This is a genomic window from uncultured Aggregatibacter sp., from assembly GCF_901873365.1.
Lineage (GTDB): Bacteria > Pseudomonadota > Gammaproteobacteria > Enterobacterales > Pasteurellaceae > Aggregatibacter.
The window spans coordinates 1-43,972 of record NZ_CABFLM010000045.1 but is presented as its reverse complement, the minus strand read 5'-3'; the positions used below and the strand labels follow the sequence as shown (position 1 = coordinate 43,972).

General features: G+C 42.7%; 40 protein-coding genes, 1 other RNA gene, 3 pseudogenes and 1 riboswitch. Of the genes and pseudogenes, 28 read left to right on the top strand and 16 right to left on the bottom strand.

The annotated features are described in order from the left end of the window. Positions 1 to 430 precede the first annotated feature (430 nt). The gene (locus QZ106_RS02190; RefSeq protein WP_049371216.1) at positions 431 to 1,303 is read right to left on the bottom strand and encodes an MBL fold metallo-hydrolase; all 873 of its coding nucleotides are present in this window, start codon (positions 1,301 to 1,303) and stop codon (positions 431 to 433) included. A gap of 140 nt (positions 1,304 to 1,443) precedes the next feature. Here QZ106_RS02190 and QZ106_RS02185 point away from each other — a divergent pair, with 140 nt between their 5' ends. After that, positions 1,444 to 2,397, top strand: a complete 954-nt coding sequence (locus QZ106_RS02185; protein WP_295973677.1) for a GlxA family transcriptional regulator — start codon at positions 1,444 to 1,446, stop codon at positions 2,395 to 2,397. Between the two features lie 162 nt (positions 2,398 to 2,559). On the opposite strand, the gene QZ106_RS02180 is transcribed toward QZ106_RS02185, so the two are convergent. Next, positions 2,560 to 3,138, bottom strand: coding sequence for an NAD(P)H-dependent oxidoreductase (locus QZ106_RS02180; protein WP_295973675.1), 579 nt, complete (start codon positions 3,136 to 3,138; stop codon positions 2,560 to 2,562). Between the two features lie 421 nt (positions 3,139 to 3,559). On the opposite strand from QZ106_RS02180, the gene QZ106_RS02175 reads away from it, so the two are divergent. From QZ106_RS02175 to cydC, 5 genes are all read left to right on the top strand, one after another. Next, positions 3,560 to 4,786, top strand: coding sequence for an ATP-binding protein (locus tag QZ106_RS02175; RefSeq protein ID WP_295973672.1), 1,227 nt, complete (start codon positions 3,560 to 3,562; stop codon positions 4,784 to 4,786). Positions 4,787 to 4,976: 190 nt separating this feature from the next. Further along, positions 4,977 to 5,834 carry a co-chaperone YbbN gene (locus QZ106_RS02170; protein WP_295973669.1) on the top strand — a complete coding sequence of 286 codons (858 nt, stop codon included), beginning with the start codon at positions 4,977 to 4,979 and terminating at the stop codon, positions 5,832 to 5,834. 53 nt (positions 5,835 to 5,887) lie between these two features. Continuing rightward, positions 5,888 to 6,844 carry a thioredoxin-disulfide reductase gene (gene trxB / locus QZ106_RS02165; RefSeq protein WP_295973666.1) on the top strand — a complete coding sequence of 319 codons (957 nt, stop codon included), beginning with the start codon at positions 5,888 to 5,890 and terminating at the stop codon, positions 6,842 to 6,844. Positions 6,845 to 6,939: 95 nt separating this feature from the next. Next, positions 6,940 to 8,703: a cysteine/glutathione ABC transporter permease/ATP-binding protein CydD gene (gene cydD / locus QZ106_RS02160; RefSeq protein ID WP_295973663.1), complete on the top strand. Its 1,764-nt coding sequence runs from the start codon at positions 6,940 to 6,942 to the stop codon at positions 8,701 to 8,703. Continuing rightward, the gene (gene cydC, locus QZ106_RS02155) at positions 8,703 to 10,436 is read left to right on the top strand and encodes a cysteine/glutathione ABC transporter ATP-binding protein/permease CydC (RefSeq protein ID WP_295973660.1); all 1,734 of its coding nucleotides are present in this window, start codon (positions 8,703 to 8,705) and stop codon (positions 10,434 to 10,436) included. The genes cydD and cydC overlap by 1 nt, the downstream gene beginning before the upstream one ends. A gap of 23 nt (positions 10,437 to 10,459) precedes the next feature. On the opposite strand, the gene ffs is transcribed toward cydC, so the two are convergent. Further along, positions 10,460 to 10,558, bottom strand: an RNA gene (ffs, locus tag QZ106_RS02150) — signal recognition particle sRNA small type. Between the two features lie 135 nt (positions 10,559 to 10,693). On the opposite strand from ffs, the gene tesB reads away from it, so the two are divergent. Beyond that, positions 10,694 to 11,560 carry an acyl-CoA thioesterase II gene (tesB, locus tag QZ106_RS02145; protein ID WP_295973659.1) on the top strand — a complete coding sequence of 289 codons (867 nt, stop codon included), beginning with the start codon at positions 10,694 to 10,696 and terminating at the stop codon, positions 11,558 to 11,560. A 15-nt stretch (positions 11,561 to 11,575) separates the two neighbouring features. Next, on the top strand, positions 11,576 to 12,448 hold the full coding sequence (locus QZ106_RS02140) for a ferritin-like domain-containing protein (RefSeq protein WP_295973656.1): 873 nt from the start codon (positions 11,576 to 11,578) through the stop codon (positions 12,446 to 12,448). A gap of 58 nt (positions 12,449 to 12,506) precedes the next feature. Here the strand turns inward: QZ106_RS02140 and pntB are convergent, their stop codons facing one another. Both pntB and pntA read right to left on the bottom strand, forming a co-directional pair. Then, complete coding sequence (gene pntB, locus QZ106_RS02135; protein WP_109103837.1) at positions 12,507 to 13,931, bottom strand: Re/Si-specific NAD(P)(+) transhydrogenase subunit beta; 1,425 nt, start codon at positions 13,929 to 13,931, stop codon at positions 12,507 to 12,509. Positions 13,932 to 13,941: 10 nt separating this feature from the next. Next, positions 13,942 to 15,477, bottom strand: a complete 1,536-nt coding sequence (gene pntA / locus QZ106_RS02130; RefSeq protein WP_295973651.1) for a Re/Si-specific NAD(P)(+) transhydrogenase subunit alpha — start codon at positions 15,475 to 15,477, stop codon at positions 13,942 to 13,944. Between the two features lie 299 nt (positions 15,478 to 15,776). Between pntA and sfsA the strand changes: the two genes are divergently transcribed. The 6 genes from sfsA to QZ106_RS02100 all read left to right on the top strand — a co-directional run bounded on the left by sfsA (position 15,777) and on the right by QZ106_RS02100 (position 21,019). After that, on the top strand, positions 15,777 to 16,508 hold the full coding sequence (gene sfsA, locus QZ106_RS02125) for a DNA/RNA nuclease SfsA (protein WP_295973649.1): 732 nt from the start codon (positions 15,777 to 15,779) through the stop codon (positions 16,506 to 16,508). Positions 16,509 to 16,741: 233 nt separating this feature from the next. Next, a complete protein-coding gene (gene tyrS / locus QZ106_RS02120; protein ID WP_295973646.1) occupies positions 16,742 to 17,929 on the top strand; it encodes a tyrosine--tRNA ligase in 1,188 nt (395 codons plus the stop codon). 89 nt (positions 17,930 to 18,018) lie between these two features. Continuing rightward, positions 18,019 to 18,954 carry an aminoimidazole riboside kinase gene (locus QZ106_RS02115; protein ID WP_295973645.1) on the top strand — a complete coding sequence of 312 codons (936 nt, stop codon included), beginning with the start codon at positions 18,019 to 18,021 and terminating at the stop codon, positions 18,952 to 18,954. A gap of 14 nt (positions 18,955 to 18,968) precedes the next feature. Beyond that, complete coding sequence (locus QZ106_RS02110; protein WP_295973642.1) at positions 18,969 to 19,439, top strand: thermonuclease family protein; 471 nt, start codon at positions 18,969 to 18,971, stop codon at positions 19,437 to 19,439. Between the two features lie 3 nt (positions 19,440 to 19,442). Continuing rightward, positions 19,443 to 20,642, top strand: a complete 1,200-nt coding sequence (locus QZ106_RS02105; protein ID WP_295973640.1) for a cysteine desulfurase — start codon at positions 19,443 to 19,445, stop codon at positions 20,640 to 20,642. Then, positions 20,639 to 21,019, top strand: coding sequence for a SufE family protein (locus QZ106_RS02100; RefSeq protein WP_295973638.1), 381 nt, complete (start codon positions 20,639 to 20,641; stop codon positions 21,017 to 21,019). The genes QZ106_RS02105 and QZ106_RS02100 overlap by 4 nt, the downstream gene beginning before the upstream one ends. A gap of 61 nt (positions 21,020 to 21,080) precedes the next feature. On the opposite strand, the gene pgsA is transcribed toward QZ106_RS02100, so the two are convergent. After that, positions 21,081 to 21,638, bottom strand: a complete 558-nt coding sequence (pgsA, locus tag QZ106_RS02095; protein WP_295973635.1) for a CDP-diacylglycerol--glycerol-3-phosphate 3-phosphatidyltransferase — start codon at positions 21,636 to 21,638, stop codon at positions 21,081 to 21,083. Positions 21,639 to 21,824: 186 nt separating this feature from the next. On the opposite strand from pgsA, the gene metC reads away from it, so the two are divergent. Then, positions 21,825 to 23,018 (top strand): cystathionine beta-lyase, encoded by a 1,194-nt coding sequence (gene metC, locus QZ106_RS02090; protein ID WP_295973632.1) that lies wholly within the window; start codon positions 21,825 to 21,827, stop codon positions 23,016 to 23,018. Positions 23,019 to 23,232: 214 nt separating this feature from the next. Beyond that, positions 23,233 to 24,288, top strand: coding sequence for a porin (locus tag QZ106_RS02085; RefSeq protein WP_295973631.1), 1,056 nt, complete (start codon positions 23,233 to 23,235; stop codon positions 24,286 to 24,288). A 168-nt stretch (positions 24,289 to 24,456) separates the two neighbouring features. Here the strand turns inward: QZ106_RS02085 and QZ106_RS02080 are convergent, their stop codons facing one another. Both QZ106_RS02080 and QZ106_RS10670 read right to left on the bottom strand, forming a co-directional pair. Further along, positions 24,457 to 24,897 carry a hypothetical protein gene (locus QZ106_RS02080; RefSeq protein WP_295973629.1) on the bottom strand — a complete coding sequence of 147 codons (441 nt, stop codon included), beginning with the start codon at positions 24,895 to 24,897 and terminating at the stop codon, positions 24,457 to 24,459. Between the two features lie 391 nt (positions 24,898 to 25,288). After that, a pseudogene (locus QZ106_RS10670) lies at positions 25,289 to 26,470 on the bottom strand (TonB-dependent receptor); the annotation flags it as partial. 700 nt (positions 26,471 to 27,170) lie between these two features. Between QZ106_RS10670 and QZ106_RS02060 the strand changes: the two are divergent. The 3 genes from QZ106_RS02060 to QZ106_RS02050 are packed head-to-tail and all read left to right on the top strand — an operon-like array spanning position 27,171 to position 31,320. Then, positions 27,171 to 28,199 (top strand): ABC transporter substrate-binding protein, encoded by a 1,029-nt coding sequence (locus QZ106_RS02060; RefSeq protein WP_295973619.1) that lies wholly within the window; start codon positions 27,171 to 27,173, stop codon positions 28,197 to 28,199. 57 nt (positions 28,200 to 28,256) lie between these two features. After that, a complete protein-coding gene (locus tag QZ106_RS02055; RefSeq protein WP_295973615.1) occupies positions 28,257 to 30,275 on the top strand; it encodes an iron ABC transporter permease in 2,019 nt (672 codons plus the stop codon). A 1-nt stretch (position 30,276) separates the two neighbouring features. Continuing rightward, positions 30,277 to 31,320, top strand: a complete 1,044-nt coding sequence (locus tag QZ106_RS02050) for an ATP-binding cassette domain-containing protein (RefSeq protein WP_295973612.1) — start codon at positions 30,277 to 30,279, stop codon at positions 31,318 to 31,320. 113 nt (positions 31,321 to 31,433) lie between these two features. On the opposite strand, the gene QZ106_RS02045 is transcribed toward QZ106_RS02050, so the two are convergent. From QZ106_RS02045 to moaA, 6 genes are all read right to left on the bottom strand, one after another. Beyond that, on the bottom strand, positions 31,434 to 31,877 hold the full coding sequence (locus QZ106_RS02045; RefSeq protein WP_295973609.1) for a ClpXP protease specificity-enhancing factor: 444 nt from the start codon (positions 31,875 to 31,877) through the stop codon (positions 31,434 to 31,436). Positions 31,878 to 31,888: 11 nt separating this feature from the next. Then, positions 31,889 to 32,530: a stringent starvation protein SspA gene (gene sspA / locus QZ106_RS02040; protein ID WP_295973606.1), complete on the bottom strand. Its 642-nt coding sequence runs from the start codon at positions 32,528 to 32,530 to the stop codon at positions 31,889 to 31,891. 200 nt (positions 32,531 to 32,730) lie between these two features. Beyond that, on the bottom strand, positions 32,731 to 33,186 hold the full coding sequence (gene moaE / locus QZ106_RS02035) for a molybdopterin synthase catalytic subunit MoaE (protein WP_109103816.1): 456 nt from the start codon (positions 33,184 to 33,186) through the stop codon (positions 32,731 to 32,733). Continuing rightward, a complete protein-coding gene (moaD, locus tag QZ106_RS02030) occupies positions 33,187 to 33,432 on the bottom strand; it encodes a molybdopterin synthase sulfur carrier subunit (protein ID WP_021615328.1) in 246 nt (81 codons plus the stop codon). Then, complete coding sequence (moaC, locus tag QZ106_RS02025) at positions 33,432 to 33,914, bottom strand: cyclic pyranopterin monophosphate synthase MoaC (RefSeq protein WP_295973601.1); 483 nt, start codon at positions 33,912 to 33,914, stop codon at positions 33,432 to 33,434. The genes moaD and moaC overlap by 1 nt, the downstream gene beginning before the upstream one ends. A 53-nt stretch (positions 33,915 to 33,967) precedes the next feature. Then, positions 33,968 to 34,981 (bottom strand): GTP 3',8-cyclase MoaA, encoded by a 1,014-nt coding sequence (gene moaA, locus QZ106_RS02020; protein WP_295973598.1) that lies wholly within the window; start codon positions 34,979 to 34,981, stop codon positions 33,968 to 33,970. Next, positions 34,970 to 35,131, bottom strand: a riboswitch (molybdenum cofactor riboswitch). It overlaps the preceding gene by 12 nt. 225 nt (positions 35,132 to 35,356) lie before the next feature. Between moaA and yvcK the strand changes: the two genes are divergently transcribed. From yvcK to QZ106_RS01980, 8 genes are all read left to right on the top strand, one after another. Beyond that, complete coding sequence (gene yvcK / locus QZ106_RS02015) at positions 35,357 to 36,325, top strand: uridine diphosphate-N-acetylglucosamine-binding protein YvcK (RefSeq protein ID WP_295973595.1); 969 nt, start codon at positions 35,357 to 35,359, stop codon at positions 36,323 to 36,325. A 14-nt stretch (positions 36,326 to 36,339) separates the two neighbouring features. Continuing rightward, positions 36,340 to 36,588 (top strand): class I ribonucleotide reductase maintenance protein YfaE, encoded by a 249-nt coding sequence (yfaE, locus tag QZ106_RS02010; protein WP_295973592.1) that lies wholly within the window; start codon positions 36,340 to 36,342, stop codon positions 36,586 to 36,588. Positions 36,589 to 36,760: 172 nt separating this feature from the next. After that, the gene (gene trpE / locus QZ106_RS02005) at positions 36,761 to 38,308 is read left to right on the top strand and encodes an anthranilate synthase component I (protein WP_295973588.1); all 1,548 of its coding nucleotides are present in this window, start codon (positions 36,761 to 36,763) and stop codon (positions 38,306 to 38,308) included. A 10-nt stretch (positions 38,309 to 38,318) separates the two neighbouring features. Continuing rightward, positions 38,319 to 38,903 carry an aminodeoxychorismate/anthranilate synthase component II gene (locus tag QZ106_RS02000; RefSeq protein ID WP_021615334.1) on the top strand — a complete coding sequence of 195 codons (585 nt, stop codon included), beginning with the start codon at positions 38,319 to 38,321 and terminating at the stop codon, positions 38,901 to 38,903. A gap of 170 nt (positions 38,904 to 39,073) precedes the next feature. After that, the gene (locus QZ106_RS01995; RefSeq protein ID WP_005700510.1) at positions 39,074 to 39,466 is read left to right on the top strand and encodes a tautomerase family protein; all 393 of its coding nucleotides are present in this window, start codon (positions 39,074 to 39,076) and stop codon (positions 39,464 to 39,466) included. Between the two features lie 11 nt (positions 39,467 to 39,477). Continuing rightward, positions 39,478 to 40,479 carry an anthranilate phosphoribosyltransferase gene (trpD, locus tag QZ106_RS01990; protein WP_295973577.1) on the top strand — a complete coding sequence of 334 codons (1,002 nt, stop codon included), beginning with the start codon at positions 39,478 to 39,480 and terminating at the stop codon, positions 40,477 to 40,479. 34 nt (positions 40,480 to 40,513) lie between these two features. Then, positions 40,514 to 41,944 carry a bifunctional indole-3-glycerol-phosphate synthase TrpC/phosphoribosylanthranilate isomerase TrpF gene (trpCF, locus tag QZ106_RS01985; RefSeq protein WP_295973573.1) on the top strand — a complete coding sequence of 477 codons (1,431 nt, stop codon included), beginning with the start codon at positions 40,514 to 40,516 and terminating at the stop codon, positions 41,942 to 41,944. Positions 41,945 to 42,009: 65 nt separating this feature from the next. Then, positions 42,010 to 42,540: a hypothetical protein gene (locus QZ106_RS01980; protein WP_295973571.1), complete on the top strand. Its 531-nt coding sequence runs from the start codon at positions 42,010 to 42,012 to the stop codon at positions 42,538 to 42,540. 103 nt (positions 42,541 to 42,643) lie between these two features. Here the strand turns inward: QZ106_RS01980 and QZ106_RS01975 are convergent. Then, positions 42,644 to 43,296 (bottom strand): annotated as a pseudogene (locus QZ106_RS01975) (IS1595 family transposase). A 39-nt stretch (positions 43,297 to 43,335) separates the two neighbouring features. On the opposite strand from QZ106_RS01975, the pseudogene QZ106_RS01970 reads away from it, so the two are divergent. Then, positions 43,336 to 43,494, top strand: a pseudogene (locus QZ106_RS01970) (bifunctional indole-3-glycerol phosphate synthase/phosphoribosylanthranilate isomerase); the annotation flags it as partial. 74 nt (positions 43,495 to 43,568) lie between these two features. On the opposite strand, the gene QZ106_RS01965 reads toward QZ106_RS01970, so the two are convergent. Continuing rightward, complete coding sequence (locus QZ106_RS01965; RefSeq protein ID WP_295973568.1) at positions 43,569 to 43,901, bottom strand: hypothetical protein; 333 nt, start codon at positions 43,899 to 43,901, stop codon at positions 43,569 to 43,571. Between the last annotated feature and the right edge of the window lie 71 nt (positions 43,902 to 43,972).

The following is a 43,972-nucleotide window of genomic DNA, read 5'->3' as shown; positions in this document are numbered from 1 at the left end:
CTTATATATAAACTTAAAAAAAACTTTCAAACTATACAAAATTAATTAGGTTTCGAATCTTATGCTTTTACAAGTGTAGCAAGAATTGTAGCGTGCAACTTGTTGCACGAAATCGTGAATGCCCGAAAGGGTTAAATAACGTTCCGTGCGTGATTCGGTCGTGCCTCAAGATGCACGCTACGAGGGGTAAATAATCCTCCTATATGTTGAATTTTGGTTGTCAGCCTTGTTCATTATATAGCGAGGATTTTTTTCTGTTCATCGCTTAAGCTATTTGTCTCCATACGCATAGCGTATGGTTTTTATAGCCTGACTTTGCCTGGCTATAATCAAAGGCCGTCTGAAAATTCAGACGGCTTTTATATAACGAAGTGCGGTTAAATTTTTAGGTATTTTTTGTGAATTATCTTAAGAACTCAACCGCTTATTTTTAAAACTTCACTGTTTCACCATCTTCTGGAATTGCTACATTTTCAAGCTTGTTTGCTTGGACAAATTGGCGTAAATCCTTACGGTAAACAGACATATGGTTTACCGCATCCATGTGCACTGTGATAAGTTTTGTATTCGGTAGCATGTTACGAGCATGAGCAACATCTTGTAACCCCATAATAATGCCGTCATTCGGAAAAGCTAAGGTACGCGCATCACCGGTGTTCATAATCATTACATCAGGTTTATAACGATTAATGGCTTTGTTTACTTCGGCAGTCCAAACTGTGTCACCAACCAAGTACACCGTTGGATGACCTTTCGCTTGGAATGTTACTCCCATCGCCTCATCTAAAATCTCAGCTAATTGTGGTACAGCGTACATTTCCGTTGTGCCGTGAGAACCGCCGGTTTTATTTAAAATAATACCTTCGAACTCCACCGGTTTTTCTAGCGATAAACTGGTTATGTTAGTAAAACCTTGCGCTTTGAGTAAGTCGCCATCCCGTTCATGTTGCACAAAAATTTTGATGGATTTAGGTAAAATTTTTTGTGCAACCTCATCCCAATGATCTTCATGTGTATGAGTTAAAATAATGGCATCAACATCTTTAAAAGTATCTTCTGCTTTCATCGGCAATTCCACAAGTGGATTACGCAAATGGCTATTTAATGTCCCTTCAAAACCTGCATAACGTCCTTTTTCAGCAAGCATCGGATCAATTAAAAAAGTTTTCCCTGCGTAGTTCAGGCGACCAGTGGCATTGCGGATATGTTGGTAGCTATCAGTGTTTTTAGAGGCAAGATCTACGGCGAAAGTATTTGCGCTAATAGCCAATGCTGTAGTGCTAATTAAGGTTTTTAAGTTCATTGTTTTTCCTTTTCTATACGTTATTGAATGAATAAACATATTATAGTGAGAACAAGATTGCGTAAAAATGAATAAAAAATCAATAAACGTAATAATCGGGTCATTTTTGTGTTATGCTCATATCAAAGTAGGAGAATAAAATGAATACACCCACAGTTGCTTTGATTGTGTATGAACAAATGATGCCCATTCATTTTGCGATGGCATATTCCGTTTTTTCTATGTCGGATTTAAACGGCAAGCCGTTATTTGACTGTAAAATCGTTAGCGATTCGAACAACCTGACAAACTCGCTATTTCACATACATTTAGATGGTGGTTTAGAATGGTTAGAGAATGCCGATATTGTTGTGATGACTGGATGGCATAATACTCAAGTGATGCCGTCTGAGGCTTTATTAACAGCGTTACGGCAAGCGTATCAACGTGGTGCGACAGTGGTGGGTTTATGTTATGGCGCCTATGTGTTAGCGTGCAGTGGCCTACTTAACGGCAAAAAAGCAACCACTCATTGGCTGGGAGATAGTGATTTTACGAATCGTTTTCCGCAGGTGAAATGGGATCTAAATCCTATTTATTTGGAACAAGATCGACTGATTACCTCCGCAGGAACGGCAGCTTCCATGGATTGTTGCCTTTCTATTGTCCGTAAATTATATGGTGTGAAAATTGCCAATCATATTGCCCGAATACTGGTTATCCCCCCTCATCGTGAAGGCGGACAAGCACAATTTATCGAACGTCCTATTTCTCGTTCCACACCTAATGATAATATCAATGCATTGCTTGCTTATTTAAATGAAAATCTGACCGCACTTCATTCGACTGATAGTCTTGCAGAACGTTTGTCAATGAGCCGTAGCACTTTCACCCGACATTTTCGCAAAGCAACCGGAATGTCATTAAATCAATGGTTAATTGAAGCAAGGCTACAGCGCGCAAGAGAACTTTTGGAAAGCACAGATTTATCTATTACTGATATTGCAGAACAAAGTGGATTTCATAGCGATACCGCCTTGCGTCAGCACTTCTTGAAGAAACATAAGATTTCACCGAATCGCTGGCGTAAGCAGTTTCAAATTGAGGATGTTTAGATCTTTTTATTTTAAAGTGCGGTCAGATTTTCAGAAATCATGAATGCCCGAAAGAGTCAAATAACGTTCCGTGCATAATTTGGTCGTGCATCAAGATGCACGCTACGAACGAAATAAAAAAGGTGAGCAAAAATGCTCACCTTCTAAACTAATATTTAGTAATTATCCGAATACTTTTTCCAAGTGTGCTTGGTAGTCTGCTAAGTATTGTTCTACTTGTGGATTTTTAATCACGTCGTTACATAAGAATGTTGGCAGACGGGTCAAGCCAATGAACTCGTTGAGTTTGTGGAAGTGCATGTATAACGCATCTACGCCTTTTCCTTCGAAGAAATCGCCTTCGCGAGTGAAGGCTTCAATCGGGGCATTCCAAGTAAGTGAGAGCATGTGTTTTTTGCCTTGCAACAAACCACCTGTGCCGTAGCCTTCGGTTGGATTGACACGATGACGGCCGTCACTGTGGTAAAGCTTGCCGTGCCCACCAGTTAATACTTCGTCTATGTATTTTTTCACTGTCCAAGGTTCGTGCATCCACCAACCCGGCATCTGCCAAATCACGGCATCCATCCAAACAAATTTTTCGACTTCGGCTTCAACATCATAGCCGGCATCAATCACAGTTTCTTTTACATTGTGTCCAAGTGCGGTCAAAACTTCTTTCGCTTTTTTGTGAAGCGTATGGTTCAACTCACCATGCGAATGACCAAACTCTTTTCCACCGTCTAGTAATAAAATATTCATCTTTTTGCTCCTAAATAAATAATTCAAAAAATGGGGCTGCAATTATGCCTTTTTACTCTATATTTTAAAAGTGCCTTTGCTTACCAGGCTATTTTCAGACCATAAGGGGAAATTTCTTGTACGCCATCGATTACAACTAATCGGTAGCATCAGCATTCACTATTCTTCTTCAACAAACAAAACCGACATTTTTTCATGATTTTCTCCTTGTTATTTGATGAAGCAAATAATGATTAAGCAATAAACCACGCTTTATGAACAACATTTTTTCCTAATAGGAAATGACATGAAAAGTGCGGTCAAATTTTTAGGAGATTTTTTAAGTCATACAAAAATAAAATATAAAAACATAAAAAAGTTTTAACCATACTAGAAACTTTTTAAGATTAATCCTATACTTTCCATTATAAATGGAGGAGATATGAAAAAAGACCTGATTTACCGCCAACGCTATCTTGACACCGTTCGCCCGTTCATCAGCAAACAACTGATTAAAGTATTTACAGGACAACGCCGTGTGGGCAAAAGCTATCTACTGTTCCAAATCATGCAGGAAATCCGTTCAGCTGACGAACACGCACCGATTATCTACATCAATAAAGAAGACTTAGCGTTTTCTCATTTGAAAACGGCTCAAGAGTTGGCTGATTTTGTGTTAAGCGAAAAAAAACACGGTCAAAAAAACTATGTTTTTATTGATGAAATTCAAGAGATTGCCAATTTTGAAAGCGCACTGCGTTCACTGCTACTGGATGACGAACTGGATTTATATTGCACCGGCAGCAACGCACATCTGCTTTCACGCGATATTGCCGGCGCATTGAGTGGGCGCGCAGTGGAAATCCACGTCCATTCCCTTTCTTACCCTGAGTTTCTACAATTCATGCGCCTTGAAGACAGCGATAAAGCCATGGCGCAATTCTTAAAATATGGCGGTTTGCCTTATTTGAAAGACCTGCCGTTGCAAGATAACATCATCTTTGAATACCTGCGCAACATCTATTCCACCATCGCCATCCGTGACATCATGAACCGTTATTCCTTGAGAAATCCGCAATTTTTAGAACAACTGACACTATTTCTCGCCGACAATATCGGCAATTTGTTCTCCGCTAAAAAAATTGCCGACTTTCTTAAATCGCAAAAAATTGCCACATCAGTAACACAGGTGCAAAACTACGCCGACTACCTCGCCAACGCCTTTCTCATCCACAAAGTGCCACGCTATGACATTGCCGGGAAACGGATTTTCGAAATCGGTGAAAAATACTATTTTGAAGACTTGGGGCTACGCAACGCCCTCATCGGCTATCGCGTGCAAGATCGTGGCAAACTACTTGAAAACACCATATTCAACCATCTACAAATTGCCGGTTTCGACGTCAAAATCGGCGGATTGAACAACCAAGAAATCGATTTTGTCGCTGAGAAAAATGGCGAACGAATTTACGTTCAAGCAACTCTCACCATCAACGAAGAAAAAACCTTAGAACGCGAATTCGGCAACCTGCTGAAAATTGGGGATAACTACCCCAAATATGTGGTCACCCTAGATGAATTTGACGGCAACACATTTGAAGGCGTGCGATGTTTGAGTTTGAGGGGATTTATTGGGGAGATACTGGAAACGCCTTTAAGTCATTTGTAGTGTCATAGATCACAAAAAGTGCGGTCAATTTTTCGAATATTTGGGGATTTTAAACCCTATCCGGTTCGCCTTTATGCGAGTCGCTAATATTACAATCCTTTAAGATGCTATCCCCTGAAAAACACTAAAAAATCCCACCGCACTTTGCTATAATACGCGGCATTCATTTCATTCAAAACAAGAGAAGAATATGGCGGATTTCCCTTCCATTCGTGACCTTAACGAGCAAAATCTCAACGAAATTTTACAGCTTTCACAACATCATCCTTTGGTGATCACGTTTTATGCGCCAAACCATGCAGATTCTGTGGCGTTTGTGAAAACCTTGGAAAATTATGCCAACCAATACCAAGGGCAATTTGTGTTAGCCAAAGTGAATTGTGAGAAAGAACAAATGGTGGCGGCGCAGTTTCGTATTCAAGCCTTGCCGACCACTTATTTATTTAGAGACGGGCAAGCGTTGGATGCCTTTCAAGGTGCGTTGGATAACACCACCTTGCAACAGCGTTTGAGTGTGATTTTGCCGAAAGAGGAAGAAATTAAATTTAATCAGGCATTGGATTTGCTTGCGGTGGAAAATTATGCGCAGGCATTGCCGTTGTTGAAAGAAGCGTGGGAGTTGTCTGATCAGAAAAACAGTGAGATCGCACTACTCTATGCGGAAACCTATATCGCGATGAAAAACACTGAGCCTGCGCAACAGATTTTGAACAAGATCCCATTGCAAGATCGCGACAGTCGCTGGCAAGGATTACAAGCGCAAATTGACTTGTTGATTAAAGCCGCCGATACGCCGGAAATACAACAATTACAGGAAGAATTTGCAAAACAGCCAACCCATGATCTTGCGTTGAAATTGGCCTTGCAATTACACCAAGCCAATCGCAACGAAGAAGCCTTGGAGTTGTTATTCACTATTTTACGTCAAGATTTAGGCGCGGAAGACGGCAAAATCAAGCAGGAATTTTTATCCATTTTAGCCGCCATCGGCAACAACGATCCGGTAACCAATAAATACCGCCGATTGCTCTATTCGTTGTTGTACTGATGGGAAATCTTCTATAATACCGCCCACAAATTTCAAGTTGATAAGGATTGATTATGTCAGATATTAAACACGCGCAATTACTCATTTTAGGTTCCGGCCCTGCCGGTTACACGGCTGCCATTTATGCGGCACGCGCTAATTTGAAACCGGTACTCGTCACAGGGTTACAACAAGGTGGACAACTCACTACCACCAGTGAAATTGAAAACTGGCCGGGTGATTTCGGTGAAACGACCGGCCCTGAATTAATGCAAAGAATGTTGCAACACGCAGAAAAATTCGAGACCGAGATTGTCTTCGATCATATTAACCGCGTAGATTTATCTTCTCGCCCGTTCAAATTATACGGCGATGCACAAACCTTTAGCTGCGATGCGTTAATTATCGCCACCGGTGCCTCTGCCCGTTATTTAGGTTTGCCTTCCGAAGAAAACTTCAAAGGCCGTGGCGTTTCCGCTTGCGCCACTTGTGACGGTTTCTTCTATCGCAACAAACCGGTTGCCGTCATCGGTGGCGGTAACACCGCCGTGGAAGAAGCACTCTATTTAGCCAACATTGCTTCTGAGGTGCATTTGATCCACCGTCGCGATAGTTTCCGCGCAGAAAAAATTCTCATCGACCGCTTATACAAAAAAGTGGAAGAAGGCAAAATCGTGCTGCATACTAACCGCACTTTAGATGAAGTGTTGGGCGACAACATGGGTGTGACCGGCGTACGTTTGAAAGACGTGCAATCCGAAGCAACGGAAGAGGTCGCATTAGACGGCGTCTTCGTGGCTATCGGTCATGCGCCGAATACGGAAATCTTCCAAGGTCAATTGGAATTAAATAACGGGTATATCGTGGTGAAATCCGGTTTAAACGGCAATGCGACCGCCACATCCGTGGAAGGCGTTTTTGCCGCAGGCGATGTGATGGATCACAACTATCGTCAAGCCATTACCTCTGCCGGCACCGGCTGCATGGCAGCATTAGATGCCGAGCGTTATTTGGATGCGCAAAAAGCATAACTGTTCGGTAGGTGCACCAAGACAACACATTATGCAATATAAGGTGGGCAATAACGTCCACCTTCCGTTTTTCTGTTTCTGATAAAACATAACTTATGGATAAATCTCGTCAAAAATATTTGCAACAATGGCTTCGCACACAGCAAAAGCCGATTAAAAAATATTTGAATCTCAATATTTTGCTCGCCACCTTCTCCTCAGTGATTTTAGTAGGGCAGACTTATCTCTTAGCCTCTTTGCTGCATAAGCTCATTATTCTGGGCGAACCGGTCACCGGCTTAGCGCCTTACTTTATCGGCTTAGTCGTCGGCTTTGCACTACGTGCGCTGATTTTGTGGATCCGAGAAAAAATCGGCTTCAAGTGCGGTCAATTATTACGGAATATTATTCGTCAGCAAATTTTGGATAAAATCCATCAAGTTGGCCCTGCAACGATTAACAATAAACCGGCCGGCAGCTGGGCAACCATCATGTTGGAACAAGTAGAGAACTTGCATAATTTCTACGCCCGCTATTTACCGCAACAAGCGCTTTCCGCCATTGTGCCGATGATTATTCTGATTGCCGTATTCCCGTTGAACTGGGCAGCCGGTTTGATTTTAATGGGCACCGCACCGCTGATTCCTATCTTTATGATTTTGGTGGGCAAAGCGGCAGCAGACAGCAGCCAAAAGAACATGGATACCCTTGCGCGTTTAAGCGGTCAATTCCTCGATCGTCTGCGCGGTTTGGAAACCTTGCGTTTATTCGACCGCACTTCCGAACAAACCCGCCATATTGAAAACAGCACGCAAGATTTCCGCGAAACCACCATGGATGTCTTGAAAATGGCATTCCTCTCCTCTGCCGTGTTAGAGTTTTTTACCTCGATTTCTATTGCATTAATGGCAGTGTATTTCGGTTTCAGCTATTTAGGGCAAGTGGAATTCGGCAGTTACGGCACGCCGATTACACTCTTTATCGGTTTCTTCTGCCTCATTCTTGCACCGGAGTTTTACCAACCCTTGCGCGACCTCGGTACTTATTATCATGACCGTGCAGCCGGTATTGGTGCGGCAGATGCCATTGTAGATTTCTTGGAAGAAGATTATTTAATCGCCCAAGGCGACAGCAAAGCGGCATTTGAAAGCCAAAGTGCGGTAGAAATTTCAGGTGAAAATGTGGTGGTCTTGTCGCCACAAGGCAAACCGCTGACAGAAGCGCTGAATTTCCATATTCCGGCACACAGCCACATTGCGATTGTGGGGCAAAGCGGTGCCGGAAAAACCTCGCTGATCAATGCCATTTTGGGCTTTTTACCTTATGAAGGCAGCCTGAAAATCAACGGGCAAGAATTGCGCAATGTCGATTTAGCCCAATGGCGCAAACACATTGCCTGGGTCGGACAAAACCCATTGTTGTTGCAAGGCACGATCAAAGAGAATTTATTATTGGGCGACATTCAAGCTTCCGCACAAGAAATCGATCAGGCGTTGGCATTAGCACAAGCGAAAGAATTTACCGACCGTCTCGGCTTAGAGGCAGAAATTAAAGAAGGTGGCATTGGCGTGTCCGTCGGGCAAGCACAACGTTTGGCCGTTGCACGTGCGCTACTGCGCAAAGGCAATTTGTTGTTATTAGATGAACCGACTGCCAGCCTTGATGCGCAATCGGAAAATCAGGTATTACAAGCCTTGCAACACATCAGTCGCCAACAAACAACCGTGATGATCACTCACCGCATTGAAGATCTGAAACAATGCGACACCATTTTGGTGATGCGTCACGGACAAATTATTCAGCAGGGGCATTTTGACCAACTGCAACATCAAGGTTTCTTCGCCGAATTATTGGCACAACGACAACAGGATATTAACTAATGCGTGCTTTATTGCCTTTTATTCGTTTATTTAAATTTGCCAAACTGCCATTAATTTTCGGTGGTTTGTTAATGATCCTAGGGCTTGCCTCCAGCATCGGGTTGCTTACCCTTTCCGGTTGGTTCTTGGCAGCGACCGCCATTGCCGGTTTAGGTTCGCTGTTTAACTTTTTCTATCCCTCTGCCAGCGTACGCGGTTTAGCGATCGGGCGCACTGTGGCGCGTTATTTTGAAAAAGTCGTCACCCACGATGCCACTTTCCGCGTGTTAGCCAAATTACGCGTGCAAGTGTTTAGCAAAATTATTCCGTTAAGCCCTGGCGTGCTCAATCGCTATCGTAACAGTGATTTATTAAACCGATTGGTTGCTGACGTGGATACCTTGGACGGACTTTATCTTCGCCTGATTGCACCGTTTATCAGCGCCATTGTGGTGATTACCTTGATTACCCTTGGATTAAGTTTTGTTCATGTGCCACTCGCACTGTTCCTTGGTCTCACGTTACTGACATTATTATTGGTGATTCCAACCATTTTTTACCATCTAGGCAACAAATTCGGCGCAAAATTAACCCAATCCCGCGCCCTATACCGCACGCAATTTGTGGAATTTATTCAGGCTCAAGCAGAATTATTGTTATTTAACGGGGAAGAAAAACTAAAAGGGAAATTGAGCCAAACAGAACAACAATGGCAAGACTATCAACAACAGGAAGCGAATTTATCAGGATTTTCCACCGCACTTTTGTTGTTCGCCAACGGCTTGGTGTTATGTATTGTGATGTGGTTTGCCGCACAAGTGGATTTGGGCAGCGATGAATACCGTGCTGCATTAATTGGCTTGTTTGCCTTTGCCGCCCTCGCCTCCTTTGAAATTTTAATGCCGATCGGCGCCGCATTTTTGCACATCGGGCAAATGGTGGCATCGGCTGAACGGGTGACGGATATTATCGAACAGCAACCACTGGTGGATTTTTCCGGCACGCAACTTGTTGAAAGCCAAACTCAAGCGCCATTATTGCAAATTAATCACGTTCATTTCACTTATCCGCAACGCGATAACCCGGCATTAGTGGACTTAAATCTCTCTATTGAAGCCGGTGAAAAACTCGCCATTTTAGGGAAAACCGGCAGCGGCAAATCGACACTACTTCAATTATTGGTACGCAATTATGATGCCAACCAAGGAGAAATCTTATTCGCCGGCAATCGCATTCAAACCTATCGCGAAAGCAGTTTACGCCAACAATTTTGTTTCTTAACACAACGCGTGCACATATTTAGTGATACGTTGCGTAACAACTTACAACTTGCCAACCATGCAACGTTGAGCGATGAAAGAATGGTTGCCGTGCTACAACAAGTGGGCTTGGAAAAATTGGTGAATCAAGAACAAGGATTAGATTTATGGCTAGGAGACGGCGGTCGTCCGTTATCGGGCGGTGAACAACGTCGTTTAGGCTTAGCGCGTGTGTTATTAAATGATGCGCCTATTTTACTCTTAGATGAACCGACAGAAGGTTTGGATCGCGAAACCGAACGCAATATTCTGCAAGCGATTTTAGCTCACAGTGTCGGTAAAACCTTGATTATGGTGACACACCGTTTAACCGCCATTGAGCAGTTTGATCAACTTGTGGTGATCGATAACAGTCGATTAATTGAACAAGGTTCGTACAGCGAATTGATCAATAAAGAAAATGGCTTTTTCAAACAACTGACACAACGTATTTAAAAGGAAAGGCTGGAAAGGTGGAAACCTTTCCGGCTTAGTCTCGGCACACGAAAATTCTGACTCTGGCTGCTTTCTTCCGAACCTGACCTGGTAAACCAGACTTCATTGCGAGGGACCGAAAAGGTTTCCATTGAATTAACCGCAAGATTTGATAGCGCGATTAAGGTTTCGCATTATGCAATAAGCCCTATTGAATTGCAAATGTTATCTCCGGATCACATCATAACAGCCTGAACTTTAAACAAACGAGGAAAATCATGACCGCACTTAATCAACTTATCGAACTGTTAAAACTAGAAAAAATTGACGATTTACTTTTTCGCGGCGCAAGCCAAGATCTCGGCTTTCGCCAAGTGTTCGGTGGTCAAGTCGTGGCGCAGGCGCTTTCTGCTGCGATTCAAGTCGCCCCTCAAGATCGTTTTTTACATTCTTGCCACGCCTATTTTCTCTCGCCGGGCGACAGTCAATATCCGATTATTTATGATGTCGAAATTTTACGCGAGGGCAGAAATTTCACGGCGATGCGGGTAAAAGCCATTCAACATAAATCACCGATTTGTCACATTACCACCTCTTTCCAAACCTTAGAACAAGGCTTTGAACACCAAAGCGAAATGCCAAAGGTAGAAGCCCCTGATGCCTTAATGTCAGAAAGCTCTGTCATTCAGCAAATGGCACAAACCATTCCGGAAGCGGTGCGCGATAAATTTACGGCAGAGCGTCCCTTTGATATTCGCACCAAATATTTAAATAATCCGTTCCACGGACATAAGCTGCCTCCACAACAATACTCTTGGGTACGCACCAATGGCGAAGCACCGACAGACTATCGCATTCAACAATGCCTACTCGCCTACTTCTCTGATTTTCATTGCATTTTGACCGCACTTCATCCGCATGAAAAAGGCTTTTTACAAAAAGGCATGAAAGTCGCCACCATCGACCATTCTATTTGGTTCCATCGCCCGTTTGATATGAATGATTGGTTGCTCTATGCCATCGAAAGCAACAACGCCTATGCAGCCCGCGGCCTTGCACGTGGTCAATTTTTTGCGGCAGATGGCAGACTCATTGCCACCACACAACAAGAAGGTTTAATTCGTTACGTTCCGGAAGAACAATAAAAAACGAGGAAAAAAATGACCGCACTTTATGCTGCTCAAGATTTTTGGCATGCCGTTACCAAGGCTCTGCAAACCAAGGATCCGTTAGAAAAATGCCGCTTAGTGAATCATCTTTATGATGAGCTATTACCGCAGATTAAATTGGCGGAATTATCCGATTTTCCGGAAGTGACGCCACAAATGGATCTTGCCGGTATTCCGGAGAAGCCGCTACTCGTTGCACCGAAAGATGTGCCGAAACGTTCTTTCGCCACAGAAGAAGGTTATGCCGCAACGTTGCACGCTATTGCCCATATTGAATTTAATGCCATTAATTTAGGCTTAGATGCTGCTTGGCGTTTTGGCCGAAATGCGCAACAAGAATTAGGCGAAGGCATGGCATTTGTCAAATATTGGCTACGTGTCGCACGTGAAGAAAGCACCCATTTTTCCTTAGTCAACTCACATTTGCATACGCTTGGATATCAATACGGCGATTTTGAAGCCCATGCCGGTTTATGGGAAATGGCACAGGCAACCGCGCATGATATTTGGGAACGTATGGCATTAGTGCCGCGTGTACTGGAAGCGCGAGGTCTGGATGCCACGCCTGTATTACAAGAAAAAATTGCGCAACGAAAAGACATGGCTGCCGTCAAGATTTTAGATGTGATTTTAACGGATGAAATCGGACACGTTTATATCGGCAATCATTGGTATCACGCACTTTCCGCCAAACGCAGATTAGATGCTATGAAATGTTTTACCGAACTGCTACATAAATATCGAATTGTGATTTTTAAAGGGGTAATCAACACAGATGCCCGTTTACAAGCCGGTTTCACGCAACATGAATTAGATTGGATTTATGAAGTGGAACAAACCTTAAAGTCATACATTAAGTCATAAAAAATGCGGTGAAAAAACTCACCGCACTTTTATTTTTTAGCTTGTCATTCAAAGCAAATTACAACGCTTTTAAGATGTCATCCACACGTTCTTTCGCATCACCAAACAGCATTTGGGTGTTTTCTTTGAAGAACAATGGATTTTGTACACCGGCGTAACCGGTATTCATAGAACGTTTGAATACCACTACGTTAGCCGCTTTCCATACTTCCAATACCGGCATACCGGCGATTGGGCTGTGCGGGTCATCCATTGCGGCAGGGTTTACAGTGTCGTTCGCGCCGATAACCAAGACGGTGTCGGTGTCAGCGAAATCATCGTTGATTTCATCCATTTCCAACACGATGTCGTAAGGCACTTTGGCTTCCGCCAATAACACGTTCATGTGGCCCGGCAAACGTCCGGCAACCGGATGGATACCAAAACGCACGTTTACACCACGCTCGCGTAGTTTTTGGGTGATTTCCGCCACCGGATATTGTGCTTGTGCGACTGCCATGCCGTATCCCGGGGTGATGATCACAGAGCTGGAGTTTTTCAACAACTCTGCCACTTCTTCTGCGGTTGTTTCGCGGTGTTCGCCTTGTTCGGTCTCGGAAGATACTTGAACATCATTACCAAAACCACCGGCAATAACGCTGATGAAAGAGCGGTTCATGGCTTTACACATGATGTAAGACAAGATCGCACCGGAAGAACCTACAAGCGCACCGGTCACGATTAACAAGTCATTGCTAAGCATGAACCCTGCCGCAGCAGCCGCCCAGCCGGAATAGGAGTTCAGCATGGATACCACCACCGGCATGTCTGCACCACCGATAGAGGCCACTAAATGCCAACCGAAAGCAAGGGCAATCACGGTCATGATTAATACCGGGAAGATATTTTCCGGCTCACTTAAGAACGCCACCATTAACAAGGCAGAAACGATAAGTGCGGCTAAGTTTAATTTATGACGGTGTGGCAACATTAAGGCTTTAGAATTAATTTTTCCGCTTAATTTACCGAATGCCACCACGGAGCCGGTGAAGGTCACCGCACCGATAAAGATCCCTAAAAACACTTCCACGTTATGCACGCTGGCAAGTGCGGCTTGTTCTGCAAGGAATTTCGCTTGTTCTACGTCATTTAAACCGCTTGGCATGGTTGGGATATCATGCAAACCGTAACTGTTATAACCTACCAATACCGCAGCCAAACCCACGAAACTGTGCAAGATTGCCACTAATTCCGGCATTTCCGTCATTTCGACTTTCAATGCACGCTGAATACCAATCGCCCCACCAATCACCATAGCAATAATGATCCACAATGTGCCTTCGGATTTTGGCCCGAAGATGGTGGCGATGAGTGCAATCCCCATCCCGATAATGCCGTACCAGCACCCTGCTTTCGCCGTTTCATGTTTAGAAAGACCGGCTAAGCTCATAATGAAGAGTAACGCTGCAACAATATACGCAGCTTGTACAAAACCTTCTGACATGATTTTCTCCTTAGCCTTTTCTAAACATGGAAAGCATACGTTGAGTGACGCGGAAGCCACCAAAAATGTTGATGCTTGCCACTAAAATCGCAATAAACGCCAACACACTAATGAAGAAATTACCTTGTGAGATTTGCAATAACGCTCCCACAATAATAATCCCTGAAATAGCATTGGTTACCGCCATCAATGGAGTGTGTAGCGCATGGCTAACATTCCAAACCACATAGTAACCCACGACACAAGCCAAGACGAACACGGTTAAGTGAGAAAGGAAAGCCGCCGGTGCAATAGACGTAAGCCATAAGAAAAGCACACCCACTGCCGCCATAATGCCGTATTTTTTACGCGGATCGGTTGGTTTTTCCTCTTCTTTTTTGACCGCACTTGCCGCTTTCGCTTGTTGTTGCGGTTGCGCAGACACTTGAATCGGCGGTGCCGGCCATGTCACTTCGCCATCACGAATCACTGTCACGCCACGCAATACCACGTCATCGAAATTGATGTCGATTTGACCGTCTTTGTTTTTACAAAGCAATTTCAATAAGTTAACCAGGTTGGTACCGTAAAGTTGGGAAGATTGCGTTGGTAAACGGCTTGGTAAATCGGTGTAACCAATGATTTTCACTTGATTATCGGTGACCACCACTTCGCCGGCTTTACTTAATTCACAGTTACCGCCGGTTGCCGCAGCTAAATCGACGATCACGCTGCCCGGTTTCATGGATTCCACCATTTCTTTGGTGATTAAGCGCGGTGCAGGTCTGCCCGGAATTAATGCGGTGGTAATGATAATGTCCACTTCTTTCGCTTGTTCTGCGTAAAGGGCAAGCGCGCGACGATTAAATTCCTCAGACATCACTTTCGCATAACCATCGCCGCTACCGCCTTCTTCTTTGAAATCGATTTCAAGGAAGCTGGCGCCCATACTTTCTACTTGTTCTTTTACTTCCGGACGGGAGTCAAAAGCACGAACAATGGCACCTAGACTGTTTGCTGCCCCAATCGCGGCAAGACCGGCAACACCCGCACCAATCACCAACACTTTTGCCGGTGGTACTTTACCTGCGGCGGTAATTTGTCCGGTGAAGAAACTACCGAATTCATGTGCGGCTTCTACTACGGCACGATAACCCGCAATGTTTGCCATCGAACTTAATGCATCCAACGCTTGCGCACGAGAAATACGTGGCACGGCATCCATCGCCAACACATTGATTTTTTTCGCTGACAGTTTTTCCATGAGCTGCGGATTTTGCGCAGGCCAGATAAAGCTGACTAAGGTTGCCCCTTCTTTAATTAAAGCGATTTCATCATCAGTCGGCGCGTTGACTTTAAAAATAATGTCCGCTTGCCAAACCTGTGCGGCATCACCGACTTTCGCACCGGCAGCTGTAAATGCCTGATCTTCAAAACTGGCTTTGAAACCCGCATCATGTTCAACAATTACGTCGAAACCGAGCTTCAAAATTTGCTGAACCGTTTTCGGCGTTGCCGCCACACGACTTTCATTATCAAGCCGTTCTCTAGGTACACCAATTAACATAATGATTCCCTTTGATTGGTTAAGATTTAGGTAACAAACTTACCCGCCCGAAATGACACCTCTCGGCAGTCAAATTAGCCCTCACTCTACCATTGTTCCCTCAAAAATTAAAAAAATTTTTCGGCTTTTTATTCAATATGTGATCCCTATTACACTTTGCGCAAGGCTATAAAAACATTAGAAATTCATTCCACCCTTTGCTATCTTAGCGCGCGAATCTTTTGGCTACCGCTTCACATTCGGTCAGTTAAAAAACACGGAAAAACTTAACCGCACTTTGATATACAAGGTTAAACACTATGCAATTACCCTCTCTACAATCTGCCACTTTAATCCGCCGTTACAAACGTTTCTTAGCGGATGTGCAACTGCCAAACGGCGATATCACGACGCTACACTGCGCCAACACCGGCGCGATGATCGGCTGCGGCGCGGAAGGCGACACCGTTTGGTATTCCACCTCCGACAGTGCCACACGGAAATACCCAAGCTCTTGGGAGCTAACCCAATTAGCCAATGGCAATATGGTTTGCATTAACACGCACCGTTCTAATCAGCTCACCTTTGATGCTTTACAGAAAAAACACATCCTTGAACTCGCCATGTATGACGAAATTCACCCGGAAGTGAAATACGGTGAAGAAAACAGCCGCATTGATTTTCTGCTGAAAGGTAACGATCTGCCTGATTGCTATGTAGAAGTGAAATCCATCACGTATGTGAATAACGACAAAAAACTCGGTATGTTTCCCGATGCCGTTACCACGCGCGGACAAAAACACTTACGCGAATTGATCGCCATGAAAAAACAAGGTCATCGCGCGGTGATTTTCTTCTGTGGATTACACGATGGCTTCGAGCATTTCCAAATCGCAAAACACATTGATGCCAAATATGACACGCTTTTCCAGCAAGCCCTCAAAGAAGGCGTGGAAGCCTATGCATATGCCGCTGAATTTGAAAAAACGCAGGGAATTCCGACCGCACTTCACCTCACAAAGGTCGTACCACTTAAGCTAAATGGGATTTAAGTGAATTATTTGAGAATTATTTTCATTAAAGTGCTTGACATTAATTTTGAGAATAATTATCATTTAATCATTCAAACAACAATAGATAATCACTCCAACTTCAACGCCTCATCCCCCACAAGAGGCGTTTTTTTTCGCCTGAAATCCGGCCTTTTCCTTAAAAATAATTTAAATTTGTCGAATAACCTCTATAATGTAGCCTTTCGGTAAATTGAATAACATTAGGAAAAGACATGACTGATATGAATACCGTTCTCGCGGAACTAAAACGCGGCGTAGATGAAATTCTTTCTGAACAAGATTTAATTGAAAAACTTAAAGAAAATCGCCCATTGCGCGTGAAACTCGGCGCAGACCCAACCGCACCAGATATTCATTTAGGTCACACGGTGGTATTAAACAAATTACGTCAATTCCAACAATTAGGCCACGAAGTTTATTTCTTAATCGGTGACTTCACCGGCATGGTGGGCGACCCATCCGGCAAAAATGCTACCCGTCCACCGCTTAGCCGCGAAGATGTGTTACGTAATGCGGAAACCTACAAACAACAAATTTACAAAATTCTCGATCCGCAAAAAACCCGCATCGTATTCAACTCTGAATGGTTGGGTAAATTAGGCACCGAAGGCATGATTCGTTTAGCAAGCAACTACACTGTTGCCCGTATGTTAGAACGTGATGATTTCAAAAAACGTTTCTCTAACAATCAACCCATTGCGATTCATGAATTTATTTATCCGCTCTTGCAAGGTCATGATTCTGTTGCGTTGGAAGCCGATGTTGAGTTAGGCGGAACCGATCAAAAATTCAATTTATTAGTGGGGCGCGAATTACAAAAATCTGCCGGTCAAAAACCACAAGTGGCGATTACCCTGCCATTATTAGTGGGCTTGGATGGCGAGAAAAAAATGTCTAAATCCCTCGGTAACTATATCGGTGTCACCGAAGCACCAAGCGAAATGTTCGGCAAAATCATGTCCATTTCCGATGACTTAATGTGGGATTGGTACAACTTGCTTTCTTTCCGCCCATTAGCTGAAATTGCCCAATTAAAAGCAGATGTGGCAAACGGCAAAAATCCACGGGATGTAAAAATCTTGTTGGCGAAAGAAATTATTGCCCGTTTCCATGATGAGGCGGCTGCAGAGGCGGCTGAACAAGAATTTATCAACCGTTTCCAAAAAGGCGCGATGCCGGATGACATGCCTGACTTTACCTTTGAAGGCGAAATTGGGCTTGCCAACTTGTTAAAAGACGCCGGTTTAGTGGCTTCAACTTCAGAAGCCAACCGCATGGTACAACAAGGTGGCGTGAAAATTGACGGTGAAAAAGTGGAAGATGCCAAACTGGTTATCACCGCCTCCACTGCGGTTTACCAAGTGGGTAAACGCAAATTTGCCAAGGTCACGGTGAAATAAAAACATCACAAAAACGAACCGCACTTATGGCTTCATAAAGTGCGGTTATTTTTATCTGTGTTTTTTAGGGGTAACACGAGGAGCAAAAAATGAGCCAAAAAATTTGGGTATTAGGTGACGCCGTGGTGGATTTAATCCCCGATGGAGAAAATCATTACTTGCGTTGTGCAGGCGGCGCTCCGGCAAACGTGGCGGTAGGCATAGCCCGTTTAGGTGGTGAAAGTGCATTTATCGGTCGCGTAGGCAAAGACCCCTTGGGCGAATTTATGCAACAAACCCTGCAACAGGAAAAGGTACAAACCAGCCACATGATTCTTGATCCGCAACAGCGTACTTCCACGGTTATCGTCGGGTTAGACAACGGCGAACGGAGCTTTACCTTTATGGTGAACCCAAGTGCCGACCAATTTTTACAAGTGGCAGACTTACCGAATTTCCAAGCAAACGAATGGCTACACTGCTGCTCTATTGCTTTAATCAATACCCCTTCTAGCGAAACCACTTTTGAAGCCATTCGCCGCATTAAAGCTGCAGGCGGATTCTTCTCTTTTGATCCAAATCTACGCGAATCCCTTTGGGCAAGTTTTGACGACATGAAGCAAACCGTTATGCAGGCGGTAGCATTAGCGGATGTGTTGAAGTTTTCAGAAGAAGAATTGACGCTCCTCACTGACACACAAACCTTAGACGACGCATTTGAAAAAATCACCGCACTTTATCCGGAAAAATTGATCATTGTGACCTTAGGCAAAGACGGCGCATGCTATCATTTAGCCGGTAAAAAAGACATTGTTGCCGGCAAAGCCTTAAAACCGATTGACACAACAGGCGCGGGCGATGCCTTTGTCGGCGGTCTTCTTGCCGGGCTTTCACAACATCCTAATTGGAAAGAAATTCCTGTGCTTGAGCAAATTCTCCGTCAAGCTAATGCCTGTGGTGCGTTAGCTACCACGGCCAAAGGTGCCATGTCTGCCCTGCCGAATAAAGCACAACTGGCTGAATTTTGTGACAACGTCATACTGTAACGAATATCCTCACGATGCGATATTTTCTGTGTTTTTTCTTTTTTATTCTCCCCCTCGCTTTGCAAGCGCGCACGGCAGATTGTTTTGTGGTAGGAATTAGCGATGGCGACACGTTCACCTGTTTAACGGCGAATCTCAAACCCATTAAAGTGAGGTTAGCCGAAATCGATGCACCGGAAAAAGCACAGCCTTTCGGGAAAAAATCCCGTCAAATGCTGGGTTCATTGATTCATAAACGCCAGGTGACATTAGATATTCAAGGCTACGATCGCTATCAGCGCACCTTGGCAACGGTGTATGATAAGCAGGGGCAAAACATCAATTTAATTATGGTACAACAAGGCATGGCATGGGCTTATCGGCAATATTTACAGGATGTTGCCTATTTACAGGCTGAGCAAACGGCAAGAGAACATCGACGCGGTTTGTGGCGCGATCCCTCGCCTATTGAACCCCATTTATGGCGTCAACAACAAAGAAGGTAAAAAATGCATTTTGATCCCCTTACATTTCGTCAATATTTTCCCTATTTCACTCATGCAGATGCAGTGGTCTATCTTGATAACGCCGCAACCACCCTCAAACCGCAGTGCTTAATCCGGGCAACGGTGGATTTTTATCAATCCGCCGGTTCGGTACATCGCAGTCAATATGATGAAAAACAGACCGCACTTTATGAACAAGCTCGTAGTCGGGTTAAGCAGTTAATTCATGCCGAAAGCGAACAGGCAGTGATTTGGACATCAGGCACAACGCAAGCCATTAACACAGTGGCAAACGGTTTATTACCGCATCTCAATGCCGGCGATGAAATCATAATCAGTGAAGCGGATCATCACGCCAATTTTGTCACGTGGCACCAAGTGGCTAAAAAAACCGGCGCCATTATTCATGTGCTGCCGATATTGGATAATTGGCTAATCGACACCAATGCCTTATTACAAAAACTCAGCCCTCGCACCAAATTGGTGGCGTTAAATTTTGCGTCTAATGTCACCGGCACACAGCAATCTGTCAAACAATTGATTGAATTGATTCGCGCACAAAGTTCCGCGCTTGTTTTAGTGGATGCGGCACAAGCCATTAGTCACGTCAAAATTAATTTAGCAGAATTGGATGCCGATTTTATTGCCTTTTCCGCCCATAAAATTTACGGTCCAACCGGGCTTGGCGTGTTAAGCGGAAAATTGGAGGCGTTAAATTTATTACAGCCCTTGCAGTACGGCGGCAAAATGATTAGCAAAGTCAGCAAACAACAAATCACCTTTGCCGAACTGCCTTATCGGTTGGAAGCTGGCACGCCGAATATTGCTGCCGTGATTGGCTTTAACGCCGTGCTAGAATGGTTAAGCCAATGGGATATTGGCGAAATGGAAGAAAACGCCGTACGCTTGGCAGAAATGACCCGTCAACGTTTATCCTCTTATCAACAATGCAAATTATTTAACTCACCACAACCAAGTTCGGTCGTCAGCTTTGTATTTGAGGATGTTAACGCCTTCGATTTAGCCACGCTATTAGCCGAACAAAATATCGCATTACGTGTTGGTGAACATTGTGCACAGCCTTATTTAGCAAGATTAGGACAGGCCGCTATCCTGCGCTTATCTTTTGCACCTTATAATATCGCCTCAGACATTGAAGCATTTTTTAACGCCTTAGATAAAAGTTTAGAATTATTAAGATGAACATTGAACAACAATTACGCAATGCCATAACATGGGAAGAACGCTACCGTTTGATTATTCAAGCCAGCAAAAATCTCCCTATACCAAATAAAAATGAATTAGCACAGATGGAAATTATTCCGGGTTGCGAAGTACAGGTATGGTTTAAATTCACCGAAAAAAACGACCGCACTTTTCACTTTCAAGCCTATAGTGAAGCTCGGATTATGAATGGTTTACTCTGGATTTTATTGCAACACATTGAAAACAAAAGCGCAGAACAATTACGCTATTTTGATTTAACCGCCTATTTCACTCACCTTGGCATTGCACAACGTTTAAGCACGACCCGCCTAAACGGTTTAAAACACATTGAACAGATTTTGCATCATTTGTAAAAGCGATTTGAGGACAAGATTCTAGGCTAACTTGCGAAGTTAGCCTAACGTCATGAGTATATTATTTTGGTAGGTCGTCTAAGAGACTGTCTTTTGCCGCAGAGAGGTATTGCAGCATAGACCAAATCGTCAAAATCGCCGCAATATAAAGTAAGATAATGGCAGCGACTTCCATGTAAACGTTATAACGCCACAATAAGCCGCCCAAGGCTAACATTTGTGACGTGGTTTTTACCTTACCCAACCAAGACACCGCCACTTTGCTGCGACTGCCTAATTCCGCCATCCATTCGCGCAAGGCGGAGATAATAATCTCACGAGAAATCACCACAATCGCCGGTAGCGTAATCCAAAAGGTATGATTATATTCCACCACTAAAACTAACCCGGCCACTACCATCACTTTATCCGCCACTGGATCCAAAAATGCACCAAAACGCGTAGTTTGTTTCCATTTGCGGGCGAGATAGCCATCCAGCCAGTCGGTGACACCGGCGATAAAGAAAATAAAGGTGGTTAAAAAAGGCGCCCAATCAAAAGGAAGATAGAAAGCAATAATGAAGAAAGGAATTAAAATAACTCGAAATATCGTTAAAAAAATGGGGATGTTTAATTTCATAATTCGCGTTCTAGCCGAGGATGAGTTGTGGCTTTATTCTAAATCAGATTGCGCCACTTTTAAATGCCTCCTATGTAAATTTGCGTAAAAAGGAACTAGTTCCCAAACAAATTTAGCGTTAATATTTTTACCCGAAAAAACAACCGCACTTTTAATCCATTTTCCCCTTTTTTGTAGGATATTATCATGTCAAAAAAATCATTAGCCACCACCTTAGTCCATGCCGGAAGAAAAAAACGCTATACCCAAGGCTCAGTTAACCCGGTTGTGCAACGAGCATCCTCTCTTGTCTTTGATTGCTTAGAAGATAAAAAGCACGCCACCCTTCATCGTGCAAAAGGTGAGCTTTTTTATGGTCGTCGCGGCACCTTAACCCATTTTGCATTACAAGATGCAATGACCGAATTAGAAGGCGGCGCGGGCTGCTATTTATACCCTTGTGGTGCGGCGGCAGTCACGAATAGCATTCTTTCTTTTGTGGAAAACGGTGATCATGTGCTGATGACAGGCGCGGCTTATGAACCGACACAGGATTTTTGCAATGTCGTATTAAAAAAATTAGGCGTAAGCACGACCTTTTATGATCCGATGTTAGGCGAGAAAATTGCCGATTTAGTCCAACCGAATACAAAGGTTTTATTTCTCGAAGCGCCAAGCTCTCTCACCATGGAAGTTCCCGACATTCCGGCAATCGTTTCTGCCGTGCGCAACATCAATCCGGACATCGTTATTATGATAGATAACACGTGGGCAGCCGGTGTGTTGTTCAAAGCGTTAGAACATGGCATTGATATTTCAATTCAGGCTGGCACGAAATATTTAGTGGGCCATTCCGATGTGATGATTGGCACGGCAGTGGCTAATGCCCGTTGCTGGGATCAACTACGCGAACACTCTTATCTAATGGGTCAAATGGTGGATGCCGACAGCGCCTATACCACAGCACGCGGATTGCGTACGCTCAATATTCGCTTAAAACAACACGAAGAAAGCAGCATAAAAGTGGCACAATGGTTGGCACAACAACCGGAAGTGAAAGCAGTGTATCATCCTGCCTTGCTAAGTTGCCCCGGCAATGCTTTTTTTAAACGGGATTTTAGCGGTTCAAGCGGATTATTCTCTTTTGAGTTAAAACAAAAATTAACACAACAACAGCTTGAAGCCTTTATGAATCATTTTGACTTATTCACCATGGCTTATTCCTGGGGCGGCTTTGAATCTTTGATTTTATATAATCAACCGGAGGAAATTGCCAAAATCCGTCCGAATATTCCGCGAAAATTAGAAGGCACCTTAATTCGTATTCATATTGGCTTAGAAGATGTGGATGATTTAATTGAAGATTTACGCGCAGGATTTAAACGATTAGCACAAAATTAAGGTGATGATTTATTAGACAGCCTTACCTTAAAACTGTGATCTGTGTCAGAAAATGGAGAGAAAAAAGTAAGGTTACTGTTGACAGGCTTATTTTTCTTTGCCAAGATCGTGACACTTCAAAAGAAGTAGTCTGAATGATTCATTGATGCTAATTTAATGAAAAAGTTCAAAACTGACCTTAATAACAAATAATTTCTGAAAAGGAATGAAGATTATGAAAAAGACAGTAATCGCATTAGCAATCGCTGCTTTCGCAGCAACCGGCGCAGCAAACGCTGCAACAGTTTATAACCAAGATGGTACTAAAGTTGAACTTGGTGGTTCTGCCCGTATCTTCTTAGGAAAATTAGGCAAAGATCAACGTGGCGACCTCGTGAACGATGGTTCCCGTATTAAAATCAATGCAACTCACACATTAGACAATGGTTTGTCTGCATTCGTAGGCTATGAAACTCGTTTTAACGGTTCACAAAAAGAAAAACAATCTGGTTCAAACACTGGCTTTGGTAATATCACCACTAACAAATTATTTGTCGGTTTCGGTTTTGAAAACGTGGGTAAATTAAGTTTCGGTCGTCAAGCCACTACTGCAGATGATGTATTAGGTGATGGCTTATACTATCGTTCTGGTGCTAATAACATCCTAACAACAGGTGCGGATAAATCCATTAAATTCCGTTCTGCTGACTTCGAAGGCTTTAGCTTCGGTGCAGACTACTTATTCGGTAATCCAAATAAAGTAACTGCAGCTAAAAGCTATAAAAATGGTGCTGGCGTAGCCGCATTCTATAACTATGACTTTGAAAAAAATCATAACATTGAATTCGCAGCAGGCTATACTTTCGATCAATATGATTCTGTGAACTCTTCTTCAACATCACAAAAAAATCATAACTGGTTATTATCTTCCCACTATAGATTAGATGCATTCAGATTCGCAGTGGCTTACGGTCAACGTACTGAGAAAGTGACTGGCGCAACAAGCAACACCAGAGGAAAATATATCTTCTTAGAAAGCAAATATGACCTAGCTGATGTTGCTGGTATTCCATCTACTGTTGGTTTACAATGGGAACGTTACAATGAGAAAGACTATAACGGTCAAGATAAAGGTAAGAGCATTGCAAACCAATACATCGCAATGGCTGACTATAAGTTAAGCAAAAATGTTGTTCCTTACGTACAATATACACGCGCGACTGAAAAAGATAACGTTGGTCAACGTACCAGTGAAAACGTCTACGGTGCAGGTTTACGTGTACACTTCTAATTTGAGTTAATACTCATTAAAAAGGCCGACGTTATGTCGGTCTTTTTTTTTGAGAAATAAGATGAAAATTCACCGCACTTTGTAACAATCAGGATTGAAGAATCATCATGATACAATCTATCCCTGATCAAAAATTCGAAATTTCCCTTAATAACTTCAGTTAAAATATCACCGACAAACCTCTAACGCCTCTTGAGAGCCAAGTGATGCAAACAAATAATGGACGATATCATTATGATTTGAATAATATTTACTCACTAAATAAGGCGATTTATTTTGATAAAAATAACAATATAATTCTCCTCTATTTAAAAAAGATTGTTTTTTAAACGTCGAAATATTCAAATTTTTTAAAATGGTTCTCCCTTTATCGGAAGAAATTATGGCATAAAGCTGGGAAACTGGTATTTCATCCTTTTTATTAGCCTCAAAAATCATAATCATTTCACTTGTTTCAACGAATGTTCTTACAAAAATGTTATGACTACTTGCCGGAAACACATGAATATACCATGACGATGATTTTGAATTTAAAAACTCATTAGGCGAGTCATAAATATCGTCGTGATGTGTTTCATATCCAAAGAAAGCAATTAACAACAGGCTCATAATCACAAAGAATCCTACACTACACTTCGATACTAACTTAATAAACCTCATCATAGATATTCCTTTTTACATTCTTTATTATCGCTTTTCAGTGAAAATATATTTCACATCTATACAGTTATTTCATATTTAACCCCAAATTAATAAGCTGCATAGATAACGCACAATGGCACATTGCTTCCCAGCACATGCCGAGATCCAATAAAAAACACCTCAAAAAACTCACAGAATTTTGTTTACTTTCTGAGGTGTACATTAGGAAGTGTATGACAACACAAGTATTCATTACTAAAAAAAGTGCGGTCATTTCCTCAAATATTTTCTCATCAACATATTGGGAAAAAGTGATCTGCCCCCCAAAATTTACCGCACTTTTTTTACACAATCAATTTTAGAAACTGTATTTCAAATTCGTAAAGTAAGAACGACCGTGCTCATTATAGGTGCGTGCCGTGCCGGCGTTACGATAAATACGTTTATCTAAAATATTATTCACCCCCACACGTAGGCTTAAACTATTATTAAATTTATAGCCAACGTTAGCGCCCCAAATGCCGTAGCTACCAAGTTGATATTGCGTCACCAGGCTTTCACCGGTGTTATAAATTACGTGCATAAAGTTTTCCGCATTCTCAACGGTTTTTTGTTTACCATAACGGGTGTAAGAGGATTGCCTAAGAAATAACAAGCACGTCCCCAGTCAAAACCTTTCGGATGACTGTTTTGAAGAACAGTATATTGTCTGCCTTTTGCATCTGTCTTAACAACACTGCCGGTTGAATTTAACGCATTTGGATTATTCCAGTTATTTACGCTGTCAATCGGACAACCATTACTCGCATTAATGAGCAAATAATTCGGGGAAGATTGATAAAGATTCGGTGCTTTATAGGATCTTGCTACCCCACCTTTAATTTTCCAGTTTTCGTTCACTTGGTGTGAGAAGTTGAATGACGGGCTCCAATTAGATTTAGAATTCGTGCTGGAATCAAAACGAATGCCCGGTGTTACAATGGTTTTGTTATTTGGCAACATAATCAAGAATGCCGCCCATTCATTTTGTGCCACTTTACCACTACGCCCTTTATCTTTTAGCATAAACTTGCATGGTTTGCGTCATAGATGCAGCATCATCCAATTCAGAACGGGACGCTTCCGCACCAACAGTCACCATATGGCTAGTATTACCCAAAGCAAACGGAATATAAAGTTCATTGCTAAAACGGTAGTTTCTGAGTAAACCGACAGATTTATTTAACCCGTTGTAAGCCCCTTCTGTACTGCCCAACAAGCCTTCCGGATAATGATAGTTACGGGTTTGGTCGAAAGTGAAATAAGTGCGGTTATCTAACACGCCCCATTTGCCTTCATGTGTTAAAGCGTAACTTTGACGATAAAGCGTTGAAGTTTCCGCATGTTGTAACGCAAGATCACGGCTGATTTTCATAGCTTGATTCAGTAAAACAGAGCTGTTTTGTGTATCCCCGTTATAAATATTGCCTTGACGACTGTATGCTGCATCAAAGGTTAATTTTTGGTCCGGGGTGATATTCTAAACTAACTGCCCTGCCACAAACGCAGATTCTCAGCAAATTTTTCATTTATGAAATAACAATCCGCACATAAAACGTGCGGTTTTTAGACTCCCCTATAAGAGCCTATACTTCACAAGCCCCTTAAGGGGCTTTTGTAAAAACTGGTAATCGTGTTTATTTTCATGTCACTATCTTAGTGAATCGTAGCGTACAACTTGTTGCACGAAATCGTGAATACCAGAAAGGGGTAAATAAGGTTCCGTGCGCGGTTTGGTCGTGCATCAAGATGCACGCTACGCATGAAATCGTGAATTACGCATCGAGGTTAATTATTCGTGCAACAAGTTGCACGCTACGAGGGGTTAAATAATCGTCCTATATGTTGAGTTTCGGTTGTCAGCCTTGTTCATTATATCGCGAGGATTTTTTTCTGTTCATCGCTTAAGCTATTTAGCTCCATACGCATAGTGTATGATTTTTATAGCCAGGCTTTAGCTGGCTATAATAAAAAGTGCGATCAGTTTTTTTACGCTTTCTGATATATATCAACGGATAACGGCTTATCACTTGAGCAAATTTTGCTCGACTCTATAATCTTAACGTAAACCTCGTTAAATAGAGGATAATGGATATGACTAGAAAATAAGCCTGACAAAGAAGAAAAAATCAATTTAGTCTTTTTTGTGTAATAGCATATAATTCATCTCCATCTTATTTTTAATTTAAGAGGTTGTTCAAATGCAAAAATGGTTTAAACAGAGTTTAGGTTTGGTGTGTCTTTCGTCTTTATTTTTTAGCCAACAGGCGGCTGCGGAAGGACGTTTGACTGTGTATTGCACAGTGCAAAATGCTTTGTGTGAAAAAGTGACAACGCAGTTCGGTGAAAAATATGACGTGAAAACCGAATTTGTGCACGGAGGTACGGAAACCATTTTTGGCAAGATCAAAGCGGAGAAAGACAATCCGCAGGCAGATTTTTGGTATGGCGGTACGATTGAGCCTCATTTTCAGGCGGGCGAGTTGGGTTTGTTAGAAGCCTACCGTTCGCCAAAACAAGCAGAAATCCTACCACAGTTTAAGTCGCTCATGGCAGAAAAAGGCGATTTCACGTCTGCTGTCTATATGTTGGTGTTGGGCTTTGGTGTGAATACACAAAAATTGGCGCAACTGGGATTACCTACACCGCAAACCTGGGAAGATTTGCTCAAACCGGAATATAAAGGTGAAATTCAACTGCCGGATCCACGCGCTTCCGGTACGACTTATACGATCATGGCAACCTTGATCCAACTTTGGGGCGAAGAGAAGGCCTTTGATTATTTGAAAAAGCTTAATGAAAACGTCTCGCAATATGTAAAAAGTAATTTGGTGACGGCGAATTTATCCCGTGGTGAAAGTGCGGTGAGTGTCGGTTTTGTGCATGCGTATGCTACAGAAAAAGAAAAAGGCGCACCGGTGGAAACGGTGATCCCACAAGGTAAAACCGGTTATGCGTTGGGCGGTGCGAGTATTATTAAAGGCGCACGCAACCTCGATAACGCCAAACTTTTTATGGATTTTGTGTTGTCGAAAGAGGTGCAGGAAATGCCATGGCGTGAATTTGGCTTATATCAAATCCCAACGAATGCCAATGCGGAATCTTCACCAAAATCCGTTGACCCGAAAAAATTAGATTTTGTTGAATTTGATTTTGTGAAATTCGGTTCTAAAGATGAAGGCAAGCGATTAATTAATAAGTGGCTGGCTGACATCAAATTATCGAAATAACCCTTCCTATGCTCGGCACAAATATCGTGCCGGGCAAGATCTTATGCTGATGTATCCATGCTAAAACACCGCTTTCATCACCCCATCATTTGGATTTTACTCGCTTTTCTGGCATTTGCTTGTTTGCCAGTGCGTGCCTTGGATTATGGTCTTTTCGGGGCAACCGCCAAAGAATATTTCTCTGCGATGGGATGGGCGCAAGTCAATATCAGTTGGTTGTGGTTTGCCGCACTGCTGATATTTCCTTTACTTCAGCGACAGCCTGTTTCTCGCCACTCGGCAAAAATAACCGTTATTTTGACCGCACTTTTGGTCTCATTCATTTGGTTCTCTGCGGAGGCCTATGATTTCCGTTTCGGCTATGCGGTGATTGCCCTGTTTATTGCCATCGGCGCCATATTCGTGGATGCCTTAGCGCGTTTAGGTTTTTTACGGGGAGATCGTTTTTTATTGGCGGTCGCCACAGGGCTTGCCGTGTTGGTAATCGGCTTTATTTTTTATCCGATAAGCGCATTATTTACGATCTTTTTTACCGGCGAATCCGGTGAATTTGGCAGTGTTGTTACGTTATTAAATCACCGTGGCTTGTGGAAAGTTATTGGTAATTCCTTGGCGGTCTCATCTGCCGTTGGGCTGTGTTCTGTTGCTTTTGCGCTTGTTTTGGCGTTATACACCACGAGAATAGCCAAACGCAGTTTGTTTATCAGCAAGATCTTCTCCTTATTGCCGATGGTAACGCCACCATTTGTGGTGAGCTTAGGCGTGATGTTGATGTTTGGGCGCTCAGGCTATGTAACACAATTTCTCTCGCAACATTTCGGCGTGAACTCGAATTGGCTTTATGGTTTTAACGGTATTCTTATTTCCCATACCTTAGCCTTAACGCCCATGGCATTTATGTTGTTGGAAGGGGCATTAAAAAATCTTTCACCGAAATTGGAAGAAGCCGCCGTGATGCTCGGTGCGAATCGTTGGCAGAGTTTTCGTTTTATCGTGTTGCCGTTATTGAAACCGGCATTAGCCAATGCCTTTTTAATCGTGATGGTGCAATCGTTGGCGGATTTCAGCTCGCCTTTTGTGTTAGGCGGCAATTTTGACGTGTTGGCAACGCAAATTTATTTTTACATTGTGGGGGCACAAAACGACTATTTCTCCGCAAGTGCCTTGGGGATTATTTTGTTAAGCATCTCCTTCGGGATTTTCTGGCTGCAATATCATTTTATCGGACGGAAAAATTACGTTACGCTTTCGGGAAAAGGGGTTGAAGGTCGAAGCACGCCTTTATCTTTCGGTTTAAAAATTACCGTTGTGAGCATTTTTGCTGCCTGGGTTGGTTTCAATGCTTTATTGTATGGCAGTATTTTTTACGGCAGCGTGATGCAGAACTGGGGTGTTAATCACACCTTTACCTTGCAGCACTACATCATGTTATTCGGACAAGGCTGGAAGAACGGCGCAATTCCGTCTTTATTGCAAACCGTATTATTCGCGGTGATCGCCGCACCTTTTACTGCCATGAGCGGTTTTTTATTGGCTTATTTCTTTTCTCGTCACCGCTTCTTCGGACAAAAATACATTGAATTTCTGACGCTACTCAGTTTTGCGGTGCCTGGAACGGTTGCCGGGGTGTCTTACATTCTTGCGTTCAATAATGTCCCGCTCTATTTAACCGGCACAGGGGCGATCATTGTGCTTTCGATGGTGACTCGCAATATGCCTATTGGTTTGCGTGCCGCGTTAGTGAATTTTAAACAATTAGACCCGGCATTGGATGAAGCTGCCTATTCTTTAAAAGCCAGTGCGTTTCAGACGTTACGTTTTATTACCTTGCCTTTATTAAAACCCGCTTTATTGTCCGCCTTGGTGACAAGTTTTGTGCGTGCGATGACGACCATTAGTGCGATTATTTTCTTAGTCACACCAAGCACCCGCGTGGCAACGTCATTTATTTTAAATAGGGTGGAAGACGGTGATTATGGTTTGGCGGTGGCGTACGGTGCCAGTTTAATTGTGATTATGATGCTGGTTATCGGCTTATTCGGTCGATGGGTTGGTGAGACAAAATTAGGACGATAACATGACACAACATATTGAATTAAAACAGGTTTATAAATCTTTTGGTTCAACCAAGGTATTGCAAGATTTCAATCTTTCTTTTGAAAAAGGCAAATTTACGACCTTGTTGGGCGCCTCAGGTTGTGGCAAAACCACCATTCTGCGTCTCATTGCTGGATTGGAAGATCTCGATCAAGGGCAAATTTTATATGACGGAAAGGATATCAGCCGTCTGCCGCCACAACAGCGTGGTGTCGGCATTGTGTTTCAATCCTATGCGCTTTTCCCACATTTAACCGTCGGAGAAAATGTAGCATTTGGTTTGAAAATGCAGGAAAGCTATTCCTTCGACATCACCGAAAAAGTCAGTCAAGCATTAAAAATGGTGGAGCTCGAGGGTTTTGAACATCGCCGTATTGAACAACTTTCCGGTGGACAACAACAACGTGTCGCCTTGGCGCGGGCATTGGTAATTGCGCCACAAATTTTATTATTTGATGAGCCGTTAAGTAATTTGGATACCAACTTGCGTCGCACGATGCGTGAGATGATTCGCCATTTACAACAAAAACTCGGTATTACGGTGCTCTATGTGACCCACGATCAAACAGAAGCCTTTGCTATTTCCGATGCAGTAGTGGTGATGAACCAAGGAAAAGTCGAACAGATTGGTTTGCCGAATACGCTCTATCATCATCCAACCTCTCGTTTTACGGCAAACTTCATGGGTGAGGTGTCTTTCTTTCCGGTGACGGTAAAAAACGGAAACTATGTTTTGGCAGAAAATCCCTTATCGATTGAATCGAATGAGCTACCACAGGATGGAAATTATTTACTCGGTATTCGACCGGAAGGCGTGTTATTAGAGTTAACAGGCGAACCTGCGGAACGTTGTGATGTGCAATCGGCGATTTCTATGGGAAATTATTGGGAAATTCAGGTGCGATGGCATGGGTTTCCATTATTGGTGCATTTAAATCCGAATGATTACATACCAAATCAGCCAGAGTATTTTGTTAAGTTGCGACCTATTGGCTGGTTTGTGTTAGCGGAGGAGAACTTTTAATGCCATAAAAAAGGCGTTAAAATCCACCGCACTTTAAATGTTCCAGCCACAAAAAAAAAGGTACCTAAGTGCGGTATCTTTTTTCAAAGTTTTTTAATCTGATGATCGAGCCACTATTTCACAATACGTAAGTGAGATGTGGATTTCTCCGCCTTTTTCGGTTTATCCGTTTTATCGACAGCTTTCTCAAATCCAATAGGCTGTTCTTCTGTTTGCTCCGGATGATCATCATAAACTTCTTCCGGCTCAAACATCACGCCATCGCCATTCTCACGCGCATAAATTGCCAATGCTGCTCCCATTGGAATGTAAATATCCTGCGGCACGCCACGAAAACGAGCACTAAATTGAATAAAATCATTGGTTAACTGTAAATTTCCGGTGGCATTGGCAGACAAATTCAACACAATTTGTCCATCTTTGACATACTCTACCGGCACTTTCACGCCCCAATAAGTGGCATCAACCACCAAATACGGTGTGAAATCATTATCGACTAACCAATCGTAATAAGCTCTTAATAAATAAGGACGTTTCGGGGATGATTTATATTCCATTTAGCCGCCTATTATTTTTCATCCATTAAGTTTTTCGGCGCTAATTCGCCTACGGATTGCAAGAAAGAATCACGCGTAAATACACGGGACATATAGCTTTTCACAGCCTTGCTACCGGCACCGCTAAATTCCACACCCAATTCTTGCATACGCCACAATAACGGCGCGACATAACAATCGATAAGACTAAATTCATCGTTCATAAAATAGGTATTTTGACTAAAGATCGGTGCAATCGCCAGAATTTCTTCTTTGAGTTGTTTTAATGCTTGTGCTCGTTCAGCTTCGGATGCGGCATTTTGTGCAGTTTCTAACGTTGGATACCAATCTTGCTCAATACGTAACATCAACAAGCGGCTTTTTCCGCGAGCCACCGGATAAACCGGCATTAATGGCGGATGTGGGAAACGCTCGTCCAAATATTCCATGATAATGCGAGAATTAAACAGCACTAAATCACGATCAACTAGCGTAGGCACAGTACCGTACGGATTGAGTTCCATTAAATCTTCCGGCAAGGCTTGCGGATCTACAATTTCCGTTTCATAAGCGACGCCTTTCTCAGCCAACACAATACGTACTTGGTGACAATAAATATCGGTTTTATTTGAAAATAGCGTCATTACAGAACGTTTATTTGCAGAACTTGTCATCTATTCCTCCGACGACTCAAAAATAAGAAAAATATTCGGTTGGTCTCTTGCCATACCAAGAAAAGCGGTCGTTTATTCTATCACAAAGCAAGTGGCTTTTTCCAAGAAAAAGCCGGATTTTAGCTTTATCGCCATAAAAAATATCCGCTTCAGTAACGAAACGGATATTTTTAACGTTCTTTCTAAACGATAAGAAAGGATTATTTCCACTTATCGGCAGCCGCATAATCACTGTCGCGGCCTTCAATCCAACGCTCCCCTTTTTCGGTTTGTTCTTTTTTCCAAAAAGGCGCTTTGGTTTTCAAATAATCCATAATAAATTCATTGGCGTGATAAGCATCGCCACGATGCGCAGAAGCTGTTCCCACCAACACAATTTCATCACCGGTATTCAATTCACCTACACGATGAATAATGGAAATCTTTTGTAAATCCCACCGCGCTTTTGCCTGTTGAGCAATATCCATCAAGGCTTTATGGGTCATCGCCGGGTAATGTTCCAAATACAAACTACTGACTTCATCCCCTAGGTTCATATCACGCACTTTGCCCACAAACATTACCGTAGCACCAACCGAATTTTCTTCGCTCAACCAACGATAAACGGCATTTTGGTCGAACGTCTGCTCTTGCACGGAAATTTGAATATCGTTCATTTAGCCCCCGGTCACCGGTGGGAAAAACGCAATTTCATCACCATTTTTGACCGCACTTTCTAACGGCATTAAGGTTTGATTGATGGCCACCAAAAGTTTATCCGATTGCAATGCCAACGCCCATTTATCGCCTTTCGCCGCAAGGTGTTGACGTAATGCTTCTGCCGTGGCGAAATTTTCATTCACTTCAATGGCATCCAAACCGATTAATTCTCGAGTTTGAGCAAAAAATAAAACGCGTAACATTATTTCTCCTCCGCAATAAAATGCCCGGATTTTCCACCGCTCTTTTCAAGCAGACGTACCGTTTCAATCACCATGTCTTTTTGCACTGCTTTACACATATCGTAAATGGTTAATGCAGTAACGCTTGCAGCCGTTAAGGCTTCCATTTCTACACCGGTTTTACCGCTTAATTTGCACAGGCTTTCAATGCGTACTTGATGGGTTTCAGGAAGTGCGGTCAAACTCACTTCGACTTTTGAAAGTAAAAGCGGATGACACAGCGGAATCAGTTCCCAAGTGCGTTTTGCGGCTTGAATACCGGCAATACGAGCAGTAGCGAAAACATCGCCTTTGTGGTGTTGTCCGGAGAGGATCATTTGTAAGGTTTCCGGCGCCATACGAATATAGGCTTCAGCACGCGCCTCGCGAACCGTGTCGGCTTTGGCGGAAACATCCACCATATTCGCCTCGCCATTCGCATTAATGTGAGTAAATGTGGTCATGATAATTTAAAAGTGCGGTTGGTTTTCCGAATGTTTTTCAGTCTCGGCGTAAATTAACCACCGATACTGGCTAAATGATTACGCACACCGCTATCGCCAACATGCAGATAATGGTGTTCACGCTTACCTTGTAACGCAGAAAAAATTCTTGATTGTAAAAGCATTTGTTGCTCATCGGATTGTAACAAATCACGCAAATCAATGCCTTCTTCACCAAATAAGCAAAGATGCAATTTCCCTTTGGCAGAAACTCTCAAACGGTTACAGCTGGCGCAGAAATTTTTCTCATAAGGCATGATTAAGCCGATTTCACCCATATAATCCGGGTGACGGAAAACTTTTGCCGGGCCATCAGAACGATTTTTTATCTGCAATTGCCAGCCGTCTTGCAAGAGTTTCTGTTCTAAAATCTGTCCCGATAAATGGTGTTTTTGGAAGAAAGAATTCATTTCACCGGTTTGCATCAACTCAATGAAACGCATTTGAATCGGTTTATTTTTAATCCATGCCAAGAAACCGGAAAAGTCTTTATCATTCAAATCTTTCATCAAGACAGAATTGACTTTGACTTTTTGATAGCCGCATTCAAAAGCGCGATCAATACCACGCATAATGTCATCAAACTTATCGACACCGGTAATGCGCTGGAACATTCTTGCATCTAGGCTATCCACACTAACGTTAATAGACGTCACGCCGGCTTGTTTCCAAGCAGCGACATCTTTAAGCAACCGAAAACCGTTTGTAGTCAGTGCGATTTGTTTGATACCGTCAATGCCACGAATGCTTTCGACAATTGGCAGGAAGTCTTTACGTAAGGTCGGTTCGCCACCGGTAATACGGACTTTTTCCGTTCCCATCAGCGCAAAGCTACTGACCAAGCGACGAATTTCGTCCAAGGTTAAAAAACTCGGCTTATTAGGTTCAGGCTGATAACCGTCAGGTAGGCAATAATTGCAACGAAAGTTACACATATCGGTAATCGACAGTCGCAAATAATAGTATTCACGCTGGAACGAATCAACGAGTTGAGCCGCGCCAACATTTTTGATTGGAATGGTTTGCATTTGACACCTTTCTAAAAACGGAGAGGATAAATCGTTTCCAACGTATCCCTGAATAATACCGACTTCGTATTATTGGCATTACCACCCTATTTTGTGTTCAACATATTGCGCGCAAAACGTAGGTGAGTAAGCTCGGAGTTATATGCGATAAATAAATTTTGTTGCATTGTAAAAGATTCACGAAAACAAAAGCAATCAATTAATTTGATCTAGGCTATAAATTCATAAAATTCTTTAAAATCAATTATGCATACATTTATATAGCGTTAATAAAACACCCTAAAACAGCGATTCTCATACCCAATAATAATTAGCGAACTGTACTCTCTTTCAAAGCAGGTTATAATTGCGCACGAAAAAATGTAAGGATGTAACATGGCAGATTTTAAAGGCTATCAACAACACGAAAATCTCAACCGAATCAAAAAAATTGTCGCAATTGGTGGCGGGCATGGATTAGGTCGCGTCATGTCTGCGCTGAGTTTTATGAAAGAACGACTCTCCGCGATTGTGACCACCACCGACAACGGTGGATCAACTGGGCGAATTCGCATGGAACACGGCGGCATTGCCTGGGGTGACTTACGTAACTGCTTAAATCAAATCATTACCGAACCCAGTACTGCCTCCGCATTATTTGAATATCGTTTTGGTGGTAACGGCGAATTAGCAGGACATAACCTCGGCAATCTCATGCTCAAAGCCTTAGAAGATATGCATATTCGCCCGACGGAAGCCGTGAATCTTATTCGCGATTTGTTGCATGTAAAATCCTTTATCTTCCCGATGTCAGAGCAACCTATTCATCTCGCTGCCGTATTAAACGGCGGCAGTAGTGTTGTCGGTGAAGTCAGCGTTGATAGCTTAACCGAACTCCCTAAATCCCTCTTTTTAGTACCTTATGCCACAGCCACACCGGAGGCGATTCAAGCTTTACGGGACGCGGAAGTCATTTTATTCGGCCCCGGCAGTTTCCTCACCAGTATCATACCGCCGATTCTCTTACCGGAAATCGCCGAACAGCTTAGACAAAGCGAAGCCAAAAAGATCTTTATTGATAATTTAGGTACGGAACTTGGCCCTGCCTCAAGCCTTTCACTCACCGATCGCATTCAATGGATCCATGAAATCGTCGGTCAACCGATCATTGATGGTGCTATTGTGCCTACCGATACTCAACTCAATGAACAACTGAATTGCCGTATTATTGCCGGTCGCCTGAATGCCGATGACATCTCTTATCGTCATGATCGCACCCTCCTCTGCTCTGCTATTGATGAGTTATTAGGGATGTTGTTCAAACCGCAAGAAGATGACGTTATGCACGCACTTGCCGAAATGTAACCTCCCACGCAACAATGAAAATCCATTTATTACGACGCCAACAAATTATTGAGCACGATAATCGTCTTCCCTTACTGGCGCGGTTAGAACAGCTCGGCATTCAGCACGAATATCAATGCCGCAGCGGTTATTGTGGCGCTTGTCGGGTTAAATTAAAAAAAGGTCGGGTTTCCTACAAAGAGCCGCCCCTTGCCTTTTTGTTGGAAGATGAAATCTTGCTTTGTTGCTGTCACGTAGAAGAAGATTTAGAAATCGATTTATAAAATACCGCCAAAATCCACCGCACTTTTCAATTCTATCTTTGGAAGAATGTTCCCTCTCCTTTTTAAACGCACCGTGAACCGATTCCTTAACAAAAAATCGATTTCTCCTTGACTTTTAATTTTTGTACTAGTTTAATAGTGCAACTTGATTTTATGTTTTAAGGAAATGAGAATGTCATCTGCTTTTATTCAAACTTTTACGCAAAACGTACCTTATCACAGCGACCCTACCGCTATTTTCGCCACCTTATGTGAAAACAAACCGAATACGCTACTGTTAGAATCTGCCGAAATTTCCAGCAAAAACAGTCTGAAAAGTTTATTACTCGTTAATGCGGCCATGAAAATTTCCTGTTTGGGGCAAAGCGTCACTTTTCATGCGTTGACCGACAACGGTGCCGCAGTGTTACCGTTAATTGCGCAAAAGCTCTCGGCACAGATAAACGTAACATCCCAAACAAGCACCGAACTGCAAGTGGAATTCAAGCCTGTCGACAATAATGCAGACGAAGACAGCAAATTATTGGCGCACAGCATTTTCGACGGATTGCGTTGTTTCACCAAACTTTATCAGGCAAGCTCGTTACCTGTTTTTTTAGGTGGATTATTCGCCTATGACCTAGTGGCAAATTTTATTCCGATGGAAAATATCACCTTGCAAGATGATGGCATTACCTGCCCGGATTATTGCTTTTATTTAGCGGAACAATTACTGGTGATCGACCATCAATTGCAACAAGCGGAATTACAAACCTTTTGTTTTGCACAAAATGCGTTGGCGACACTGCAGCAGAACGCCCAAGAGATTGCCAAAAAACTCTTGGAAATTCGACCGCACTTGAGCCTCAAACCGGCTTCTACCGAGGTTGCCATTAATTTAGATGATGATAAATTCAAGAAAATTATTGAACGCCTGAAGCAACATATTTATTGCGGCGACGTGTTCCAAATCGTGCCGTCCCGTCGTTTCTCCCTTGAATGCCCGAACACGTTGGCGACTTATCGTCAGTTAAAACAGAACAACCCAAGCCCGTATATGTTCTTTATTCAAGACGAGGATTTCACTCTGTTCGGTGCTTCACCGGAAAGTGCCTTGAAATATTCGCAAACTACCCGTCAGTTGGAGATCTATCCGATTGCCGGTTCCCGTCCGCGCGGCTTTGATGCTGACGGCAATATCGATCCCGAATTAGATTCCCGTTTGGAACTGGAATTGCGTTTGGATCATAAAGAACAGGCGGAACATTTGATGTTGGTGGATTTAGCGCGTAACGACATCGCCCGCGTGTGCGAAAGTAAAACCCGCCATGTAAAAGATTTAATGCAAGTAGATCGTTATTCGCACATTATGCACCTTGTCTCTCGCGTTGTAGGTAAACTTCGCCCTGAACTGGATGCATTACACGCTTATCAAGCCTGCATGAACATGGGGACGCTAACCGGCGCGCCGAAAATTAAAGCCATGCAGTTAATTTATCAATTTGAACAACAAAAACGCCACAGTTACGGCGGTGCCGTGGGCTATTTACAATCTGATGGCAATTTTGACACCTGTATTGTGATTCGCTCTGCCTTCGTGCAAAACGGCATTGCCCATGTGCAAGCCGGTTGTGGTATGGTGTTGGATTCCGACCTGCAAATGGAAGCCGACGAAACCCGTCACAAAGCGCGCGCGGTCATCAACGCCATCGTACAAACCAATAAGAAAGCGAATCAATAGGAGTGACATCATGGCAACCATTTTATTTTTAGATAACTTTGATTCCTTTACTTACAATTTGGTGGATCAATTTCGCGGATTGGGACATCAGGTTCATATTTACCGCAACGATTGCGATTTAGCGATTTTAGAAAAAAACGCCTTGGCGCAGCCGGATACGATTCTTGCCCTCTCCCCCGGGCCGGGCACGCCGGATGAAGCGGGTAATATGATTCCGTTGATTAAGCGCTTAATCGGCAAAGTACCGATGTTGGGCATTTGTTTGGGGCATCAAGCGTTAATCGAGGCCTTTGGTGGTAAAGTCGTTCATGCGGGTGAAATTTTGCACGGCAAAGTGTCCCGCATTGAACACGACAATGAAGCCATGTTCAAAGGTTTGACTAACCCAATGCCGGTCGCACGCTATCATTCCCTCATGGGCATTAATTTACCCGATGAATTGATTCCGAACGCTTCTTATCATGGCATAAACATGGCAATTCGCCACCGCACTTTGCCCATTTGTAGCTTCCAATTTCATCCCGAATCCATTTTAACGGTACAAGGGGCTCAGTTATTGGCGCAATCGGTGGAATGGTTGTTGAAACGGAATTAATATACCACTTCCCCTCTTTAGCAAAGAGGGGTTAGGGGAGATTTGGCAGTCGTCATAAAACAGAGTAAGTTAATAAATTTCATTTGATTTTTATTCAATAACAATATTTTTCCAATCTCCCCAGTTCCTCTTTTCTAAAGAGGGAGATTTTAAATAAAAAAGGACAAAACATGATCACAGTATATGGCTTAAAACGTACCCTTTCCCCGCGCAAATCTGCTGTAGCGGAGGTGATTTATAACTGCCTGGAACTCGGTTTAGATGTTGCCAAAGGCAAGCACGCGCTTCGTTTTATTTGTTTGGAAGACGATGATTTTTACTACCCGCATACCACAAACCGCACCGACAATTACATGGTGATTGAAATCAATTTAATGCAGGGTCGTTTAGAACAAACTAAAAAACGTTTAATCAAAATGTTGTTCAGCGAATTTGAATACAAACTAGGTATTAGCCCATTTGACGTGGAAATCACCATCAAAGAACAACCTGCGCATTGTTGGGGCTTCCGTGGCATGACTGGTGATGAAGCACGCGATTTGGATTACGATATTAATAAATAAGGACAAGTATGATGGAAAACCAAACTCTATTAGAAAAACTTTATGGTGCACAAACCTTAACCGCCGCGGAAAGCGAAGCCTTATTTAACGCCATCATGTTGGGTGAATTAAGCAACGAACAAATCGCCGCCATGTTAGTGGCACTCAAAGTGCGTGGCGAAACCATCGATGAAGTCAACGGTGCCGTATTAGCCGCCGTTAAAAATGCCAAACCGTTTCCCACACCCGATTACCCCTTTGCTGACATCGTCGGCACAGGCGGTGACGGCGCCAATACCATCAATATTTCTACGGCGTCCGCTATCGTCGCAGCCGCTTGTGGTGCCAAAGTAGCGAAACATGGCAACCGTAGCGTTTCCAGTAAAACCGGTTCAAGCGATTTATTAACCGCACTTGGCGTCAATATTGCCATGTCGCCAGAACAAGCCCGCCAAGCATTGGATGACATCGGCATCTGCTTCTTGTTTGCACAGCAATATCATCCGGGCTTCAAATATGTTGTACCGGTACGCCAAGCCCTAAAAACTCGAACACTCTTTAATATTCTTGGTCCGCTTATTAATCCGGCACGTCCAAAACGTCAATTGCTCGGCGTTTATTCTCCTGAACTGATTGATATTTATGCTAAAACCGTTGCTCAATTAGGTCACGAACACACGATTATCGTGCACGGCAGTGGCTTAGATGAAGTGGCCATTCATGGCGCGACAGATGTGGCGGAAGTGCGTAACGGCGAGATTGAACGTTATACCTTAACACCGCAAGATTTTGGTTTCCACGTCAAACCGTTGGAAAGTTTGCGCGGTGGCGAACCGACAGAAAATGCGCAAATGATCACCGCACTTTTACAAGGCAAAGGCAAAGCGGAACACAACCAAGCCGTTGCCATGAACACTGCCCTCTTACTAAAACTGTTCGGACAAGAAGACATTAAACATAATGCGCAACGAGTATTGGATGTGATTGCGCAAGGCAAGCCGTTTGAAACTTTACAGAAATTGACGACCTATTAATTTAAAGATCCGTTTTCAAAAATAAGACATAAACATGATCACACAAGACTTTTCCAAACCGCTTGAAACAGCTACAGTGTTACAAAAAATCGTGCTCGATAAAGCCGAATGGGTAAAAAACAAAGAAGCGGAATTTCCATTAAGTGATTTTGAAAAAAACATTCAAAAATCCGACCGCGCTTTTTATGATGCGTTGGCAAAAGGCACGCACCAAAAACCGGCGTACATTTTAGAATGTAAAAAAGCCTCGCCTTCCAAGGGATTGATTCGCAGTGAATTTAAACCGACAGAAATTGCGCGGGTCTATAAAAACTATGCCAATGCGATTTCTGTGCTGACCGATGAAAAATACTTCCAAGGCGATTTTGCCTATATCAAACAAGTTCGCGACGTTGTCACACAACCGGTGTTGTGTAAAGACTTTATGATCAGCGAATATCAGGTTTATTTGGCGCGTTTTTACCAAGCCGACGCGATTTTACTCATGCTTTCGGTGGTGAATGACGAAACTTATCGCATCTTGGCGGATTTGGCACATTCTCTTGGCATGGGCGTGTTGACCGAAACCAGTAACGAAGAAGAATTTGAACGCGCCTTGGCGTTAGGGGCGAAAATTATCGGCGTAAATAATCGTAATTTGCACGATTTAAGCGTGGATTTAAACCGCGTGGTGGCATTAACCACTCAATATGCCGACCGCATTCCTGCCGATGTGCGAATCATCAGCGAATCAGGCATTTACCATCATCAACAAGTACGCGAATTGCAACAGGTTGCTCACGGTTTTTTAATCGGCAGCAGTTTAATGGGCAGTCCCGACTTAAACAACGCCGTGCGTGAAGTCATTTTCGGCGAAAACAAAGTGTGCGGTTTAACCCGTGCACAAGATGTAAAAACCGTTTACGAAAGCGGCGCATTGTACGGCGGGCTGATTTTTGTCGAAAATTCCAAACGTTGTGTCAGTTTACGCCAAGCCCAAGAATTGGTGACGGCCGCCCCACTTCGTTTTGTGGGCGTGTTTCAAAATCAAGACATTGATTTTATCGTGAAAATCGCACAGCAATTACAGCTCTATGCTGTTCAGTTGCATGGCGATGAAACAGCGGAATTTATCACCGCACTTCGCACCAAATTGCCTGAAAGCATTCGTATTTGGAAAGCCATTTCTGTGGATGTAACCCATAAAAGTGCGGTGGTTTTTGACGACGTTTCTGCGATTGATCGTTTTGTTTTCGATAGCAAGTCAGGCGCGCAACAAGGTGGTACCGGTGAGACTTTCAATTGGTCATTGATTCCGACACAACTAAAACATAAAATCCTGTTGGCAGGCGGTATTAATCCAAATAATATTGACACTGCGTTAGCACAACATTGTGTCGGTGTGGATCTAAATTCTGGCGTGGAAAGCGCTCCCGGTGTGAAAGATGCTGAAAAAGTGCGGTCGATTTTTAAGGCAATTTTATAAAATCGGCAAACGTTAATAAGTATGGGCCACTTTTCAATTCATATCATCCTCAATCAGGAGATTTTATGAAAAAACTTTTTAATTTTTTTATCACGTTTATTCATCCATTTTCTTGCATACTGATGATATATTTTGTTGTGGCCACATTGATGTTAAGCAATGATCTTATCAATGCTGTAAAAGATGATGTCCCTTTAGAAAATTATCTAGAAACTAAAATTTATCACAATGTTAACGTGACAGTAGAAAAAGAAAAAATTTCAGGCAAATTAAATCAATATATTCAAACTAAAAACATGAACGACCGATGCTATGTCGAATATTGCGGTTTTCCCCAAGCCGGAAACTTTCAATTATCCAGCATTGAATTCATTCATGTAGATAGATATACTTTCTTAAATAAAAGCTGTTTAGATGCCGAGGAAAAACATTGCTTTCGTAATATTTCCGAGGCTTATATTGAACAGGCCACAAAACAAGCACGGCAAAAGCATGAAAGAGGCGGAATTTTATGGTTAATCTACAGTGCTTCCGCTTTGATTTTCCTCTTCCTACTAGGAAGAAAATATCGATTACCAGACGAATATAAAATATAGTCGCGGGTAAAATATCGCATTCATCACACTAAAAGCACGACACGCCTGATGCGTGCTTTTCTTTTCCACTCATTATTTTTATAGGGGCTGACGTAGATTAGTCTTAAATACCACACCATTTTCGCAATGTTTTAAGCTGTTCTTTTGGTGCTCCAAAGTTAAACCGAAATTCACATTCCTTCAAGAATAAAGGAAAGTTCTTTCGGTCGATGCTATTATATTTTCGGAATATTCTCTTCGCCTGACTCCAGAAATTTTCTATTCCATTTATGTAATTTTGTTTCACCGCAAATAGTTCGGAATGATTGATTCGTTCGTGGTGAAATTTGCTCACATCAAGGCATCATAGCTTCGATAAGTATCGGTATAAAACCAGCTATCAGGCTTGATTTTCCTCACAATAACAGGCATTAATGTCTCTGTTTTGGTATTTTCTACCACCACCGTAAATACTTTTCCTTGTCTCTTTAACAAACCGAATACAGCAACTTTTCCTGCTGCGCCTCTACCTCGTTTTCCTTTACGATGACCTCCAAAATAGCTTTCATCAAGCTCAATTTGACCATAAAAAACCTCATCGGCTTCAAGGGCTAAATGATAGCTAATGACTTCACGAATTTTTCGGTAAAACAAAATCGCTGAATTGGCTTGGATACCGAGTAAATCAGCCGCTGCTCGGGGTGTAACTTCTAATACAAAAAACTCAAGGAGCTTATTTTGTATAGATTTCTTTAATTTATAATGAGTTATCTTCATTTTTATGGACTAGCGCACTTGCTAATCTACGTCAGCCCCAAACATAAAATCCTGTTGGCAGGCGGTATTAATCCAAACAATATTAATGCGGCATTGGCACAACATTGTGTCGGCGTTGATCTGAATTCAGGCGTGGAAAGTACGACAGGAGTGAAAGACGTCGAAAAAGTGCGGTCGATTTTTGCAAAGATTTTATAGCATCAATAAACTATCGTGTGAATAAAAAACCTGTTTCTATCCAACATTAGAAACAGGTTAAATCTAATTAAACTCTACCAAAGATACTCATCATATTTGTCAATAATGTCATTGAGATCTTGCACTGATGAATCGGATGATAATTTATTTAAATCTTCTTTCAGATCTTCCCAAACACCTAAAGTATCTGTAAGTTCATCTTCTTCATCAGAAAAAAGTTCAACCTCCGTATCATTAAGATTATCGTTTAACTGATCATTAAGCGAATCAATTACAGGATCCGTTTTAAGAACCAAATTTTCAACGAAATTGATATGATCATCGGTTAAAAAGCTTAAATCAAATGCTTTAGCAAGCATCAATAATCCATTCAAGCCATTAACAACCTTGCCAATTTCTTTATTCATTTCTTCTGTAAAATGCATTTTTCTGCCTTAGTTAAGATTATATTTTTTTAAAAGATCACAAGCCCCTTGCT

Coding starts and splice junctions, on each gene's coding strand:
- yfaE (WP_295973592.1), top strand. CDS start 36,340: ATGAAAATCCATTTATTACGACGCCAACAAATTATTGAGCACGATAAT.
- pgsA (WP_295973635.1), bottom strand. CDS start 21,638: ATGAAATTAAACATCCCCATTTTTTTAACGATATTTCGAGTTATTTTA.
- pntA (WP_295973651.1), bottom strand. CDS start 15,477: ATGTTAATTGGTGTACCTAGAGAACGGCTTGATAATGAAAGTCGTGTG.
- QZ106_RS02175 (WP_295973672.1), top strand. CDS start 3,560: ATGAAAAAAGACCTGATTTACCGCCAACGCTATCTTGACACCGTTCGC.
- QZ106_RS02000 (WP_021615334.1), top strand. CDS start 38,319: ATGGCAACCATTTTATTTTTAGATAACTTTGATTCCTTTACTTACAAT.
- QZ106_RS02085 (WP_295973631.1), top strand. CDS start 23,233: ATGAAAAAGACAGTAATCGCATTAGCAATCGCTGCTTTCGCAGCAACC.
- trpCF (WP_295973573.1), top strand. CDS start 40,514: ATGATCACACAAGACTTTTCCAAACCGCTTGAAACAGCTACAGTGTTA.
- moaE (WP_109103816.1), bottom strand. CDS start 33,186: ATGAACGATATTCAAATTTCCGTGCAAGAGCAGACGTTCGACCAAAAT.
- QZ106_RS02185 (WP_295973677.1), top strand. CDS start 1,444: ATGAATACACCCACAGTTGCTTTGATTGTGTATGAACAAATGATGCCC.
- tesB (WP_295973659.1), top strand. CDS start 10,694: ATGACCGCACTTAATCAACTTATCGAACTGTTAAAACTAGAAAAAATT.
- tyrS (WP_295973646.1), top strand. CDS start 16,742: ATGACTGATATGAATACCGTTCTCGCGGAACTAAAACGCGGCGTAGAT.
- QZ106_RS02045 (WP_295973609.1), bottom strand. CDS start 31,877: ATGGAATATAAATCATCCCCGAAACGTCCTTATTTATTAAGAGCTTAT.
- moaD (WP_021615328.1), bottom strand. CDS start 33,432: ATGTTACGCGTTTTATTTTTTGCTCAAACTCGAGAATTAATCGGTTTG.
- QZ106_RS01995 (WP_005700510.1), top strand. CDS start 39,074: ATGATCACAGTATATGGCTTAAAACGTACCCTTTCCCCGCGCAAATCT.
- QZ106_RS02170 (WP_295973669.1), top strand. CDS start 4,977: ATGGCGGATTTCCCTTCCATTCGTGACCTTAACGAGCAAAATCTCAAC.
- QZ106_RS02115 (WP_295973645.1), top strand. CDS start 18,019: ATGAGCCAAAAAATTTGGGTATTAGGTGACGCCGTGGTGGATTTAATC.
- moaA (WP_295973598.1), bottom strand. CDS start 34,981: ATGCAAACCATTCCAATCAAAAATGTTGGCGCGGCTCAACTCGTTGAT.
- QZ106_RS01965 (WP_295973568.1), bottom strand. CDS start 43,901: ATGAATAAAGAAATTGGCAAGGTTGTTAATGGCTTGAATGGATTATTG.
- QZ106_RS02140 (WP_295973656.1), top strand. CDS start 11,576: ATGACCGCACTTTATGCTGCTCAAGATTTTTGGCATGCCGTTACCAAG.
- cydC (WP_295973660.1), top strand. CDS start 8,703: ATGCGTGCTTTATTGCCTTTTATTCGTTTATTTAAATTTGCCAAACTG.
- moaC (WP_295973601.1), bottom strand. CDS start 33,914: ATGACCACATTTACTCACATTAATGCGAATGGCGAGGCGAATATGGTG.
- trpD (WP_295973577.1), top strand. CDS start 39,478: ATGGAAAACCAAACTCTATTAGAAAAACTTTATGGTGCACAAACCTTA.
- QZ106_RS02180 (WP_295973675.1), bottom strand. CDS start 3,138: ATGAATATTTTATTACTAGACGGTGGAAAAGAGTTTGGTCATTCGCAT.
- QZ106_RS02055 (WP_295973615.1), top strand. CDS start 28,257: ATGCTAAAACACCGCTTTCATCACCCCATCATTTGGATTTTACTCGCT.
- QZ106_RS02100 (WP_295973638.1), top strand. CDS start 20,639: ATGAACATTGAACAACAATTACGCAATGCCATAACATGGGAAGAACGC.
- QZ106_RS02105 (WP_295973640.1), top strand. CDS start 19,443: ATGCATTTTGATCCCCTTACATTTCGTCAATATTTTCCCTATTTCACT.
- QZ106_RS02110 (WP_295973642.1), top strand. CDS start 18,969: ATGCGATATTTTCTGTGTTTTTTCTTTTTTATTCTCCCCCTCGCTTTG.
- yvcK (WP_295973595.1), top strand. CDS start 35,357: ATGGCAGATTTTAAAGGCTATCAACAACACGAAAATCTCAACCGAATC.
- QZ106_RS02190 (WP_049371216.1), bottom strand. CDS start 1,303: ATGAACTTAAAAACCTTAATTAGCACTACAGCATTGGCTATTAGCGCA.
- trpE (WP_295973588.1), top strand. CDS start 36,761: ATGTCATCTGCTTTTATTCAAACTTTTACGCAAAACGTACCTTATCAC.
- QZ106_RS01980 (WP_295973571.1), top strand. CDS start 42,010: ATGAAAAAACTTTTTAATTTTTTTATCACGTTTATTCATCCATTTTCT.
- QZ106_RS02060 (WP_295973619.1), top strand. CDS start 27,171: ATGCAAAAATGGTTTAAACAGAGTTTAGGTTTGGTGTGTCTTTCGTCT.
- QZ106_RS02080 (WP_295973629.1), bottom strand. CDS start 24,897: ATGAGCCTGTTGTTAATTGCTTTCTTTGGATATGAAACACATCACGAC.
- trxB (WP_295973666.1), top strand. CDS start 5,888: ATGTCAGATATTAAACACGCGCAATTACTCATTTTAGGTTCCGGCCCT.
- sspA (WP_295973606.1), bottom strand. CDS start 32,530: ATGACAAGTTCTGCAAATAAACGTTCTGTAATGACGCTATTTTCAAAT.
- QZ106_RS02050 (WP_295973612.1), top strand. CDS start 30,277: ATGACACAACATATTGAATTAAAACAGGTTTATAAATCTTTTGGTTCA.
- pntB (WP_109103837.1), bottom strand. CDS start 13,931: ATGTCAGAAGGTTTTGTACAAGCTGCGTATATTGTTGCAGCGTTACTC.
- cydD (WP_295973663.1), top strand. CDS start 6,940: ATGGATAAATCTCGTCAAAAATATTTGCAACAATGGCTTCGCACACAG.
- sfsA (WP_295973649.1), top strand. CDS start 15,777: ATGCAATTACCCTCTCTACAATCTGCCACTTTAATCCGCCGTTACAAA.
- metC (WP_295973632.1), top strand. CDS start 21,825: ATGTCAAAAAAATCATTAGCCACCACCTTAGTCCATGCCGGAAGAAAA.